At 63.6% G+C, this 57,671-nt stretch carries 50 protein-coding genes and 1 other annotated feature (1 of these 51 running past the window's edge); of the genes, 30 read left to right on the top strand and 20 right to left on the bottom strand.

The genetic code is table 11. From position 1 onward, the window contains the following. Positions 1-70 carry the start of a hypothetical protein gene (locus IPF85_RS14865; protein WP_343408863.1) on the bottom strand. Its footprint begins 1,043 nt before the window's first position, so 70 of the gene's 1,113 nt are visible here — the first part of the coding sequence; it begins with the start codon at positions 68-70; its stop codon lies off the left edge, out of view. 265 nt (positions 71-335) lie between these two features. Between IPF85_RS14865 and mutS the strand changes: the two genes are divergently transcribed. Further along, complete coding sequence (gene mutS / locus IPF85_RS14860) at positions 336-2,936, top strand: DNA mismatch repair protein MutS (protein WP_343408942.1); 2,601 nt, start codon at positions 336-338, stop codon at positions 2,934-2,936. Between the two features lie 124 nt (positions 2,937-3,060). On the opposite strand, the gene IPF85_RS14855 is transcribed toward mutS, so the two are convergent. Together IPF85_RS14855 and tyrS are read right to left on the bottom strand one after the other, a co-directional pair. Then, a complete protein-coding gene (locus IPF85_RS14855) occupies positions 3,061-6,075 on the bottom strand; it encodes a M4 family metallopeptidase (RefSeq protein WP_343408862.1) in 3,015 nt (1,004 codons plus the stop codon). A 380-nt stretch (positions 6,076-6,455) separates the two neighbouring features. Next, positions 6,456-7,691 (bottom strand): tyrosine--tRNA ligase, encoded by a 1,236-nt coding sequence (gene tyrS / locus IPF85_RS14850; RefSeq protein WP_343408861.1) that lies wholly within the window; start codon positions 7,689-7,691, stop codon positions 6,456-6,458. 700 nt (positions 7,692-8,391) lie between these two features. Here tyrS and IPF85_RS14845 point away from each other — a divergent pair. Together IPF85_RS14845 and larA are read left to right on the top strand one after the other, a co-directional pair. Continuing rightward, entirely contained in the window at positions 8,392-9,174 is a 783-nt protein-coding gene (locus IPF85_RS14845) for an alpha/beta fold hydrolase (protein WP_343408860.1), read from the top strand. Beyond that, positions 9,171-10,454 (top strand): nickel-dependent lactate racemase, encoded by a 1,284-nt coding sequence (gene larA / locus IPF85_RS14840; protein WP_343408859.1) that lies wholly within the window; start codon positions 9,171-9,173, stop codon positions 10,452-10,454. The genes IPF85_RS14845 and larA overlap by 4 nt, the downstream gene beginning before the upstream one ends. 157 nt (positions 10,455-10,611) lie before the next feature. Here larA and IPF85_RS14835 read toward each other — a convergent pair whose 3' ends face one another. The 3 genes from IPF85_RS14835 to IPF85_RS14825 are packed head-to-tail and all read right to left on the bottom strand — an operon-like array spanning position 10,612 to position 12,495. Continuing rightward, on the bottom strand, positions 10,612-11,238 hold the full coding sequence (locus tag IPF85_RS14835; protein ID WP_343408858.1) for a DedA family protein: 627 nt from the start codon (positions 11,236-11,238) through the stop codon (positions 10,612-10,614). After that, positions 11,235-11,636 (bottom strand): hypothetical protein, encoded by a 402-nt coding sequence (locus IPF85_RS14830; RefSeq protein WP_343408857.1) that lies wholly within the window; start codon positions 11,634-11,636, stop codon positions 11,235-11,237. The genes IPF85_RS14835 and IPF85_RS14830 overlap by 4 nt, the downstream gene beginning before the upstream one ends. 22 nt (positions 11,637-11,658) lie before the next feature. Beyond that, positions 11,659-12,495, bottom strand: a complete 837-nt coding sequence (locus IPF85_RS14825; protein ID WP_343408856.1) for an SDR family oxidoreductase — start codon at positions 12,493-12,495, stop codon at positions 11,659-11,661. Positions 12,496-12,730: 235 nt separating this feature from the next. Here IPF85_RS14825 and IPF85_RS14820 point away from each other — a divergent pair, with 235 nt between their 5' ends. Genes IPF85_RS14820 through IPF85_RS14810 form a run of 3 tightly spaced genes read left to right on the top strand, consistent with a single transcriptional unit; the run spans position 12,731 to position 15,089 of the window. Beyond that, a complete protein-coding gene (locus IPF85_RS14820; RefSeq protein ID WP_343408855.1) occupies positions 12,731-13,222 on the top strand; it encodes a maleylpyruvate isomerase N-terminal domain-containing protein in 492 nt (163 codons plus the stop codon). Positions 13,223-13,262: 40 nt separating this feature from the next. Then, complete coding sequence (locus IPF85_RS14815) at positions 13,263-14,228, top strand: hypothetical protein (RefSeq protein ID WP_343408854.1); 966 nt, start codon at positions 13,263-13,265, stop codon at positions 14,226-14,228. 45 nt (positions 14,229-14,273) lie between these two features. Then, positions 14,274-15,089: a hypothetical protein gene (locus tag IPF85_RS14810; RefSeq protein WP_343408853.1), complete on the top strand. Its 816-nt coding sequence runs from the start codon at positions 14,274-14,276 to the stop codon at positions 15,087-15,089. 74 nt (positions 15,090-15,163) lie between these two features. Here IPF85_RS14810 and IPF85_RS14805 read toward each other — a convergent pair whose 3' ends face one another. Beyond that, entirely contained in the window at positions 15,164-16,264 is a 1,101-nt protein-coding gene (locus IPF85_RS14805) for a peptidoglycan bridge formation glycyltransferase FemA/FemB family protein (protein ID WP_343408852.1), read from the bottom strand. A 158-nt stretch (positions 16,265-16,422) separates the two neighbouring features. Here IPF85_RS14805 and IPF85_RS14800 point away from each other — a divergent pair, with 158 nt between their 5' ends. Continuing rightward, positions 16,423-17,559 carry a trypsin-like peptidase domain-containing protein gene (locus IPF85_RS14800; RefSeq protein WP_343408851.1) on the top strand — a complete coding sequence of 379 codons (1,137 nt, stop codon included), beginning with the start codon at positions 16,423-16,425 and terminating at the stop codon, positions 17,557-17,559. 160 nt (positions 17,560-17,719) lie between these two features. After that, positions 17,720-17,960 (top strand) — a binding site (T-box leader). A 119-nt stretch (positions 17,961-18,079) separates the two neighbouring features. Continuing rightward, positions 18,080-19,888 carry a threonine--tRNA ligase gene (gene thrS / locus IPF85_RS14795; protein WP_343408850.1) on the top strand — a complete coding sequence of 603 codons (1,809 nt, stop codon included), beginning with the start codon at positions 18,080-18,082 and terminating at the stop codon, positions 19,886-19,888. Positions 19,889-19,942: 54 nt separating this feature from the next. On the opposite strand, the gene IPF85_RS14790 is transcribed toward thrS, so the two are convergent. Then, positions 19,943-20,875, bottom strand: a complete 933-nt coding sequence (locus tag IPF85_RS14790; RefSeq protein WP_343408849.1) for a methyltransferase domain-containing protein — start codon at positions 20,873-20,875, stop codon at positions 19,943-19,945. A gap of 472 nt (positions 20,876-21,347) precedes the next feature. Here IPF85_RS14790 and IPF85_RS14785 point away from each other — a divergent pair, with 472 nt between their 5' ends. The 7 genes from IPF85_RS14785 (at position 21,348) to IPF85_RS14755 (ending at position 29,080) form a co-directional block, all read left to right on the top strand. Further along, positions 21,348-22,571: a S1 RNA-binding domain-containing protein gene (locus IPF85_RS14785; RefSeq protein WP_343408848.1), complete on the top strand. Its 1,224-nt coding sequence runs from the start codon at positions 21,348-21,350 to the stop codon at positions 22,569-22,571. Between the two features lie 122 nt (positions 22,572-22,693). Further along, on the top strand, positions 22,694-22,900 hold the full coding sequence (rpsU, locus tag IPF85_RS14780) for a 30S ribosomal protein S21 (protein ID WP_343408847.1): 207 nt from the start codon (positions 22,694-22,696) through the stop codon (positions 22,898-22,900). Between the two features lie 196 nt (positions 22,901-23,096). Then, on the top strand, positions 23,097-23,324 hold the full coding sequence (infA, locus tag IPF85_RS14775) for a translation initiation factor IF-1 (protein WP_343408846.1): 228 nt from the start codon (positions 23,097-23,099) through the stop codon (positions 23,322-23,324). Positions 23,325-23,690: 366 nt separating this feature from the next. After that, positions 23,691-26,102 carry an extracellular solute-binding protein gene (locus IPF85_RS14770; protein ID WP_343408845.1) on the top strand — a complete coding sequence of 804 codons (2,412 nt, stop codon included), beginning with the start codon at positions 23,691-23,693 and terminating at the stop codon, positions 26,100-26,102. Between the two features lie 110 nt (positions 26,103-26,212). Then, entirely contained in the window at positions 26,213-27,280 is a 1,068-nt protein-coding gene (locus IPF85_RS14765) for a sugar ABC transporter permease (protein ID WP_343408844.1), read from the top strand. Positions 27,281-27,372: 92 nt separating this feature from the next. Beyond that, on the top strand, positions 27,373-28,209 hold the full coding sequence (locus IPF85_RS14760) for an ABC transporter permease subunit (protein ID WP_343408843.1): 837 nt from the start codon (positions 27,373-27,375) through the stop codon (positions 28,207-28,209). 157 nt (positions 28,210-28,366) lie between these two features. Beyond that, positions 28,367-29,080 carry a Uma2 family endonuclease gene (locus tag IPF85_RS14755; protein WP_343408842.1) on the top strand — a complete coding sequence of 238 codons (714 nt, stop codon included), beginning with the start codon at positions 28,367-28,369 and terminating at the stop codon, positions 29,078-29,080. A 141-nt stretch (positions 29,081-29,221) separates the two neighbouring features. On the opposite strand, the gene IPF85_RS14750 is transcribed toward IPF85_RS14755, so the two are convergent. The 7 genes from IPF85_RS14750 to IPF85_RS14720 all read right to left on the bottom strand — a co-directional run bounded on the left by IPF85_RS14750 (position 29,222) and on the right by IPF85_RS14720 (position 37,886). Continuing rightward, a complete protein-coding gene (locus IPF85_RS14750) occupies positions 29,222-30,526 on the bottom strand; it encodes an ammonia-forming cytochrome c nitrite reductase subunit c552 (protein ID WP_343408841.1) in 1,305 nt (434 codons plus the stop codon). 53 nt (positions 30,527-30,579) lie between these two features. Further along, the gene (gene nrfH, locus IPF85_RS14745; protein WP_343408840.1) at positions 30,580-31,032 is read right to left on the bottom strand and encodes a cytochrome c nitrite reductase small subunit; all 453 of its coding nucleotides are present in this window, start codon (positions 31,030-31,032) and stop codon (positions 30,580-30,582) included. Positions 31,033-31,129: 97 nt separating this feature from the next. After that, positions 31,130-31,879: a nickel pincer cofactor biosynthesis protein LarB gene (larB, locus tag IPF85_RS14740; RefSeq protein WP_343408839.1), complete on the bottom strand. Its 750-nt coding sequence runs from the start codon at positions 31,877-31,879 to the stop codon at positions 31,130-31,132. Continuing rightward, positions 31,869-32,741: an ATP-dependent sacrificial sulfur transferase LarE gene (larE, locus tag IPF85_RS14735; RefSeq protein ID WP_343408941.1), complete on the bottom strand. Its 873-nt coding sequence runs from the start codon at positions 32,739-32,741 to the stop codon at positions 31,869-31,871. The genes larB and larE overlap by 11 nt, the downstream gene beginning before the upstream one ends. 60 nt (positions 32,742-32,801) lie before the next feature. Then, positions 32,802-33,959, bottom strand: coding sequence for a phosphatase domain-containing protein (locus tag IPF85_RS14730; RefSeq protein WP_343408838.1), 1,158 nt, complete (start codon positions 33,957-33,959; stop codon positions 32,802-32,804). 110 nt (positions 33,960-34,069) lie between these two features. Next, positions 34,070-37,135 (bottom strand): hypothetical protein, encoded by a 3,066-nt coding sequence (locus IPF85_RS14725; RefSeq protein ID WP_343408837.1) that lies wholly within the window; start codon positions 37,133-37,135, stop codon positions 34,070-34,072. Next, complete coding sequence (locus IPF85_RS14720) at positions 37,044-37,886, bottom strand: LamG domain-containing protein (protein WP_343408836.1); 843 nt, start codon at positions 37,884-37,886, stop codon at positions 37,044-37,046. Before IPF85_RS14720 ends, IPF85_RS14725 begins: the two co-directional genes overlap by 92 nt. 1,539 nt (positions 37,887-39,425) lie before the next feature. On the opposite strand from IPF85_RS14720, the gene IPF85_RS14715 reads away from it, so the two are divergent. Together IPF85_RS14715 and IPF85_RS14710 are read left to right on the top strand one after the other, a co-directional pair. Further along, complete coding sequence (locus IPF85_RS14715) at positions 39,426-41,069, top strand: hypothetical protein (RefSeq protein WP_343408835.1); 1,644 nt, start codon at positions 39,426-39,428, stop codon at positions 41,067-41,069. After that, complete coding sequence (locus tag IPF85_RS14710) at positions 41,053-42,039, top strand: threonine/serine dehydratase (RefSeq protein ID WP_343408834.1); 987 nt, start codon at positions 41,053-41,055, stop codon at positions 42,037-42,039. Before IPF85_RS14715 ends, IPF85_RS14710 begins: the two co-directional genes overlap by 17 nt. A 76-nt stretch (positions 42,040-42,115) precedes the next feature. Here IPF85_RS14710 and rsfS read toward each other — a convergent pair whose 3' ends face one another. Beyond that, entirely contained in the window at positions 42,116-42,463 is a 348-nt protein-coding gene (rsfS, locus tag IPF85_RS14705) for a ribosome silencing factor (protein WP_343408833.1), read from the bottom strand. 563 nt (positions 42,464-43,026) lie between these two features. On the opposite strand from rsfS, the gene lexA reads away from it, so the two are divergent. From lexA to IPF85_RS14690, 3 genes are all read left to right on the top strand, one after another. Then, the gene (gene lexA, locus IPF85_RS14700; protein WP_343408832.1) at positions 43,027-43,680 is read left to right on the top strand and encodes a transcriptional repressor LexA; all 654 of its coding nucleotides are present in this window, start codon (positions 43,027-43,029) and stop codon (positions 43,678-43,680) included. A gap of 4 nt (positions 43,681-43,684) precedes the next feature. Further along, entirely contained in the window at positions 43,685-45,082 is a 1,398-nt protein-coding gene (gene folP, locus IPF85_RS14695) for a dihydropteroate synthase (protein WP_343408831.1), read from the top strand. Between the two features lie 198 nt (positions 45,083-45,280). Continuing rightward, a complete protein-coding gene (locus IPF85_RS14690; protein WP_343408830.1) occupies positions 45,281-45,880 on the top strand; it encodes a hypothetical protein in 600 nt (199 codons plus the stop codon). 104 nt (positions 45,881-45,984) lie between these two features. Here IPF85_RS14690 and IPF85_RS14685 read toward each other — a convergent pair whose 3' ends face one another. Then, positions 45,985-46,866 (bottom strand): sugar phosphate isomerase/epimerase family protein, encoded by an 882-nt coding sequence (locus IPF85_RS14685; RefSeq protein ID WP_343408829.1) that lies wholly within the window; start codon positions 46,864-46,866, stop codon positions 45,985-45,987. Between the two features lie 3 nt (positions 46,867-46,869). Next, positions 46,870-47,931, bottom strand: a complete 1,062-nt coding sequence (gene selD / locus IPF85_RS14680) for a selenide, water dikinase SelD (protein ID WP_343408940.1) — start codon at positions 47,929-47,931, stop codon at positions 46,870-46,872. 250 nt (positions 47,932-48,181) lie between these two features. Here selD and rpmH point away from each other — a divergent pair, with 250 nt between their 5' ends. The 9 genes from rpmH (at position 48,182) to IPF85_RS14635 (ending at position 55,413) form a co-directional block, all read left to right on the top strand. Beyond that, positions 48,182-48,349 carry a 50S ribosomal protein L34 gene (gene rpmH / locus IPF85_RS14675; RefSeq protein ID WP_343408828.1) on the top strand — a complete coding sequence of 56 codons (168 nt, stop codon included), beginning with the start codon at positions 48,182-48,184 and terminating at the stop codon, positions 48,347-48,349. 21 nt (positions 48,350-48,370) lie between these two features. Beyond that, a complete protein-coding gene (rnpA, locus tag IPF85_RS14670; protein ID WP_343408827.1) occupies positions 48,371-48,706 on the top strand; it encodes a ribonuclease P protein component in 336 nt (111 codons plus the stop codon). A gap of 17 nt (positions 48,707-48,723) precedes the next feature. Further along, on the top strand, positions 48,724-48,936 hold the full coding sequence (gene yidD, locus IPF85_RS14665; RefSeq protein WP_343408826.1) for a membrane protein insertion efficiency factor YidD: 213 nt from the start codon (positions 48,724-48,726) through the stop codon (positions 48,934-48,936). Positions 48,937-48,972: 36 nt separating this feature from the next. Further along, positions 48,973-49,965: a YidC/Oxa1 family membrane protein insertase gene (locus IPF85_RS14660; protein WP_343408825.1), complete on the top strand. Its 993-nt coding sequence runs from the start codon at positions 48,973-48,975 to the stop codon at positions 49,963-49,965. Between the two features lie 7 nt (positions 49,966-49,972). Then, positions 49,973-51,025, top strand: coding sequence for an RNA-binding cell elongation regulator Jag/EloR (jag, locus tag IPF85_RS14655; RefSeq protein WP_343408824.1), 1,053 nt, complete (start codon positions 49,973-49,975; stop codon positions 51,023-51,025). Positions 51,026-51,141: 116 nt separating this feature from the next. Then, positions 51,142-51,993, top strand: a complete 852-nt coding sequence (locus IPF85_RS14650) for a PfkB family carbohydrate kinase (RefSeq protein ID WP_343408823.1) — start codon at positions 51,142-51,144, stop codon at positions 51,991-51,993. After that, positions 51,990-52,778, top strand: coding sequence for an AAA family ATPase (locus IPF85_RS14645; protein WP_343408822.1), 789 nt, complete (start codon positions 51,990-51,992; stop codon positions 52,776-52,778). The genes IPF85_RS14650 and IPF85_RS14645 overlap by 4 nt, the downstream gene beginning before the upstream one ends. Continuing rightward, positions 52,775-53,668, top strand: coding sequence for a ParB/RepB/Spo0J family partition protein (locus IPF85_RS14640; protein WP_343408821.1), 894 nt, complete (start codon positions 52,775-52,777; stop codon positions 53,666-53,668). The genes IPF85_RS14645 and IPF85_RS14640 overlap by 4 nt, the downstream gene beginning before the upstream one ends. 110 nt (positions 53,669-53,778) lie before the next feature. Then, positions 53,779-55,413, top strand: coding sequence for an amidohydrolase (locus IPF85_RS14635; protein WP_343408820.1), 1,635 nt, complete (start codon positions 53,779-53,781; stop codon positions 55,411-55,413). Between the two features lie 9 nt (positions 55,414-55,422). Here IPF85_RS14635 and IPF85_RS14630 read toward each other — a convergent pair whose 3' ends face one another. Then, positions 55,423-55,767 carry a type II toxin-antitoxin system PemK/MazF family toxin gene (locus IPF85_RS14630; protein ID WP_343408819.1) on the bottom strand — a complete coding sequence of 115 codons (345 nt, stop codon included), beginning with the start codon at positions 55,765-55,767 and terminating at the stop codon, positions 55,423-55,425. Next, complete coding sequence (locus tag IPF85_RS14625; RefSeq protein ID WP_343408818.1) at positions 55,754-56,008, bottom strand: hypothetical protein; 255 nt, start codon at positions 56,006-56,008, stop codon at positions 55,754-55,756. Before IPF85_RS14625 ends, IPF85_RS14630 begins: the two co-directional genes overlap by 14 nt. A gap of 400 nt (positions 56,009-56,408) precedes the next feature. On the opposite strand from IPF85_RS14625, the gene IPF85_RS14620 reads away from it, so the two are divergent. After that, on the top strand, positions 56,409-57,632 hold the full coding sequence (locus IPF85_RS14620) for an ATP-binding protein (RefSeq protein WP_343408817.1): 1,224 nt from the start codon (positions 56,409-56,411) through the stop codon (positions 57,630-57,632). Positions 57,633-57,671: the final 39 nt, after the last annotated feature.

Genomic DNA, 57,671 nt, shown 5'->3' with positions numbered 1-57,671 from the left:
CCAGCACCCTGGTCGCTGCTTCGTTCGTCAGTGAGATAAGTGAGATAGAAGGCTCGTTCGAAGGAGTCATTGTTGGTTCCACAGGCAGGCATAACGATAGAAGAATGGCCGGTTTCGCGCGGCAGATCGGGTTACACCCGCGGCGGCTGGCTGTGGTATACTAAGCCTGTTTTCGACACCCCAATGGGTAGTAGGTCATCAGGCACTTGCCACAAGCCGTCGCGTAGAACGTTTGAGCGAAAACAGGACTGTCCCACAGTTGGCATTTGCCAGACCACCAGCTTGGAACTCTTCTTGTCGAACAGGCTAAGGGCCATCAATCACCAACCACGGAGCTGACTATGACCACACCCATGCGCCGCCAATACCTGGATCTGAAGCGCCAGTATAAGGATACCATCCTCTTCTTTCGCCTGGGTGACTTCTATGAAACCTTCGACGATGACGCCAAGATCGTGGCCTCGGTCTGCGATGTGGTCCTGACCTCGCGGCCGGTGGGCGCGGACATGCGCGTGCCCCTGGCCGGCGTGCCCTGGCACAGTGTGGATGGCTACGTGGCGCGCCTGATTCAGGCCGGTTACAAGGTGGCCATTGCCGAACAGCAGGGCGAGGCGCCGGTGGACGGCCTGGTGCCGCGCCTGGTGAATCGCATCGTCAGCGCGGGCACCGTGGTGGAGCCGGGACTGCTGCCGGAGAGGCGCAACAACTACCTGGTGGCCGGCGTGCGTCAGGATGACCGGGTCGGCGTGGCTTACGCCGATATTACCACCGGCGAATTTGCCACCACAGAGTTCAGCGGTGCAGACGCGGCGCTGCGACTGCGCGAGGAACTGGCACGCTTGCAGCCGGCCGAGCTACTGACAGTCGAGGATGGTTTTGCCCCCTCGGCTGAACTGGGCCTGGCCCCCGGCGCGTCGACGCGCCTGCCGCCCTGGCGCTTCGAACTGGAGACAGCGCGGCGCGCCCTGCTCGACCATTTTCATGTGCAGACCCTGGCCGGCTTTGGCTGCGACTCCAAGCCATTGGCGATCAGCGCGGCCGGCGCGCTGCTGCAATACCTGCGTGAGATGCAGCCCTCGGCGCTGGCGCAGTTGACCTCCCTGTACACCTACAGTCTGACTGAGTTCATGGTGCTGGATGAGGCCACACGGCGCAACCTGGAATTGACCGAGTCAATCCGGGGCAGCGATAATCGCCACACCTTGCTGGCCGTACTCGATGACACCCGCACGCCGATGGGCGCGCGCCTGCTGCGACGGCGCCTGGGGCAGCCCTTGCTCGATCTGACGCAGCTCGACGCCCGCCTGGGCGCGGTTGCCGCCTTGCAGCAGCATGGCCTGGCCCGCGCCGAGCTGTTGGCGCTGCTCAAGGGCTTTGGCGACCTGGAACGCTGGGTCAACCGGGTGGTGCAGCGCATCGCCCTGCCGCGTGACCTGCTGGGCATCCGCCAGGCGCTGACAAAAGTCAACGAGGCGCGTCGCATCACCGGCCAATTGCGCCCCGGCGCCGATGCCGCCGCGCTGCTGGCGACACTCGACGCCCGGCTTGATCCCTGCGCGGATGTGGCCGCGCTGCTCGGCCAGGCGCTCGTGGAGGAGCCGCCGGCCACCTTGCAACACGTGGGCATCATCCGCCCTGGCTTCAGTACGGAGATTGATGCTGTGGTCTCAGCCTCCAAAGATGCCAAGACCTGGGTTGCCAACCTGGAGGGGACAGAACGCGCACGCACCGGCATCAAATCGCTCAAGGTTGGTTACAACAAGGTGTTCGGCTACTACCTGGAAGTGTCCACCGCCAACGCACACCTGGTGCCGGCCGATTACATACGCAAGCAGACCCTGGTGAACGCGGAGCGTTACATCACGCCCAAGCTGAAAGAGATGGAATCCATCATCCTGCACGCGGACGAGCGCCAGTTGGAACTGGAGCAGCAGGTCTATCGCGCCGTTCTCGACCAGGTGGCCGCCCAGGCCGGGCGTTTGCTGACCCTGGCGCAGGCGCTGGCGGAGCTTGATGTCTATGCGGCGCTGGCCGAGGTCGCGGCGCGCAACCGCTATGTGCGCCCGGAGCTGGCGGATGACGGGATCATCGAGATCAAAGCCGGGCGCCATCCGGTCGTGGAGTTGACGCAGCGCGACGAGCCGTTCGTGCCCAACGATGTCAGCCTGCACCCGGAGCAAGCCATCATCATCCTCACCGGCCCCAACATGGCCGGCAAGAGCGTCTTCCTGCGCCAGATTGCGCTCATCACCCTGATGGCGCATATCGGCTCTTTTGTGCCGGCCGACGCCGCGCACATCGGGCTGGTGGATCGTGTGTTCACGCGCGTGGGCGCCGCGGATGACATCGCGCGCGGGCAATCCACCTTCATGGTGGAAATGGTCGAAGCCGCCAACATCCTGAACCACGCCAGCAGCCGCTCGCTGCTCATTCTGGATGAGATCGGTCGCGGCACCAGCACCTACGATGGTATGGCGATTGCCTGGGCCATCGTGGAGCACATTCACAATCACCCGCGGCTACGCGCCAAGACGCTGTTTGCCACCCACTACCACGAACTCACCGACCTGGCCGTGCGCCTGCCGCACGTGGTCAATTTCAGCCTGGCGGTGGCCGAAGAGGGCGGTCGCGTCGTCTTTTTGCACAAGATTGTGCCGGGCAAAGCCGATCGCTCCTACGGCGTGCATGTGGCCGAACTGGCCGGGCTGCCGCGCACGGTCATTGCCCGCGCCGATGAGATCCTGGCCGATCTGGAAGCTAAGGGCGCGGCTGGCCCGCGCAAGCTGGGCATGGCAACCGGGCCGCGGCAGTTGGGGCTTTTTGTCACCGGTCACCCGGTGGTGGAGGACCTCAAGAAGCTGGATGTCAACGGCCTGTCGCCGCTGGCCGCGCTCAACGTGCTGTTCGAGTTACAACAGCGCGCGCGTCAAGAATGATACTATCGAATGTCATGAAAATCAAACCGATTGCATCCGAGAAACAAAAATGCCGGGCCTCATCCGAGGCCCGGCATCCCCATTCATGATGCCAGATGGCGACGCTGCCATCCGGCGGGTGATGTTACATTTGAGAACGCGACGCGCGGCGGCGCAGGGCGAAGGCGCCGGCCGCGGCGGCCATGACGCCAACGACCAGCACCCACGGCCAGGTCGCCGGTCGCGTGGGCGTGTTCAGTTCACTCAGGGAGACCGCGGTGGGGTTGGTGCAGGTGAAGACGCGCAAGTCGTCCACGTACCAGCCGTCCACACCCGCGCAGCCGTCGTTGCCGAAGTCGAAGCGCAGGCGCACCGAATCGCCGGGCGCCAGGTTCAGGTAGCCCAGGTCAATCTGCGACTGACCCCAACTGCCGCTCACCGCGCCGCCGTCCGTGCCGGAGAAGGCTTCCTGTCCGGCCAACGGGTTGGTGTTGCCACCCGAAGCAGCGGTCAGCGTCATGTTGTACGCATTGAAGGTGAAGGCCGACGCGGGGATCAGCGCATAGGCGCCGCCGTTGACGCTGGCCTCCGCGTTGCCGCCATCCCAACTGAGCTCAGACGCGATGTAGTGATCGAACGCGATCTCGGGCAGGGCGCCAGGCGGAATGATGAACGCCGGGCTTTCCATGCGGATCACGCCGGAAACGTCGCCGTTGCCGCCGTCGCAGTTGCCGTTCAGCGGATCAACACCGAAGGCGCCGGCGCCGGCTCGCCCGCCGGGCAGCGTGTTGTCGGCCTCCCAGTCGTGCGGCTGCCAACCGCTGAAGACGCCCTGGTTGGTCAGGGTCCAACTGCCCAGGCCCGCCTCGAAGTCCTCCATGAAGATGTCGCTCACCACCTGACCGGCGCTGCACAGGGCCGGCGCGTTGGGGTTGAGCAGAGGCTGGAAGTTGCACTGCGTTGGCGGGGTGCTCAGCTCGGTCGCCAGGCTGGCGAAGTCTACCTGGTGGCAGTTGCCTGCGGTGAGAATCTGACCCGAAGGCAGACCAGTGGTCAGATCGGGCAGGTCAATGCCGCGCAGGTCGTTGCAGGCCGCCAGGATCGAGTCGGCATGGTCGGCGAAGTCACTGGCGGGGCCTTGATAGAAGGCCTGGGCGCGCCAGTAGATGTGCGCAGCCTTGGTCAGGCCGATGCCCATCACGGTCTGGCCGTTGTAAGTGCCGCCGTCCACGATCAACGCGAAGGTGTGGTTGGGCACGCCAGAGTTGGTATGCACGCCGCCGCCGTCGGTGCTGCCGCACTGGTAGTAGGCGTCGGTTACGCGGCCGGGGTCCGAGTAGCAGTTCGGGCTCCACATGTCGCGGATGGATTCGCCGAAGGCAGGATCATCCTCGCCGGAGAGCCAACGATAGGAGTCATCCGGCGCGGCGCCGCTGCCCAGGTGCAGGGTGACATTGACGCCTGTGCCCAACTGCGCCTTGATCAGGTTACCGTTGCTGTAGCCGATGGAAAGCGAGGGGATGACGATGGTGGGATCGGAGCCGGCCATGCCAAAGGGCGCATCGCCGCCCGTGATGTGGTTGGCAATGATCGCGCCGATGGCGCCGGCGTCCTGTGCGTTCTTGACCTTGATGGTGAAGGCGCAGAAGCCGCGATCAATCAACGCGATGTTGCCGGCCACGGCCGCGCCGTTGATGAGCGGTTCGCAGCCGTCGGTGGAGGCGGACGCCGGCGGAATGCCGCCGCCCACGCCGTCATCCACCAGAACCACGTTGCCGGTGAGGCCGGCGATGGTCAGCGGTGGGCCAAACGCGGCCGAACCGGCCGGATAGTCGCCAGCAATGCCCGCCGGAGAGTTGACCGTCAACATGGGCGGCGGTGTGGAGTAGAGGGAACAGGCGTCGGCCGAGCGCGGGCCGCCAGGCGTATCGGTGCCGCGGCCGTTGATCAGGTCAACCACTTCGCCCCAAATATCGGAGTAGGACTCGTTCAGCGCGCCGGGCTGCCACATGTAGATCAGGTTGTGCGTGTATTCGGTGTAGGCATGGCCCCACTCGTGCGCCACCGTGTCGTCGCCGGTCACGCCAGTGCAGTAGTTGGTGGTGGTGCCGTTCCAGTTGGCGTTGGGACAGCTGATGCCAGGGTCGTCGTTGACCGTTTCCATGACATGGCCCAGCGCGTCGTAGGAATCGCGGCCAAAGGCGTTCCAGAAAAGGTTGTAGGACTCGCCGGTGCCGTCAATCAGGTTGTTGATGTCCGCCGCGTTGGGGCCGACATAGGGATACGGGTCGCCTTCCTGCCAGACAAGCTGACCGGGCGTGTAGCCGCCGTCATAGACGTTGCGACTGAGCGACTCATGGATGGCTGAGATGCGATCCACGATCTTGCCGGTGTGGGCATCCACATAGACGAACTCGCGCACGTCGCGGCCGTTGCTGACTTCCACCTCGTAGACCAGGTGGCTGACGCCAATCACGCCCTCGGCCATGCCGGTGCGGAAGATGCGCAGGCTTTGGTTGGCCGCGGTGACATCGGCCGCGCCCACCGTGGTCACAGCGATGTTGCCGGCCCGGTCAGCGGTCAACGTTGGCGTCGCGCTGACGTTGATGGCTGGAATGAAGTAACCGTTGACGGTGCTCAGGCGTCCGCTGCCGTCGAAGTGGACGTGCAAACGGCCGGCGAAGACCGGCACGCCCTGGTACACCTGGTCGAACGTCAGGTGCGCAAAGCCGTAAACATCGGTTTGTTGTTGGGTCAGGCTGAGTTCGGCGCCGGCGTTGGTGATGCCAAAGACGCTGCCGTAAAGCGCAAAGTAAGCCTCAGCCTTGGCCGTCGCGCTGCCCGCGCCTTCGACGCCGGGGAGAGTTTGGCCGTCGGCCAGGCGCATGAAGCGGACGGCGCCGGTGGGTCGGGCATAGCTGATTTCAACATTGCCGCTGGCATCGGCGGTGAGCCGCGCCACGCCGGCGGGGTCGAGCACGGGCGCTGCGGTTGAGGCTGGCGTCGCGAGGGTTGTGGCATTCAGCAGGGCATTCAAGCTGTTGCTGGACACGGGACGAGCTTCTGGCAACGGAATAGCCAGGGCGCTGCTGACCAGGCCTAAGAGCAAAGAGATGGCCGCGATCAGCGTGATGGCGCGATACATGGACTTGTGAGCCATTGCAATCCTCCTGAATCGAATCAGATGTGAACGCGAAAATGGATTAGCAGAGGGTGCCGCTTTGAGATGACGGGTTGCAGCGGGGATGACCAACCTCCTTTCGGGTACAGCGCTCTGGTCGGCAATTTTACAGGGCTTGTCAGAGAATAGGTTGCCGCTTCAGTTCTGGCAGAACATGGTCACACGAACAGGATATTGTGTTTGTTGACAAGCCCGTGGAGTCAACAAAGAAGGCGTCAGGCGGGTGCTACCGGATAAGCGGACATGAAACGAACTGGGACACGAGAGCAACAACAGGCGTACCGACCATAACCGGTGCGTCTATTTTAGCGACAAAACAGGGGGGTGTCAAGAACGGCGGCGAGAAAACCGGAATCGGCTTAGCCGACCAGCCTGACAAAATGACGGCGGCCGACCTGTAGGATGCGGCTGCCAGCGGCGCCCAGGTCAATCACGGTTTCGATCTGCTCCAGGCGCTGTCCGTCCAGTTTGATGCCGCCCTGCGCCAGGAGGCGGCGCCCTTCGCCGCGGCTGGCCGTCAGCCCGGCGGCCTGCAGGAGGTCGAGCAGGGCCAGCGGCCCGCTCATGACAAACTCCGGCATGTCGGCCGGCAGCTCGCGTTCCTGGAAGACGGTGCGGAAATGGGCTTCGGCTTCCTGAGCGGCGTCCGCGCCGTGAAAAATTTCGACAATCTCGAAGGCCAGCTTCATCTTGACGTCGCGCGGATGGGCCGCGCCGGTCGCCAGGTCATCTTCGAGCCGCTTGATCTGCGCCGGCGTCCAGCGCGTGACCAGGTTCATGAAGTTGCTCATGGCGTGGTCAGGAATGGACATCACCTTGCCGTACATCTGCGCCGGCGGCTCGCTGATGCCAATGGCGTTGCCGGTGGACTTGCTCATGCGCAGATGCCCATCGGTGCCCACCAGGATCGGCAGGGTGATGGCAACCTGGGGGCGCTGGTTGGCCCCTTCGGCCAGTTTGCGGCCGGCCATCAGGTTGAAGAGCTGGTCCGTACCGCCGACCTGCACATCGGTCTGCAGCGCCAGCGCGTCATAGCCCTGCATCAGCGCGTAGAAGAACTCGTGCAGCCAGATGGCGTCGCCGTTGGCAAAGCGTTTGGCGAAATTGTCACGCGCCAGGAACTGCTGCACGGTGAAGTTTGCGGCCAGGCGAATGACATCGGCAAAACTCAGCGGCGCCAGCCATTCGGCGTTGAAGCGGATGCTGGTTTTCTCCGAATCCAGAACCTTGAAGGCCTGGGCGGTGTAGGTGGCGGCGTTGGCGGCTACCTGTTCAGGCGTGAGTTGTTTGCGCGCTCCTTCTTTGTCGGACGGATCCCCGATCAGGCTGGTGAAGTTACCGATGAGAAAGGTACACTCATGGCCCAGCTCCTGGAACTGGCGCAGTTTGCGCATGGGGACCGTATGCCCCAGGTGAATATCGGGCGCGGACGGGTCCACACCCAGGTAGACCTTGAGCGGCCGTCCGCTCTGCTGCGATTCCAGCAGGCGCACGCGCAGTTCCTTTTCCATGTTGGTAAACGTTTGCGCGTCGCCAAAATCGGCCCCACGCATCAGAATCGCGACTTGTTCATCAATACTAAGATTCGTTTCCATACTATCTATACCATCCATACTATCTTTACCATCCATACCCGCCATGCCATCCGCCGAGACTGCAAATTTTGATCACCGGTGTTCACGTCACACCGACGAATGCCATTATAATGCATATCTGGCACATTTGCGAACGAAGGTGCGTCGCACCTGCAGTTCCAAATGTAGCCATCCATGTGACTGGCCAGCGCCAGGCCGTCCTGGTGGGCGCGACGCGTCCCGTAGGGACACCTGACCTTAGCCATCCATCGCACGAGCCGTATCCGTCCCGTAGGGACGGTTGAATCCATCCCCCGCGGTCGTGGTATAGATTGCGCTCGGGGCGGCCTCATTCAATCGTCCCTACGGGACGACGGGTGTGGGGGGCATCGCTCGCTCAAGTCAAGGCGCCCCCTACGGGGCGCCGCATTTCCAAATGTAGCTTTCCAACGCCCACAATCCCTCTTGCTGCCCACCTATCTCGGGGATTTTGGGCCAAAACCGCCCGAACGAGGAACGCAGGCCCATTTACGGGCAGCCATTCCGTTCACATTCGGAATTCCTGGCGTCGCACCTGGGACATGAGTTGACGGAGTGTGTACGATGTGTGAAAAAAACGTGTGATGCGGCCCTGGAAATACGGTTATCTTTAGGGACAGGCGTTGGCGCATCGCGCGGGCTTGGGGTAAAATAGCCTCACCCGATAGAAAGGCCAAGGTAGATGTCAGAACAACTCATTTCTTTCCAAAATCAGGGACAGACGCTGTTTGGGATGATTCACATTCCGCCCGGCGCCGGTCCCTTTCCGGCCGTGCTGATCTTTCATGGCTTCACGGCCGATCGCAACGAGCATCATTTTCTCCTGGTCAAGGCGGCGCGGGCGTTGATGGCGGCGGGCTTTGTGGTTTTGCGCTTCGATTTCCGCGGCTCCGGCGAGAGCGAGGGCGATTTCAGCCAGGTGACCATCGAAGGGGAGATCAGCGACGGCCTGGCCGCCCGCGCCTGGCTGCGCGGCCATCCCGCGGTTGATCCAGATCTCGTCGGTGTCTGCGGCATCAGCGTGGGCGGCGCGGTGGCCGCGTGCCTGGCCGGCCGCACGCAAGACGTGCCGTCGTTGGTGTTATGGGCGCCGGTGGGCGATCCCGCGCGGGTTTTCAGCCAGGCCGGCAGCGGCAGCGGCAGCGGCTTTGCGCCGGTACCCGTGGAGGGAGGCATGGACATCGGCGGGCTGATTGTGGGGCAGGGCATGATTGCCGATGTGCTACGCCTGCGACCGACCGCAGAGGTGGTCGGTCATCCCGGCGCCGTTTTGGTCATCCAGGGCACGGCCGATCAGACCGTGCCGCCGTACAATGGCGAGATGTACCGGGAGGCGCTGGGCGAGCGCTGCACCCTGGTGTGGATCGAAGGCGCCGATCACACCTTTTCCCGGACCTGGTGGGAGCAGGAGGTGATTCGCCTCACCGTGGCGCATTTCCGCGGCCAATTGGCGCCGGCTGCATGAACTACCAGGTCCCGTTTGGCCGCGGCAGCTTGAGCTTTGCGCCGCCTGCGGGCATGACCCTCGATGTCATCGCTGCGCCCACGCCCGCGCCCTTGCCTGACTTTCCCGCTGCACTGGCATCTGCCTTGCGCCATCCCCTGGGCGCGCCGCCGCTGCGTGACCTGGCGTGGCCTGGCGCGCAGGTTTGCCTGGTCTTCACCGATGCCACGCGCACCTGCCCGGATGATGTGCTGGCGCCGGCGCTGCTGGCCGAGCTGCACGCCGCGGGGGCGCCGGATGCCCACATCACCCTGCTCTGCGCCACGGGCCTGCATCGCGCCAGCACGCTGGCTGAAAAAACGGCCAAACTGGGCGCGGACATCGTGGCCCGCTATCGCATCGTGGATCATGATGCGCAACAGGACGTGGTGAGCCTGGGTCAAAGCGAGCACGGCATCCCTTTGACGGTCAACCGCCTGGCCGCGGCGGCCGATCTGCTGCTTGCCACCGGCGTCGTTGAACCGCATCAATACGCGGGGTTCAGCGGCGGCAGCAAGACGGTGGCGGTGGGGGTGGCCGGCGAACCAACGATTGCCTACACGCACGGCCCGGCCATGCTCGATCAGGCCGGTGTGCGCTTGGGCAATCTGCACGACAACCCGTTTCAGGCGGCGGTGCGTGAGGCCGGTCGTCGAGCCGGATTGCGCTTTGTGCTCAACGTGGCCCTCACGGACGACGGCCAGCCCTGGGCGGTGGCCGCCGGCGCCCCCGATGCCGTTCACGATCACCTGGGCGCGCAGGCGCAGCGCGCCAGCGGAGTCACGGTGACGACGCCCTACGACGTGATCATTGCCGGCGTGGGCTTTCCCAAGGATCAGAATTTTTACCAGGCCAGCCGGGCCGCGACCTACGTGGCCCTCACCGCACGTCCTGCGCTGGCTCCGGGCGGGGTCATCATCCTGCCGGCGCCGTGCCCGGAGGGCATCGGTCAAGGCACGGGCGAGCAACGCTTTGCCGAGATCATGCGGGCTGGCGCAGATCGGCCGGCGCATCTGCTGAATGAGCTACGCGCACGGGGCTTTCCGCCGGGCGCACAGCGCGCCTACATACTGGCGCAGGTGCTTGAGCGGCATCCGGTGGTGGTTGTCGGCGCTCTCTGCCCTGAGGAGATTGCGGCGTGTCACCTCACGGCTTTTGCCACCATCGAAACAGCGCTGGTGTGGGCGCAGGCGCATCTGGGCCGGCCTCTACGCGTGGCTCTCGTCCCGCACACGCTGACGACGGTGTTGACCGTGGGGTAATTTTCTGATTTCGCCAGGTTCGGCCTCCTGGCGGGAGGATGTTGTCACGCCGGAGTCGTGACCTACGGAGGAGGGCGTTGTCACGCCGGAGTCGTGACCTACGGAGGAGGGCGTTGTCACGCCGGAGTCGTGACCTACGGGGAGGGCGTTGTCAGGCTTAGCCAGTGGGTGTGGTGGTTGAAGGAACGGCGGGCTGATGGGCCGATTGCCAGAGCCGCCAGCCAAAGAAGATCGCGCCCGCGACGCCAATGACGACCCAGGTGATGTCGCCCATGGTGGCGCTGATAGCCTCTACCCGGTCGCTGAAGAACTTACCGAGCATGATGTAAAGGGTGACCCACAACGTCTCGCCGGCGATATCCCAGGCGAGGAAGGTGAGGTAGGAAAAGCGGGTGACGCCGCAGGTCAGGTTGAGCGCCGGGCCGAGCGGCGTCAACAGCCAGCGGGTCAGAAACACGCTGAGGCCGCCCCAGCGGGCGACGGTGGCGGCGGCTTGCGCCATCCGTTTGTCGCCGCCCAATCGGTTCGTGACGAGGGCCACCACGCGTGGTCCACTCCAGCGCCCGATGGCGTAGCCCAGTTGATCTCCGAGCACCGCGGCCAGGCTGATCACCGGCACCACGGTCAGCAGGTCCAGGTCGCCCTGATCCACGAACGAACCAACCACAATCAGCAGCAGCGTCACCGGCAGGGGCAGGCCGACGGCCGCCAGGGCTGCGAAGATGAACAGCGCGGGCAGGCCGTAGGTGGAGAAAGCCAGCAGGAGCGTTTCCGACAGGCTCATGGTGCGCGCCTCGGCTCAAGCCCGAACAGGCGCTGCAGAAGCGACGGAGGGTGCTGCGGCTCTGCGGTCTGCAGCGCTGATGTGGGGTTGGCCGCGCGATAGGCGGTGATGGCCTGGTTGAGGATTGCGATCAGTTCGTTCACCGGCCGCTTCTGCTCCGCGGCCACGGCGCTGAGCGGGCGATGGTCGGGGCGCGCCGGCAGGCCGAGCGTCTCCAGGAGGACCGTGGGTGGCACGCGGTAGGAGCGGGCGATGTAGCCAACGCTCATCCAGGGTTGGATGGTCTCATCCACCAACGGTCGCGGGGCGTGACGGAAAGCGCGGGCGGCGAAGATGAAGATGATCAGGAGGGAAAGCAGCAGTCCCAACAACAGCCTGGCGCGGCGTGATAGATTCACAGGCGAAACTCCTCTCGCCTGATTATATCATGTCAAGACTCAAATCCCATAGGCGGCCGGCGATGTCGGTGTCGTAGGATGCTTGGGTCGAGGGGGTGATCTTGCTATGCGAGAAATACTTGCCGGTCACGCCCTCGACGGCCGGCGCCGAAGCCAGGAAAACGCTGGTCTGTGCGCCTTTTTCTGGGCTGATCGCGGCCAACCTCTGGATGCTCTTCATCACAAGGTTCATCAGGGTGCCGTTGTTGAGGCCGAACCTGGTTGCGACAAAGCCAGGATGAAGCGCATTGGCGGTGACGCCGGTATCCTTGAGCCGCCGCGCCAGTTCGTAAGTGAACATAACGTTTGCCAGCTTCGAATGGGCATACGGCCTCCAACCCTGACCATAGCCCTGTTCGAACTCGACATCCTGCAGGTTGAGGCTGCTGCCCTGGTGCGCATCGGAGGAGACGTTGACGATGCGGCTGGGCGCGCTGGCCTTGAGCATGTCGAGCAGCTCGTTGGTGAGTACGAAGTAATTGAGATGGTTGAGCGCCCACGTCATCTCACGACCTTCGGCGGTTTGCTGACGTCTGGCAAAATAGCCGCCCGCGTTGTTGATCAGCACATCCAGCCGAGGATAGCGGCGCTTGAACTCGGCCGCCACCTGCCGCACCTGCCGCACCTGAGATAGGTCGGCGACGAGGAAATCAACGTTTTGATTCCCGGTGGCCTGCTTTATTTCTTGAGTCACGGCCGCGGTCTTTTGCGCATTGCGCCCCACGCCGACCACCGTCGCTCCCATACGCGCCAGCGTGATCGCCGTGACCTTGCCGATCCCATCGGTAGCGCCTGTCACCAGGCAGATTTTATCTTTCATGTCAACCTCGTTCGTTGTCCAATCTCGTTTTGATGCGCCGGCAAGGCGCATCACTCATTTTATCAGACGTCCCCGTGGCCATTCTCGTCACCGGGGTGGGGGCAGGCCTTGCGCCTGCCCTGGGCGACTGGGCGACCGCAAGGAATCGCCCCTACTGTCAGGCCGCGGCGGTCTGGTAGATAATCGCCTCGCGTAGCGGCCAGGTTGGCTGCCGCAGGAGGAGAGGGAGGAAACCATGCATATAAGCGATATTCTGATGTACGGACACCTGACGGTGCAGCGCACCGTGGAGACATTCCCGGCCGCGGAAGTTGGCACGGCCGGCGCGTGTGGCTATTGGTCGGTCAAGGACCTGGTGGCCCATCTTGGCTCGTATGAGCTGGTGTTGGTGGATATTCTCGACGGGTTCATCAACCCCGGCAGCCCGACGCCGCATCTGGAAGCGTTCATCCGGCCCGACTACAACTTCAACGACGAGCAGGTGAACCAGCGCCAGGGCATGACCTTTGCGGAGGTCTACGCCGAGTATCAGGCCGCCCACGCACAGGTGCGCGACCTGGCAGCGCAGATTCCGGCTGATCTGTGGCAGCAGAGCGGCGCGCTGCCCTGGTATGGCGCGGCATACGACCTGGAGGATTTCATCGTCTACACCTACTACGGTCACAAGCGCGAGCACTGCGGCCAGATTGCCACCTTCAGCGACCAGTTCAAAGGACGGCCTCAGTAGTTCGTTCTGAACGCCGCACTGCGCGCAGGAGTTTTTGCTCTTGACGCTTCTGGCTTTGCTTTTTTCATGCTTGATTGCCGCCTTCGCCCCTGGCGCCGGGGAATTGCCGCCGACAACCTGGCTGTTTCCGCGCGAGCCGGCTGTCGAGGCGATGCGCGTGACGGCAGAGGCGGTCTTCTCCGCCACGCAGGTGACGTGGGCCGACGCGACCGGCGCCCCGGTGACCGGTTTTCGCCCGGCGGCGATCTATCCACCGTTATTCGGCCGTGATCTGAGCTGGATTGTGCCCGCCGCGCGTCTCTTCTACCCGCCCAGCGCCTGGCAACCTGGCGTGGAGGCCTTCTTGCGCCGCCAATACGGCGCAACCACGGCCAGCGATGAGGATGGCTGGCAGGCGGGCGCGGGCGCACTGCCCGGTGTGCTGCACAGCGATGGTCGCCTGGACAAAGCCAGCGCGGTTTCAGACGAGGAAACCTCGCTGATCGGTGCTGCCTACAGCCTGTTCGAGGTGCAGGGCGCGGCCTGGCTCACCACGATCATCACCGGCACGGCGGACTTGACAGAAAGTCGCTGCGACCATTGCGCGGCTCGCCCGCGTGACCTGGCCGCGCCGCGTGTCATTGATCGCCTGGACGCGGCGCTGAGCTGGCTGTGGGACAACCGCCGCGACGCGGCCAACGGCCTGATCTGGCGCGGGCACACCACCGACTGGGGCGATGTGACTCTCGACCCGACGGCGCCCAACCCGACCGATCTCGATCCGGCCCGCGCCCTACGCACCGCTTCGTTGTTCGACCAGGTCCTGGCCTGGCGCGCGGCGCAGCAACTGGCAGCGATGTGGGAAGCGTTGGGCGACGCGAGCCGGGCCGCGACCTGGCGCCAACGTGCGGCCGATCTGCAGGCGGCCGCCAATCGTGACCTGTGGCAGCCGCAGCGCGGCTTTTACCGCCTGCATCTCCACCTGGCCGGGCCGGCGTGTGCAGAAGGGCCGCCATGCGCGACGTAGCAACATCCTTTCGACGAGGGGCGCCTGCTGGCGATCAGCAATGCGGTGGCGGCGCAGGTCGGCTTCAGCAGTCCGGCGCAAACGCAGGCGATCCTGGCGGCGCTGGCGCAGGCGCAGTTGGCCGCCGGCGCGACGCAGCCGGGCCTCAGCCTGTGGCCGCCCTATGCCAGTTGGACTTTTCCGCAGGTTGACATGCAGGCCGGGCGCTATCAAAACGGCGGCGTCTGGGATTGGTGGGCGGGGGTGCAGATCGAGGCCGAATTCAAGGCTGGCTACAGCCGCCGCGCCCTGCTGCACCTGCGCCAGGTAGCGCGGGCGTGGGCCAATCATCCCGGTCAGGTTTACGAATGGCAGGCGCGAGGGCTGCGCCCAGAGACGCGCCAGCCGGATCTGGCCCACGCCAGCATGGCGCGTGATTACGCGGCTGGCGCAGCCACCCTGGTGCAGGCGATCAACGCGGGGTTGTATGGCGTGGAGTGGCAGGCGGGCGGCGCGCTACGCGTGACGGTGCGCCTGGGTGAGGCCAGCGGCGCCATTACCAGCACCTTGACCGGCGCCGGCCGCGCGCTCAGCTACACCTACACGCCCGCGGCCGACGCCCTGGCGCTGTCCTACCGCACCTGGGGCGTTGGCGCCTTTCCGCTCTGGCTGCGCCTGCCGCCGGATCGTGACGCCGCGGCGGTCACGCTCGATGCGGCCGACGCGGTCTTCACCGTGGAGCGCGTGGGCGCCGATCGCTACGTTGCGCTGACCGGCGTGCCGGGGGTGCATACGGTCACAGTGCGCATCCTGCCCAGCCCGCCGTGGTGGGAGCAGTGGCGGCTGCGCTGGCGCTATTTGCGGGAGCCGGGGTCCGGTTGAGAACCGCGGTTGCGCAACAGCAAGATACCGCCCACTTCTATCGCATCATCATAGGCGTTCAACTCGCCTCATTTTCACGCGCCGCCGGGCAAAGGCACTGCGCGGCGCTTGATCTCCGCGGCCAGCCGGTACAACCAGAGGCCGGGACGCGAGAGCACCTTGTCCCATGCACCGACATAGCGCACCACCTGGCCGCCAAACCCCTGCTTGAAGCGCCAGACGCCCCACAGACCGCCTTGCGCCCCTGCATCGGTGGCGCCGTCCGCCTCGTCCTCTGCGCTGATCTGACCGGCGCCCACTTCGTCGGGAATTCCCCACAGGTCGTACACTGTGCAGCCGCGCGCCTTAGCCCATTCGATGGCCGCCCATTGCAGGGCATGATTGGGCATCAGGTTGCGCTGACTATCGCCAGACGCGCCCCACAGATACCAGGCCGTGCGCCCCAGGGTAAAAACGACGATGCCGGCCAGCAATTCGCCATGATTTTCAGCCAAAAGCCAGCTCGCCAGGCCCGGCGGTGTGAAAAGATCGAAGGCCGCGGCGTAATAAGCCTGGCTATGGACGCCGAAATGGTCCCGCGCCCCGGTGGTTTGCATGAGGCGCTGAAAGGCCGGCAGATCGGCCCGCGTGCCGGCGCGCACCGTCACCCCTTTGCGGCCGGCCAGGCGGATGTTGTAGCGCCACTTCTGCTTCATGCGCGCCAGGATTTCGTCCAAGCCGGCGGTCAGATCAAGATGCACGGTGCTGCGCGGCTGCACTGTCTGCGCGGACGCGGCAAAACCGTAGTCGGCCAGGCGTCGCGCCATCACCTGGCTATCGGGCAGGTCCGGCTCCACCTTGAGCAGGTAGCTGTGACGCCGGCGAGCGCACTGCTCGATGGCCTTGAACAAGGCGGCGCCCAGGGCCGGCTGCTCCCAATCCATCACCGGGCCTTTGGGCACATAGGCAAAGGGCTGTCCCCACGGCGTGCGGCGATAAAGAATCTGCGCACCGGCCACCATGGCGCCACCCAACGTCAGCGCCACGCGTTCGGCCTGCCAGCCGACGCGCGCCTTGAGATCGCCCCAGCGCTGGGTCTGCAGCACATGGCCGTGCGCATGGCTTGCCACGAAGGCGTCCCAGGCAGCGGGGTCAAGCTGCGTATGCGTGAGAACGGACAATGAGGTTGAGTCCATGGCGCCGATTCTACCTATGTCGCGACGATTAGCCAAAAAGAGGCCACAGCGTTTGCGTGCAAAGAGGCTTTCATAACGAAATTTTAACAGAAAACTCATGAGGTGCTAACAGTGCCATGCTAGACTGTCGCCATCTTGAAAATGGAGAGTCAAAGCACATGAATGAGACAACCCCAGGTCCGCGTTTGCAGCGGCGCGCGCTGGTCGTGATCGGCCTTTTTCTCGTGATTATGGTCATTTTTGCCTCCGGCGCGGCCGTTGGCGCCTTGACCTATGCTTGGCTGACGCCCGCGCCAACGACGCCCGTGCAGGCTTCGTTCATCAACGCGCCGGCGGCTGACGCGTTGCCGGCGCAGCCCAGCGCGGGTTTGCCAACGCTGGCGCCGGCGACGCCCGCCACTGGCGCCGATCCGCTTGTGTTGGCTGTAAGCCGAGTCACGCCGGCCACCGTAACGGTCATCGTCAATGATGGTTCCTCCGGTTCGGGTGTCTTCATCCGTGCGGACGGCTATCTGGTCACCAACAATCACGTGGTGGAGGGCGGTAGCCGCTTCGAGATCATTTACGCCGACGGCAGCCGGGTGACCGCCGAACTGGTGGGCGCCGCGGCCGAATTCGATCTGGCGGTCCTCAAGGTTGCCGACAAGGCGCCGGCGGTTGCGGTGCTCGGTGATTCGGGCGCGGTGGCGCCGGGCAGCCGGGTTGCGGCCATCGGCAGCGCGTTGGGCGGGTTTCGCAACACGGTGACCGCGGGCGTCCTCAGCGCGCACAACCGGCGCCTGGGCGATCTGGACGGTCTGCTGCAGACCGACGCGGCCATCAATCATGGCAATTCGGGCGGGCCGCTCATCAACCTGGCCGGTGAAATCATCGGTATCAACGTGGCCGTGGTCCGTGGCAGCGGCACTGACGCGGCCGAGGGTCTGGGCTTTTCGATTCCCAGCAACACGGTGCGCGTGGTGGCCGAGCAGTTGATCAGCAACGGCCGCGTGGTGCGGCCCTACCTGGGCATCACCTTCGAGCCGCTCAATCCACAACTGGCGAGCGAATCGGGCTTGTCGGTGGTGCAGGGGGCGTACGTTCAGCAGGTGGTGGCCAATGGCCCCAGTGCGCAGGCTGGGCTGAAGGTGGGCGATGCCATCGTGGCGCTGGGCGGGCAGGCGATTGATGACCAGCATCCCTTGCCACAGGTGCTCCTGCAATACCGCGCCGGGCAGTCGTTGGAGTTGACCGTGGCGCGCGGGGACAGCCAATTCAAGCTGACCGTCATGCTCAGTCAACGACCGGCAGCCTAACAAGGTTGCCGCTATCAATCTGGGCGTCAGACCGGCGCTGCATCTGGCTGGACACCAGATGCAGCGCCGGTCATGGCGCTCGCTATTTTGTGGGCGGTTTGTCCGCGGCAGCGAATTGACGCGGCGCACGGGGTGTGCTAGAATCGCCGCACGTGAATAACAAAAAGTGATGATCAGGACGAGTAGACGCGTGATGTCACGCCAGAGAGCAGGGGTCACGGGCTGCAAGCCCCTGTCGTGAGCGCCGCGTTGAAAACCACCTGGGAGTGAATACCTGAACCTGGCACTGCCGGCAGTAAGGGATTCCGGTTGGCTCCGTTAGCGGCCAAAGAGTGGAAATGTCCACGCCGCTTGGCGTTGCATTTCAACCTGGGTGGAACCGCGAGCCTCTCGTCCCAACGACGAGAGGCTTTTTGTTGCGCCATAACGACTGCGGCCCCCTGGGCAGCGAACATTCGGTAGCAAGAAATGGCATCGAAGAGGTAGAGGAAGAAGGAGAAGAGAAGAAGGAGAAGAAATCATGGCCAAGTCAAGTCAACTTGAAAAGAACGATCTGTACAAGATTCGCCATTCGGCCGCGCACGTGATGGCGCAGGCGGTGATGGAGATGTTCCCCGGGCAGGCCCGCATTGCCATCGGCCCGCCCATCGAGGATGGCTTTTACTATGACTTCGAGCTGCCGCGTGGCCTGACGCCCGAAGACCTGGAGGTGATCGAAAAGCGCATGCGCCAGATCATCGGCGGGCGCCACACCTTCATGCGGCGCGAGGTCAGCGCAGACGAGGCGGCCGCGCTGTTCAACCAGCAGCCCTACAAGTTGGAGCTGATCGCGGGCCTGGCGCAGGGCGGCGTGGATGAGTACGGCAACGAGACGGACGAAGCGCAGGTCATCAGCACCTACAGGCACGATGTGTTCGAGGACCTGTGCCGCGGGCCGCATGTCGAGCATACGGGGCAGATTCCGGCCGATGCGTTCAAGCTGATGAGCGTGGCCGGCGCGTATTGGCGCGGGGACGAACACAACGCGATGCTGCAGCGCATCTACGGCACGGCCTGGCGCAACAAGAACGAACTGAACCAGCATCTGCAGATGCTGGAAGAGGCCAAGAAGCGCGATCATCGCAAGTTGGGCAAGGAACTGGAAATCTTCACCTTCGACGACGAGGTGGGGCCAGGGCTGCCCCTGTGGCTGCCGCGCGGCGGGGTGCTGATCGAAGAACTGGAGCGGCTGGCCAAAGAGATGGAGATGAAGGCCGGTTATGAGCGGGTGCGCACGCCCCATCTGGCCAAGGAATCGCTCTATGTGCGCAGCGGACACCTGCCCTACTACGCGGAGAGCATGTATCCGCCGATGGAGTTGGAAGGCGTCCGCTATTACGTCAAGCCGATGAACTGCCCGATGCACCACAAGATCTTTGCGGCCAAGCCGCGCAGCTACCGCGACCTGCCCCTGCGCCTGGCTGAATATGGCACCTGCTATCGCTATGAAAAGAGCGGCGAGCTTTTCGGGTTGATGCGGGTGCGCTCGATGCAGATGAACGACGCGCACATCTACGTACCAGAGGCGCAGTTCGAGCAGGAATTCATGGGCGTGATTGCGATGTACCGGCAATACTTCGACATCTTTGGGATCGATAAGTATGTCATGCGCCTGAGCACGCACCACGCGAAGGGGCTGGGCAAGAAGTACATTGACAACGAACGCCTGTGGCTGAAGACGGAGGAGATGGTGCGCAACGCCATGCGCAACGGCGGCGTGCCCTTCGACGAGGTGCCGGACGAAGCCGCGTTCTACGGCCCGAAAATTGACGTGCAGGTCTGGAGCGCGATTGGCCGTGAATTCACGCTGCCGACGAACCAGGTGGACTTTGCGCAGCCCGAACGCTTCGATCTGAAGTTCATCAACCAGAACGGCGAAGATGAGGTGCCGTTGGTCATTCACCGGGCGCCGCTCAGTACGCACGAGCGCATGATCGGCTTCCTGATCGAGCACTACGCGGGCAACTTCCCGGTCTGGCTGGCGCCTGAACAGGTGCGCGTGATCCCGATCACGGATAATCACAACGACTATACGCTCAGCCTGGTGCGGCGCCTGCGCGGCGAAGGGGTGCGTGCCGAGGCCGATCTCGGCTCCGAGCGCATGAACGCCAAGATTCGCAAGGCGCAGGGCATGAAGGTGCCCTACATGCTGGTGGTGGGCGATCAAGAGATGGCGAACGACGCGGTCTCTCTGCGCCGGCGCGATGGTTCGCGCCAGGACGGGATGCCGACGAGCGAATTCATGGCCCTGGTCAAAGCACGTATCGCCAGTCGTGCGCCAGCCCTGTAGGAAAGGCGATGCAGCCGCCGCTGGCGCAGCAAGCGTCAGCGGCGGCTCTTTGCTTCATTGAATAAAGTCGTAGATGCCGTCGCGCTGTGGCCAGGCCTGACCACACGCGGGGCAGGTCAACGAGTCAACGGCGGCCACCAGGTCAATGCCATGACAGGCCGGGCAGCGAAACAGGCCAGAGGCAGCGACAGGCGTCGTGGTTGGCGGAACCTGCGCCTGCACAAAGATGCTGGGAGCCAACTTCAGTGCGCTGGCGTAGCGTTGCAGCAGGCCATCGAGCGCGGCCAGGCGTGCGGCCGACCAATGGCGCTTGAAGAAGCCGGCGCGGAAGTGCGAAACGGCCACTGCGCGCTGCACCGCAAAGCCTGCCCGCTGCATTTGTTGCGAGACCCACGTCGGATGAAAATCGAAGTTGAGCGGCACAAACTCATACGGCTCACGCGCAAAGGGGCTCCAGGTCTGGCGGCGCAGGGCAAAGCGCAGCATAGACTTGAGGTTGCGCTTGTTGGCGAACTCCAGCACAAAGGCGCCGCCAGGCCTGACGATACGTCGCAGTTCGGTCAAGGCGCGGGGCACATCCACCAGGTGATGCAGCACGCGTACCATCACCACCGTATCGAGGGTTTGATCCTGCAGCGGCAGGTCATAGACACTGCTGCGCACGAAGATGAAGCGCGCATCGTGCCCCAGGCGCTCCTGGGCCTGGTGCAGCATCGAAAGCGCCGGTTCCACCAGGATCACTTGGGTGTAACCGGCGTAGAGATCGGCCAGGCGCCCAAAGCCGGCCCCAATTTCCACGAGGCGGGCGCCAGACGGCGGAAGCAGCGTGCGCAGGGCCAAGCGCTCGGCCTGATCTTCGAACGCGCGCTCGCCGGTCCAGAATTCAACCCGATAAGCAGAGCCTTCATAGTCGCACAGGGCCGGCGCTGGGTCAGGTGACACCGGCGGTGTGGGCTGAGGAGATGATTCATGTGCGCGAATGGACAAAGTGGCAACTCCGCATTAGTTTTTTGTAAGAGAGTCCAAATGTTTCACGTGAAACATTAACATAACACGAAGCGATTATAGCATAGAGCGATAACAAGCACGAAATTGTGCTTGATTGTCTGTTTGACAGTCATGACGCGCATTGGTATAATGAGCGATGGGTTGACTGGTCGCGATGATATGCTTCGGCCAATCAATGGTCAGGGTGCTGGTAAGCCAGCATGACGGTGATAATGATGTATATCACACGCCGTCGTGATTGTCTCGCACCCTGAGTGGCCATAGAGTAACCTGGCCCCCTGGTCGGTTCGCTGCTCAGACAGCGGAGGAATTCCGTCAACGACATCTTTGTCTAATGCTCAACCGTGAGGTCGCATGACACTTAGAATACATTCATCAGAAATGCTGATGACGTTGAATCTCGACCAGGGTACACAGGATTGGTCGAGATTTTTTTTGGAGAAGCCAGCTAATGCAAAAGCGAGATAGCGACAAACCAATCCACGAGGAAGAAGATTTCGCTACCCTGTTCGCGGCCTATCTCAGTGAAAAGCAGAACCATCTACGGCCGCAGCACGGCGACTTGGTGCAGGGTATCGTGGTGGCCATCTCTGACAAGGAACTGGTCCTGGATGTCGGCGCCAAACAAGATGGCATCGTCCCGGCCAGTGACCTGGTCAAATTGGACACCGCGGCGCGCGCCAAGCTGACGATGGGTGCGACGATGCCCGCGATTGTGGTCAATCCCCACAACCTGGCGGGGGAGTTGATACTCTCCGTTTACCTGTCCCAGCAGGAACAGGATTGGTTGCAAGCGCAGGAACTCCTGGAATCTGGCGCCATTACTGAGCAGGAAGTCGTTGGCCATAACCGGGGTGGTCTGACCGTGACCTTCAAGAGCATTCGCGGTTTTGTGCCGGCATCGCATCTGGCCGACTACGGACGCGCGTCGGAAGCCGAACGCGCGGAACGCCTAAGCAGTCACGTTGGGCACACGCTGCCTGTCAAGATCATCGAGGTTGACCGCAAGCAGCACCGCCTGGTGTTGTCGCATCGCCTGGCCGAACAAGAGCTGCGCGAACAGCGCCGGGCCTCACGGTTGGATCTGTTGCAGCCAGGACAGACTGTCGAAGGCCGCGTAACGGCCATTCGCCCCTTTGGCGTTTTTGTAGACATTGGCGGTGTGGATGGCCTGATCCATTTGAGTGAGCTTGATTGGCAGCTGGTCAAGAACCCGCACGATGTGGTCACTGTGGGTGATAAGGTGCAGGTCATGGTGCTGCGCCTGGACGAGAATCGCCAACGCATTGCCCTCAGCCGACGCCGGGCGTTGCCCAACCCCTGGGAACTGATCATACAGCGTTATCACGCTGGGCAGGTGGTCAGCGTGCGCATCACCAAGCTGATGGAGTTTGGCGCCTTTGCCGAAATCGAGAACGGCGTCGAGGGTATGATTCACCTGTCGGAACTATCACATCGCCCCATCCGGCACCCGCGTGAAGCCGTCCAGGTGGGACAGGAACTGCCGGCGCAAATTCTGCGCATCGAGCCGGACCGCCAACGCATTGCGTTGAGTGTGCGGCGCGCCGTGACCGACTGGATAGCAGCGGATGACAACCACGCGCAGCAGGCGGGCGAAAACATTTTTATCGAGAATGATACTGCAAGCGAGCACGAATTGCGCCTGACCCCTTAGGCGGAAAAGTGAAGTCTATCCCCGCTTGCAGTAGAGTACAACGATTCGCTTGTTGATTAGACATAAATGACAGCGTCCATCTCAGGGAATGACCGGTTCTCTTCGAGAAGGGAGGTGAGACCATGACAGTACAACTTCGTCCCGGTGAGTCGCAGGATAACCTGCTGAAACGCTTCCGCAAGGCAGTAGCTGAAGCACGTATCCTGCCCACAGTGCGCCAGAAACGCTGGTTCACGCCAAAGAGTGAGCTTAGGCGCATCAAGAAGCAAAAAGCCATTCGCAAGGCACGACGTACCGTACGCAAACGCGAGCTGAGAGTTCAGGTCTGAAGATCACGCACCGCCCGCGGAGTGATAGAATGTGCTGGGCGCCCGACCCACCCGCCAATCTATCACTCCGGGAGCGGGCACGGCCTTGCGCCTGCCCGCGTGGGCGACCGCAAGGGTGCGCTGTGTCAATTAACACCAATAGTGCTGATTGCGACCCGGTTTTTTGCTGTATGTTATCGAAGGAGTTATTAGTCGAATGTCAAAAGACGAAGAAGATAAGATTACCGTCGAAGGTACGATCACCGAAACCTTGCCCAATACCATGTTTCGCGTGGTCATGGATAACGGACACGGGGTGCTCGCCTATCTGTCGGGCAAGATGCGCAAATACTATATCCGGGTTCTGCTAGGCGACCGAGTGCGTATTGAGCTTTCACCCTATGATCTGACGCGTGGCCGTATCGTTTATCGCCACAAGAAATAACTGCCGGCCCTGGCAAGGTCTTTGACAAGTCAAACATTTTCGCTTGACAAGTTGCTGGATTGAAGGTATACTAAAATTGCTTTAGGCGCAGCCCAAGAATGCTCCCCGCATAACCACATTCTTGTCGCGCTGCCACACATGATGCCGTTTATGTCATCGGTCTCCGTCATTTTTTTGAGGAGGTGATGGTTCGAACGAAAGAATGCCGCCAGCAAGAAACGAGAATCAGATCGGTGTCCGAACAGGGCCTCCCCGTAGGCCGTTGAACCAGGCAGTTGAAAAGTCCTCGTTTCAATCACGCTTTCTGCGCAATCTGTGCTTGTTCTGTTTTTCTGCCTGTAACCCATTTTGAATCGGAGGAGAAGTATGTTACGTAAGTTCAGTGCATTGTTCACCCTGCTCCTGGTAGTAGGCATGATCCTGAGCGCCTGCGGCGGTGCTGCAACGCCCACCGCGGCGCCCGCAGCCACCAAGGCCCCGGAAGCCACTAAGGCCCCGGAAGCCACTAAGGCTCCGGAAGCCACCAAGGTTCCGGAAGCCACCAAGGTCCCGGCAGGCCCCACGGGTACTGTGACCCTCTGGCACGCCTACGGGACCGGTAGCGCCGAAGAGAAGGCGCTGACCCAGGCCCTGGCAGCCATGAAGGCCGATATGCCCGGCGTCACAGTCAACGTCCTGCAGATTCCGTTCGACCAGGTCTTCAACAAGTGGGAGACGGAAGTGGCAGCCGGCGGCGGCCCCGACATGTTCACCGTGCCCAATGACAACACCGGCAACCAGGCGCGCGGCGGCCTCATTGCCCCGCTGGACGACCTGCTGAAGGGCAAGACCGACGCGTTCCCGGCCGCCAGCTTCGAGGGCGCGGCCGTTGATGGCAAGGTGTACGGCGTGCCCGGCATCATCAAGGCCGTGGCGCTCTACTACAACAAGAGCACCATCCCCACCCCGCCCGCCACGACCGCCGAGCTGTTGGCGATGGTCAAGGCCGGCAAGAAGATCGAAATCAATCAGAACAACTACCACAACTTCGGCTGGCTGACCGGCGCGTTCGGCGGCAAGCTGATGGACGCCGATGGCGTCTGCACGGCCGACAAGGGCGGCTTCGCCGATGCCTTGCAGTTCATGGCTGACCTGAAGGCCGCTGGCGCTGACTTCCAGACCGACGGCGGCAAGGCCGACACGTTGTTCCGCCAGGGCCAGGCCGACATGATCATCAACGGCCCGTGGACGCTGGGCGACTACAAGAAGGACCTCGGCGATAAGCTGGGCGTTGCCCCGATGCCCGCTGGCCCCGGTGGCCCGGCATCCCCGCTGGCTGGCGTGGACTACTGGCACATCAACCCGAATTCCGCTCCTGCGCAGCAGGCGCTGGCCGTGGATGTCGCACTCTATCTGTTTGGCCCCAAGGGCGCCCAGATTTACGCGGACGTGGCCGGCAGCCCGATGGTCGCCAAGGGCGTGGCCGCGGCTGATCCGCTGGTCAAGGCCTTTGCCGATGCAGCAGCCGCCGGTTTCCCGCGGCCGCAGAGCAAGGAATTCGGCAACTGGTGGGGTCCGTTCGGTGATGCCGTCACCAAGGTCATGGAAGGCCAGCTCAAGCCCGCGGAAGCGGTGGCAGAAGCCTGCGCGACCATGAACAAGGCCAACGGTAAGGAAACCGGCGCGGCGCCCGCTGAGAAGCTGGCCGGCACGATCACCTTGTGGCATGCCTACGGCACCGGCAGCACCGAAGAGAAGGCGCTGGCGCAGGTGCTCGAGTCGCTGAAGAAGGATCAACCTGACCTGAAGGTCAATGTGCTGCAGATTCCGTTCGACCAGGTCTTCAATAAGTGGGAGACGGAAGTGGCAGCCGGCGGCGGCCCCGACATGTTCACCGTGCCCAACGACAACACCGGCAACCAGGCCCGCGGCGGCCTCATTGCCCCGCTGGACGACCTGCTGAAGGGCAAGACCGACGCCTTCCCGCTCTCGAGCTTCGACGGCGCCAAGGTGGATGGCAAGGTCTACGGCGTGCCCGGCATCATCAAGGCCGTGGCGCTCTACTACAACAAGAGCACCATCCCCACCCCGCCCGCCACGACCGCCGAGCTGTTGGCGATGGTCAAGGCTGGCAAGAAGATCGAAATCAACCAGAACAACTACCACAACTTCGGCTGGCTGACCGGCGCGTTCGGCGGCAAGCTGATGGATGACACCGGCAAATGCACGGCCGACGCGGGCGGCTTCGCGGACGCACTGCAGTTCATGGCCGACCTGAAGGCCGCAGGCGCTGACTTCCAGACCGACGGCGGCAAGGCCGACACGTTGTTCCGCCAGGGTCAGGCCGACATGATCATCAACGGCCCGTGGACCCTGGGCGACTACAAGAAGGACCTCGGCGATAAGCTGGGCGTTGCCCCGATGCCCGCTGGCCCCGGTGGCCCGGCATCCCCGCTGGCTGGTGTGGACTACTGGCACGTCAACCCGAACTCCGCCCCTGAGCAGCAGGCGTTGGCCGTCGGCGCGGCGCTGTACATCTTTGGCCCCAAGGGCGCCCAGATTTACGCGGACGTGGCCGGCAGCCCGATGGTCGCCAAGGGCGTGGCCGCGGCTGATCCGCTGGTCAAGGCCTTTGCCGATGCAGCAGCCGCCGGTTTCCCGCGGCCGCAGAGCAAGGAATTCGGCAACTGGTGGGGTCCGTTCGGTGATGCCGTCACCAAGGTCATGGAAGGCCAGCTCAAGCCCGCGGAAGCGGTGGCAGAAGCCTGCGCGACCATGAACAAGGCTAACGGTAAGTAACCATATGGTATGAACCCCGGGGAGCGTCGCCTCGATGACGCTCCCCGGGGATTTCAGGGAATTACATCGTGCCCTAGTAGCGCCTTCTCTCATCTGAAAGGGAACACCTCATGGCTACTATGACAGAGCAGCCCACGCCCCGCAGCGGTTTCGCCAACTGGTGGATACGCACATCCACGACCCGCATCGCCTGGTTGTATCTGCTCCCCGCGTTCCTGGTGATGGGTATGATCACCTTCTACCCCCTGTTCTACCAAGTCTGGATGTCCACCACAGACTATAATATCAAGAATCTACGCATAGATGCCGTGGCGCCCAATCCAGCCAACCTGAGCGAAGCCTGCACCACCAACATGAAGGGCGAGTGTACGTGGGGAAGATTTGATAACTACCGCCAAATCTTCACGGGCGAATTGCCGGTTGCAATCGCCAACTTCAGCTTCTGGAATGTGCTCGCTTTTGATCTGGTTTGGACATTCACCAACGTCCCCTTCCACGTCATCATAGGTGTGTTGATTGCCGTGTTGTTGAACACCAAAGGCCTCTGGTTCAAGCGCTTTTATCGCGCAATCTTCGTCTTGCCCATCGTCATCCCTTCGCTCGTGGTCGCCGTGGTCTGGCGCAACATGTTCGACCCCGACTACGGCTCGATCAATCAGTTGCTTACCAGCGTCAGCCATCTATTCGGCGGCAGCACGGTAGCCGCGCGCTGGCTCGATCAGGTCAACTATCCAATCACCGGTATTCCCCTGACCCTCTCCTATTTTGCCCTCCTGATCGCCAATATCTGGCTGGGCTGGCCATTCATGACGATCGTGGCCACCGGCGCGCTGCAGAGCATCCCCGGTGACCTGTACGAGGCGGCTTCGATTGATGGCGCGACCGGGCGCCAGCAGTTCTTCAAGATCACCATGCCGCTCTTGCGCCCCGCGATCATCCCGGCCGCGGTGTTGGGCATGATCACGACTTTCAACCTGTTCAACCTGATCTACCTGCTATCCGGCGGTGGTCCCCTGCGCAGAACCGAAATCCTCGTCACCACGGCCTATCGCCTGGTCAACGAGAATCGCCTGTATGGTGTCGCTGCAGCCTTTAGTGTGATCATCTTCTTCGTGTTGCTGATCCTGACGCTGGCCACGAACTACGTGACCAAAGCAACAGAAAGGTATGACATCTAATGTCCACTTCAGCAAACCCGCTTCCGAGTCAGCCCGTTCGCAGGAGATTCCCCAGGCCGGACTTGCCGTATCGGAGTCAATTGATCCGTCAGTTGATTCTGTTATTCATCACCTTCATCACGCTCTTTCCGATCCTCTGGATCGTGAGCCTCTCGATTGACCCCAGCGGCATCGCTCGCCCCACAGAGCTGCGCCTGATCCCGCCCGGTGCGTCGTTGGACGCCTACCGCAGAGTGATGGCCCAGCCGACCAACAACCCAATCACCTTCGCGCAACTTGCCTTCAATTCCTTCAAGTTGGCGATGGGCGTCTCGCTCTTTTCTGTGGGGATCGGTGTGGGCGCGGCCTATGTCTTCTCGCGCTTCAAGATTCGCGGCCAGAAGTTTCTGATGTTGGCCGTACTCACGGTGCTGATGATGCCTTCGATCGGCTCGATCGCGCCCCTTTTCGTGTTGCTCAATAAGATCAGGATCGGGGTCAGCGCAGCCGATACCCTGCGCAATTCCTTGTACGGCGTCGGTCTGGCCATCATCTCAGGCGGGCTGCCATTTGCGATCTGGAACCTGAAGGGTTACCTGGACACCATTCCACGCGACCTGGAGGAAGCAGCACGCATTGACGGCGCCACCATCAACCAGACCTTCATCAAGATCATCCTGCCGCTGGCAACTCCGGCCCTGGCCGTCACTGCGTTCCTGGGCTTTCTCAGCGGCTGGACCGAGTTTGCACTGTCGTGGCAGTTCCTGAACAAGGTCGAGAACTTCACCCTGTCAATGGCCCTGTGGAACATGACAGGCCAGTACGCAGGCCAGGTGCCGTGGTCCAACTTCGCCGCGATGGCGTTGCTGGTGGCGACACCGGTTTCCGTCGTCTACCTGATGCTGCAGAAGTACATCGTCAGCGGTCTGACGATCGGCAGCGTGAAGTAGGCTGGCGTTGGCTTCTGACAGAGGCCGGGATTCTCAAGGAAAGCCGGGTTTCCAGGTGGAATCCGGCTTTTTGTTGCGCCCGCCGCAACTTGTGCTACAATGGATGCATGGATCACCCCCTGGCATGCGTGACGAGATGAGATGAGATGAGATGACCATGGCGATCTTGCAACGGTGGCCGCTGACCGCGACCAGGGACACGATAGTTTACCCGGAAAGTGATGGCAAACCGATGGCCGAATCTGATCTGCACCGCGAAATTATGGTCTGGATTATTCAACTGCTGCAGCGTTTTTTCGCAGGGCAGCAGGTTTACGTCAGCGGCAACTTGCTCATCTACTACGAAAAGGGCAACCCGCGCAAATCGGTGGCGCCTGACTGTTTCGTGGTGTGGGATGTGGAGCCGCGGCTGCGGCTCACCTACAAACTGTGGGAAGAAGGTCAGGCGCCGCTGGTGGTTTTCGAGGTGACGTCCAGGTCCACGCGGCGCGAGGACATGAAGGACAAGATGCGCCTGTACGCGCAGTTGGGAGTGGAGGAGTATTATCTCTACGATCCAACGGGCGATTACCTGAAACCATCGCTGGCTGCATTCCAACGCGCAGGCGACGGCTTCGTGCCAATGCAGCCAGACAACGGCGAGATGCGCCTGGGCGATCTGACCTTTCTGCCCGCCGAAGGCGAGTCGCCGGAGTACGTCAGCCCGCGACTCGGACTGCGCCTGGCGCTGGATGAGCAGAACCGTTTGCAGTTCTACTCGGTAGCCAGCGGCCAGCGGCTGTTGAGCGATTTCGAGATCAGCCAACAGTTCGAGGCTGAGAACGCCAGGCTGCGTGCGGAACTGGCGCGGCTGCTCGGCGAACTGGCATGATCGCGTGCATTTGCTGACTGCGCCCCAAAAGCCAGAGTAATCACACAGAACGCCAGCGCATCAGGCTGGCGTTCTGTGTTTGTGCTCTTCACGACAAATTGCATCGTGTCCGGCCCGAAAAAGGTCGGGCAACAGGCGGCGTCACTTGAGCGCGGCGGCTCTGTTGCCCTGTTCGGCCAGGCGGGCTTTGAGTTCGGCCTGGCGTGCGTAGTCAATGGCATCGGCCAGGATGCGCAGCGCCTCTTCAGGATTATGGAAACCCATGCTGTTCTCCGCGGCAATGAAATCCCAGCGCAACTGGGCCTTGCGGTGCAGCAGGCGCGCTTCATCCAGCGCGCCAGCATCGAACGCGGGCAGCTTGGCGGTATCGGTGATCGCCTGGATGGCGGCGACCAGCGCGTCTTCAGAGCGGCTCATCGTGTCGTTGACCTGCTTCTGAATTTTCGCCACGCGCTCCACCACATAGCTGACATCGGTATGGCACGCGCCGCAGGCCTGCTCCGCGTATTTCAACGGGCTGGCGACGAAGTGTGAGCTATACTTGACTGCGCCCTCGCGCTGGTAAGGCATGTGACAGTCCGCGCAGGCCACGCCGGCCTTGTAATGCGTGCTTTCCGCGCTGAACAGCTCATACTCAGGATGCTGCATCTTGAGCATGGGCGCGCCCGAGATCGCGTGCGTCCAGTCCTTGAACGGCTGGCCGTTGACCTTGAAATCCTCATAATACTGCTCGATCTCCTCGATGCGCGTGCCGTTGGTCCACGGAAAGGTCAGATACTTGCCGTCGCCCTCGAAGTAGTATTCGACATGGCAGTTGGCACACACCACGCTGCGCATCTCCTGGCGGCTGAGCTTATCCGGGTCCTTGCCCTGGGCCGCCAGCGCCTCGCGCAGCGCCGGGTTGGTCACGATCAGCTTCATGGTGCTCGGCTCATGACAGTTGGCGCAGGCAACGGGCTGCTCGACCAACGCCTTGAGCTCGCTAAAGGGCGCGGCATAGAACCTGGCCGGCGTCAATTCCGCCCACAGACGCGGGTTGTCGGCGCTCTTGCACGACATGCAGGCGCCGGCTGTCGGATTGCGCCCCGTCTGCATGACATCGGTCAAGGCCCAGTAGTGACCGCGATCCTCCTTGTAATCGGTGGCGAAGGCGTTGCCGGCGAACAGCGTCCTGAGGCGCGGGTCAGCATCGAGCTTCTGGACAGGCTCAGATCCGCCATACGGAGTTCTTGCCATCTCTTGCGTCCGCAGCCAGCTATCGAACTGATGCGGGAAGTTCACTTCCCACTTCTGCGGGTCCGGCTCCATCGGGGCAATGGCAACGAGCGCCTGGGGGCCACGCGTCTGCAGGGGCTGATTGTTCAGAAACACGAAAACGCCGATCAGGGTCGAGGCCAGCGCCACCACCAAGGCGGTCAGCAGCCATACGGTTCGTTTTCCTTGCATGAAGTGATCCTCCTTCTGGAGTCAAGTTCGTTGATCCTGGCCGCGCACGGGCTCTACTGATAAAGCGAATTGCCCCGCACGCCATGCGGCACGGTGCGGTGACAATCGAAGCAGTAGCGGCCCGCGTCCGGCTGACCATCGGCGACCTGCGAAACGGTTTCGCTGTGGCAGCGAATACAGTTCTCCTGCACCACCGCGCGCGTCGCCTCCGTGGCCCGGATGGCGTCTGGAATATGCCCGGTGGCAAAGGCTGACACATGGTTGAAGCCAGAACGCGCTTTCACAACGTATTTGGGAATCAACGCATGGGGCGTGTGGCAGTCGTTGCAGGTGGCGGCCGACTGGTGGCGCGAATGATACCAGCCCTCGTACACCGTCCCCATGACGTGACAATTGTTGCACGCCGTCGGGTCATTGCCGAGGTAGGCCGTGAAGTTGGTTGCGCGCAGGCCCACGCCAACCACGGCCGAGATCGCAACCAGGCAAATCAAGATGGGTATTTTCATGGCGCTCCTTTGTCGGTTACCTCTGGGAAACAAGAGACAACGCATTATCGCACACGAGCGCGCCGGAGAGTATGACCTATCGCATCAGGGGGGCATTTCAGCGCAGGAAGCGCATGGCCAGCGCGGCCGCGCCAAAACCATTATCAATGTTGACCACGGCTACCCCTGGCGCACAACTGTTGAGCATGGCCAGCAGCGCGGCCAGGCCGCCGAAACTGGCGCCGTAACCCACACTGGTCGGCACGGCAATCACCGGGGCCGCCACCAGCCCGCCCACCACGCTGGCCAGCGCGCCTTCCATGCCGGCCACCACGATCACCACGGCGGCCTGCGTCAACAGCTCCCGCTGGGCCAGCAGCCGGTGCATGCCGGCCACGCCGATGTCATTGATCGCGATCACCCGTCGGCCCCACAGTTCGAGTAGGAGCGCCGCTTCCGTGGCAACCGGCAAATCTGAGGTGCCCGCGGTGGCAACGGCGACGAACGGCCCGTCCGCCGGCAGCGCGGGCGCCATGCCCAGGGTGAGGATGCGCGGCATGGCGTGATAAAGCGCCGCCGGCAAGAGCGCCTGCACAGCCTGCGCCTGCTCCGCGCTGACGCGCGTCGCCACCGCCAACCCGTTCGCGGCCGTCAGGCGTTCCAGCAGGCGCGCAATCTGCTCCGGGGTCTTACCCGCGCCGTAGATGACCTCCGGCAGGCCGATGCGCAGGCTGCGGTGATGATCGAGTCGCGCGTAATCGGCCACCGTTTCATACGGCAGATCGCGCAGCACGTCCAGCGCAGCGTCTACCGAGGTTTGTCCGGCCTGCACGGCCCGCAACAGTTCCGTCAAGCGTTCAACCTGCATGTGCTATGCCCTCGTTGAGGCTGCCGCTGCGATAGCCGCGCAGATCGAGGGCCACGTAGAGGTAGCCGGCCGCGCGCACGCCCGCGTCCACCTGCTGGCGCAGGGCAAAAGCGGCGTCCAGTTCTTCCGGCGCGACTTCGATGCGCGCCAGCGTACCATGATGGCGCACGCGCACCTGGCGCAAGCCCAGGTCGCGCACGTGGCGTTCGGCGACGTCAATCTGACGCAGGGTGTCCAGGGTGACCGGCGTGCCGTAGGGGATGCGCGAGGAGAGGCAGGCCAGGGCCGGTTTGTCCCACACGGCCAGGCCCAGCGTTTGCGCCCAGGCCCGGATGTCGGCTTTGGTCAAACCGGCATCTTTCAACGGGCTGATGATCCCATGCTCAACGCCGGCGCGCGCGCCCGGACGGTGGTCGCCCAAATCGTCCCAGTTGAGGCCGTTGAGCACCGCGGCCAGGCCGTGCGCCTGCGCCACAGGCAGGAGCAGGTCGTACAGCTCGGTCTTGCAGAAATAGCAGCGGTCTGCGCTGTTGCGCACGTAGTTCGGGTCTTCCATCTCGTGCGTGGCGATGATCTCATGGCGCGCGCCGAGGGTCGCGGCAAAGCGCTCGCACGCTTCCAATTCCCAGGATGGGTACGAGGGAGAGACGGCGGTGACGGCCAGGACACGTTCGCGTCCGAGCGTCTGCACGGCCACGGCCAGCACGAGTGCGCTGTCAACGCCGCCGGAATAGGCCACCAACGCTGAGCCAAGTTCGCGCAACTGCGCCAGCAGGCGCGCCTGCTTCTCCACGAGGGGCAGCGCCGCGAGGTCGGGCTGCGCCAGTTGAACGGGGGCCTGATCGAGCAAATCAATCTGCATCACGTTGAACCTCATTCAAGCCAATCTTCCAAGCCAATCTTTTTAAGCCAATCCTTCAAGTCAATCCTCTCCCAGGTCGAGCAGGCGCTCCGTGTCGCCGGGCGGGGCTTCGTCCTGCGCCTTGTCCGCGGCCACCGGCGCCAGGGCCTCGGCCGCAATCAAGCCTTGCGCCGCCAGGTGCTGCGCGATGGACAGGGTGTCCGCGGCCAGGTGCAGCGTGCTGCCGGCCGCGGCCACCGTGCGCGCCAACAGGGCAATCGCGGCGGTGCGTTCGGCGCGATGGCTGACATCGCGGATATAAACCGCGCGCAGTCGCCCAGGGTAATGGAGCACCGCCTCGGTGTAGATTTCGGGGTCGGACTGGCCGCTGTCGCCCAATAAAACAAAAGGCAGGGTGGGGTAGCGCGCCAGCAGGCGCGCGATCACGCTCAGTTTGTGCCGCCGATGCTCCGTGGGCAATCCTGCCTGCGCGGCCCCGCTCCACTCGCGCAAGAACAAGGGGCCGGCCGGGATGTCCTGCAAGGCAAAGAAATCGCTGAGCAGGTCGTACAGGTTCCAGGGGCTGCTGGAAACGTAGAAGATCGGGTTGCCGGTCTGGCTGCCTACGCCGCGGTGCAGCGCCCGGTAAAGCGCGGCCACCCCCGGAAACGGCAGGCGCGAGCGCGCATTGCTCAGAAAGACCAGCCGCGCCATGCGCAGCAGGTGGGAGGTGTCGCTGATGACGACGGTATCATCAATATCGCTGATGACGCCGAAGGCCGCAGATGCAGGCGGGATCAGAATCTGGCCGGTGGCCTGCAGCGGCCGGGCGCTGGCTGGCTCCAGCAGTGACAGGGCCACCGGATGCCAAGCCTGGTCAGGCAGAGGCGCCTGCGGCATGATGTTGACCTCGAAGTAGCCGTTGCTGTCGGCGCGCACCTGTTGCGTCACGCCGCCGATGATGGCCTGCACGATGGCGCCTGGCACCTCCACGCTGGCAAAACGGCGGTACATGTTGTCCAGGTTGCGCCAGAGGGTGTCATGATCGTTCCCCGGCTGCACTCCCTTGTCCTGAATGACAAGGCCCTTGAGGGTGACCAGATCGCGCGAGCCATAGCCGTTGAACGCGACAATCTGGCTGCGCGCCCGGCCCAGGCGTTCATCCAGCCGGAATTTGAGGCGATCAAGGACATTGTCTACATCACCCAACGCGCCGAAGACAGCTTCTTGCCAGCTCATGGGAGATGACTCTCGCCAAATTTCATCACATATACTCAACCCACTTGAATAGCTGGCATGATAGCACAAACCCCGGTAACAGAGCTAAAAACCAGGCGGGCCGTTGCGACTCAGGGCAGCAGGCCGTGAGTGATGGCATAGCGCATGAACTCGTGACCCTGGATGCCGTACAGGGCCTGGCTCTTGGAGGTCATGAAGGTGGCCGCGGCATAACCGCCCCAGGGCGAAGAAGCGCCGCCCTGCCACGCGGCCAGGGCCACAGCCTGCCAGCGGGCACGTTCAGCCGGCGTCGGGTTGGTCTGCCAGAGCGCGCCGGCCAGCGCATCGGCCACCGGCAGCGCCGCCAGCTCGGCAGCATCCATGTCGCAGCCGCCGTTGGCGCCCAACCGCGCGCAGAAGGGCGCGGCCGCGCCCAGGTTCCAGGCGGAGGCGAACAGGTCGGCGTAATCACGCAGCCAGGCCTCCGCGGCCGCATCCTGCAGGCCAAAGTCTTCGAGCACGGCCAGGTAATGTCCACCACTCTTGACCAGCATAGTGCCAAACGCCAGGTTGAACGTATCGCCGCTGGGCGCCTGGCCGAAATTGATGGTAAAACCCGGCTGCCCAAAGAAATAGCGCGCGGGGGTCGTGTCGCTGATGACCTTGCGCGCCATGTCCAGGTAGGCCGGGTTGGCGGTGGCGGCGTAGGCATCGCTCATGATCTCCAGCGCATAGGCGGGGCCGCGCACGTTCTCCAACACATCGTTGTTGGCATAGCCGGGGCCGCAGTCGGGGTTGCAGGGGCTGTTCTGCAGGCGCCAGCGCGCGTTCTCGGCCAGCTCCAACCAGGCATCGCGCGCTTCGCCTTCACCGGTCAGGTAGTAATACCAGAGCACGCCGCGCACGCCGCCCGACCAGTAGTCCAACAAGGCGTAGCGATGCAGATAGGGTGAGGGGTCGGCGTGCCACTGGTTGGTGAAGCGGGCGCCCCACGCCCAGCCCACGCCGTAGGGCGGGCCTTGCGTGCTGTCCAGGCACAGCGGGTGTGACATCCATACGGCGTCCAGGCCGGTGCAGTAGCCATGCACCATGTCAATATCGGCCTGATGACGCGCGCCGGCCGTGGCCAATGCCCACCAGTGTTGCCAACGCAGCCCGGCGTCGGGCGCGTCGAGCGTGCGCAAGGCCTGGGCGAGGAAGAAGTAGGGATGGTCGTACTGTTGATTGTGAAAGATCGGCGGCCAGTCGCTGCTCGTTTCATCTTCGGCCACGGTGTCGCCCACGTTGCGCCAACCCCACTGCTCGGCCCGCGGCAGATAGGTCCAGCCGGTTGGGCTGACCCCCTCGTGCAGCACGTCGAAGTTGGCGGCCGGGTAGAGAATGGCGGCGTCGTTGTAGCCTTCATACGCGCCAAAACGCGCCGGGTCGAACGGCTCCAGGTGCAGCAACGCACCGGAATCGGCATACCAACGGGCCGGCGCCCAGGCCAGCAGCGCGGACGTGTCGCCCACAGCGAACGGTGGATGGGCGGCCGGCGCGTCACCCCAAAACTGAAAGAGCATCTCGTGTGTCTTGCGCTCGCCCACGCGCAGCTCGAAGGGCATGGCGGCCTGGCTGGGGAAAAGCGCCACCTGCACCTGTCCGTCCTGCGCAACCTGCAGCGCTTTGGGGTAGTTCTGCCAGAACTGATGCACGCCCACCGCCAGACCGCCGTCGGCGGCGGCCAGGCCGGCCCAACCCTGGCTGCGGCAATCGGCGGAGGCTGCGCCTTCACTGCAGGGGCCGTGCAAGCTGCTGCCGTTGGCGGTGGCCGAGTAGCCGCGGAACGTCGTTTCGCCGGCCAGCGTGGGGTGGCGCCACTGCGGCCCGCCGGACGAATCCTGGTAGAGGGTGGCCGTCGTGGTCAGCGCGCCTTGCCACTGATCCAGGGTGTAGGTCAGCGGCGCGCTGGCTGCCAGGGTCAGTTCGAGCGCAAGGTCGTCGAAGACGATGCTGTTGGGCGACCCGAACGCGATGATGTCCGGCTGCCCAAGACCGCTATTGGCCAGGGGGCGGTCGTTCCAGACGCCGTAGAAAACGCGCACGGCGCCCGCGCCGGCGTAGAAGTGCAGGCGCGCGGTGTAGGCCAGCAGGTGTTCGCCGCTGAGGTTGGCGTGACGGCCGCGAATCCGCACCACGCTGTGCAACGGCCCTGCCAGTTCGACGACCGCCTCATCCACCGGCCCCAGGGCTGCACGAAATGTCTCGCTGCCCTGGGTGATGACCGGCCCCTCGCTGCTGCTGAGCAGGGCATCGTCCACCGCGCCGTCGCCGTCGCGATCCACCCAGACTTGATCGAAGAGATTGAACGCCTGGGTATTCAGTTGGAAACGGGCTACCTGGGTGTCAACCAGGATGGCGGACGTGGTTTGGGTGATGATGATCGCCGGCGCGGAAAGCGGCGCGGTCGGGTCGGGGTGGCGTGCGCGGGCCGGGGCGCTGACCGGCGCGCGCCGCGCGGGCGCGGCCTGGCCGGGCAGGACGATGCCAGGCGGTACGAGCGGCGCCGGGCTGAGCGCGCCAATCAGTCCGCCGCCGCCGGTGGTCAGGGTGTAGGTCATGGTGCTCTGCGGCGCCATGTCAGCCTGGAAATCCACCAACACCCAGCGGATACCCTGGCCGCTGTCCTCCGGCGCGCCGCCCCAACGCGCCAGCACCGTGAACTGGGCCGGTATCGGCTGGCCGGAAGGGGCCAGCACGCGCAGACTGGCCGCGTCGGTTATCCACAGCGCGACTGGCAGCGGTACACCGGAAGTAACCGGCGCCGCCTGAAGGGCAACCGTGGATGGGTTCGACACGCGCAGCGGCGCCGCGAAGGTGGCCGGTGGCGGCGTTGGCGTTCGGGTCGGGGTCACGGTTGGCGTGGGGGTTTGGGTCGGGGTGACGGTCGCGGTGGGCGTGGGGGTGGGCCAGGGCGCGTTGCATAGCTGGCGCCAGAAGTCAGCCGCCAGGCTGACATCCATGAGATCCACAACGCCATCGCCATTGATGTCCACCGTGGCCGGGAAGCCGCTGCGCAGCCACCAGGCCGCGACCAGTTGAATGTCGAGCACATTGACGATGCCATCATGACTGACATCGGCCCGGCACGCGGGCGCCAGCGTCGGCGTGGGGGTTGGCGTGGCCGCGGGCGACGGGCGACTGCATGTCCGCCGCAATCTCGGCTGCGCTCAGCGCCCGGTTGTAGATGCGCACGTCGTCCAGGCGACCCGCGAACCACTCCGACCAGATGGCATTGCCGCCGATGGTCAGTTGGCCGTCGGAGGTGACCAGGTTGCCTGTGACCGGCGCGCTGCTTGTCTCCGCGCCGTTGACGAACAGGCGCAGGGTGGCGCCATCATAGGTCATGGCCAGGAAAGCCCAGACGTTGGGCGTCAGTGAAGCGGTGGGGGGCGTGCTGCGCTCGCCGGTGGTATAGATGTAGCCGCGCGGCCCTTCGGCGACCGTGCCATACTGTTCAGAATGGGCGTAGAGAGCGTAGACCAGATCGCCTGGCTGGGCCTTGAAGATGACCGTGCGCCAGGCGCTGTTGTCAATCTGCGTGGGAAAGGTCCACGCCTCCAGGGTCAAGGCCGTCGTCAGATCGAGCAGCGGGCTGTCCGCGACGGTCACCCAGTCGTTGTTGCCGTCGAAGCTGAGCGCGGCGCCGGCGTGTCCGTTGGGCGTCCAGGTGGCGCCAAGCAGCGCGCCGATGTGGCCCTGGCCGCTGGCGTCGGCCGTGGTTGCGCCGGCGCCTTCATCGAAGGCATAGGCAGCCACCAGGCCGAGGTGTGGTTGGCGCGCCGGCGCAGCCGCCAGGGGGATTGCGCGGATAGAGAGGAGCAAGGGAATGACGACAAGGGCCAACATCACGGCGGACGCGGGCTGCAGATGACGAAAGACAATACGATATACAAGATGAACGGGCATGGCTAAGATCTCCATTGATCGCAAGCAGGCGAAGCGGTTGCGCCTCACTTGGGCGCAAACCATTGCGGGGCAGGGCACTCAGGGCACTCAATATAACGAAGCAAGATAGGCCGCGGTCAACCCGTTCGCGCCCGGCGCAAACGTCTTTTTGCCTTTTGGGCGATTTCAGGGTAATCTATGGCCCCTCGATTACTGTTCGTCTCCGCGGAATCTGTGTGCCGAATGTCGGCTTCCCCTACCTCCCCTGTCGTCAGCAGTAGATCAGATGCACCTGCCGTCCGCAAATCTCGTCGAATCTGGGAGAGAAAGCTATGCCAAAGTCATCCGTGGTTCGTGTTCTGTTGGGTGGAGCCTTGTTGCTCCTGGTCATGCTCGCTATTTTTGCGCCAGCCGCCGCGCCGGTCCCGACCCTGCGCCGGTCTGGCGATGCGGAACCTGATCGCAATCTGGAACTGTATCTGGCCGAGCGCGGCAGCGCGCAAAACGGCGAATCTGAGTCGCTCATGGCAATCGGCGATTACTGGTACCACCGGGTGTCATACCCCACGGGCCAGTTCAACCCGGCCTGGGTGCGCGAGGCGGCAGCGCAGGACAGCCAGGTCGAGCGCGCGGTGCCGGCCGGCGAGGTGATCTACGGTAAAGCGCAAACCGAGTCGCCGCTGACCCTGAACGCCAATCGTTTCACGTCGTTGGGACCACAACCGCTGCAGAGCAATGGCTGTTTGAGCTGCTACAGCTATGGCCTGGTGGCCGGCCGCACCAACGTCATGGCGATTGACCCGGTGAGCACGAACGTGGCGTATCTGGGCGCGGATGGCGGCGGCGTTTGGAAAACCACCAACTGCTGTTCAGCGGCCACCACCTGGGCGCCCGTCACCGACGACCCGCTGCTGGCGACGATTGCCATTGGCGACATCGTGATTGACCCCAACAACCACAACACCGTCTACGCGGGCACCGGCGACCTGCGCTTTGGCTCCTTCTCCTTCGGCAGCGCAGTGCTGCTCAAGAGCACCGACCAGGGCGCAACCTGGATCAATCAGGGCGCCGACGTCTTTGCACCCTACTACCCCCAGGCGGCCGGCGTGTTTCCGCAGTATCAGGCCATCGGCAAAGTACGGGTGGATCCCAACAACAGCAACAACGTGGTGGTGGGCACCAAGACCGGCCTCTACCTGTCGTACGATGCCGGCGCCAACTGGACCGGGCCATGCACCACGAACGGCTTCAGCACGCAGCGCCAGGACACCACGGGCCTCATTCTGCGCGACATCGGAACCGACACCCAGATCTATGCCTTCATCGGCGCGCGTGGCTTTGCGACCACCGTCCAGACCAACCTGCATCTGAACGGCGCTAACGGCGTTTATCGCGCCCTGCTGCCGGCCAGCGGCTGCCCCAGCGAGTTGGGAAACGCTCAGCCGGGCCGACAACGGCTGGCCGGCCGACACGGCCACAGGCATTCCCGTCAACACGGGCACGCTGACCGGCAATCGGTTGGGCCGCCTCGACGTCGCCATTGCTCCCAGCAACTCCAATGTGATCTACGTGCAGGTGCAGGCCATTCTCGTCACCGGCGGCGCTCAGCGCGGCGGTCAATTGGGCGTCTGGCGCACCACCGACGGCGGCACCACCTGGTCACAGCGCTCGAGCCAAACCGGCTTGACCGGCTGCTATGGTGACTACGGCCAGAACTGGTACGATCAGGGCGTGGCAGTTGACCCGAACAATTCGGACATCGTGCTGATGAGCACCGTGGACATCTTCAAGTCCACTAACGGCGGCACCACCTTCACCGATAAGACCTGCGGCTACGCGGGCGGCACGGTTGTGCATGTGGACCACCATGCGCTGGCCTACGTGCCCGGCTCTTCGACCACCTTGCTGGCCGGCAGCGATGGCGGCGCGTATGTCAGCACGAACGGCGGCGAATCGTACACCCAGATCAACAACAGCCTGAGCACGCTGGAGTTCTATTCCGGCGACATTACCAAGGACTTTGCCACGGCCGCGACGCCGGGTATCAACGGCGGTATGCAGGACAACGGCTCCGCGGTCTATGTTTGGGCCGCGGGCAACCCGGGGCCGGCGGTCTGGCAACTGCGCAAGGGCGGCGACGGCATGTTTGCCCGCATCGAACCGATGCTGGGGCAGCGCTGGTACCAGGAAAGCCAGAACGGCGCCCTGGCCGTCAGCACCACGGGCGCGTATGGCAGCCAGTCATCGGCCACCGGCGGCTGGTCGGCCGACAGCCGGCGCAGCTTCATCTTCCCCTACGAGATCCAAAAAAATGGCTGCCCGGGCACCGGCTGCACGCACATGATCGCCGGCTCATACCGCGTCTGGGAGACAATCCTGGGCGGCATTCCGACCAGCTCTTGGGTCATCAACAGCGGCGACCTGACCAAGAACACGTTGGCCGATCGTTCGTTCATCAATCAGTTGAACTACGCCTGGAGCGACGCCACGAAGGCCATCGTCGGCACCAATGACGGCAACGTGCAATGGGGCCGCAACCTGGGCGCCGGCGTGGCGAATTCGGCCATCTGGGTGAACCTGACGGCCGGTAACGCCGTGCTGCCCAACCGTCCAATCCTGGACGTGGCGCTGGACCCGGCCAACCCGCTGATCGGTTATGCGGCCGTCGGCGGTTTCGATCAGAACACGCCCACGACGCCGGGGCACGTCTTCCAGGTCGTCTGCACGGCCGACTGCGCCAGCTTCACCTGGGCCAATAAATCGGCCAATCTGCCCAACATCCCGGCCGATTCGATCATCGCCAACCCGCGCTTCCCGCAGCAGGTGTTCGTGGGCACGGACTGGGGCCTGTACTACACCAATGACATCAACCAGGTCACGCCGGTCTGGTATCGCTTCCAGGCCGGGCTGCCCAACGCCATGATCTGGGACATGACGATTGACAGCGGGGCGAGCACCCTGGCCCTGTGGACGCGCAGCCGCGGCGCGTATGTCTGGCCGCTGCCCGCTGCGCCGTACCGCACCTGCCCGGACTTCAACGCCAACGGCACCGTGGGCGTGGAGGACATCAGCGCGATTGCGGCACACTGGGGTGAAACCTCGGCCTCGCCAGGCTGGAACAACCGCTATGACCGCAACGGCGACGATCACATTGATATCGTGGACATCATGCTGGTGGTCGTAGCCTTTGGCAGCACTTGTTAAGGCCTTTGCCATGCAAATTCCCACCTTGCTGGACATCCTGGCAGCGCAGCGGCGCCTGCGGCCTTACCTGGCGCGCACACCGCTGCACAACTATCCGGCGCTCGATGCGCTGATCGGCACGGCGGTTTACGTCAAGCACGAGAACTACCAGCCGATCGGCGCGTTCAAGGTGCGCGGGGGCATCAACCTGCTGGCGCAGATGAGCGCGGCCGAACGCGCGGCCGGGGTCATCGCTGCGTCCACGGGCAACCACGGCCAATCGGTGGCGTATGCGGCGCGACTGTTTGGCGTGACCGCGCGCATCGTGGTGCCAGAGGGCGCCAATCCGGGCAAGGTGGCTGCGATGCAGGGGATGGACGCGGAGGTGATCCTCCACGGTGCGCGCTTCGATGATGCGCGGCGTCACTGCGAGGAACTGGCGCAGGCGCACGGTTACCGTTACATCCACTCAGGCAACGAGCCGGCGCTCATCGCCGGCGTCGCCACTGAGGCGCTGGAGATGCTGGAGGATGAGCCGGGCCTGGAGGTGATCATCGTGCCGATTGGCGGCGGCAGCGGCGCGGCCGGGGTCTGCCTGGCCGCCAAAGCGATCAACCCGTCCCTGCGGGTCATCGGCGCGCAATCGGAAGCGTCGCCTGCCGCGTATCTGTCATGGCAGCAGCACGCCATGATCGAGGCGCCCAATCGCACCGTAGCCGAAGGGCTGGCCACGGGCGCGGCGTTCGAGCTGCCGCAGCGCATCCTGTGGCAATACCTGGATGAATTTCTCTTGCTGGGCGATGATGAGATCTTGCGCGCCATGCGTTGGCTGGTCGAACGGGCGCACACCCTGGCCGAAGCGGCCGGCGCGGCGCCCCTGGCCGCCGCCTACCGCCTGCGTGACAGTCTGGCCGGGCGCAAGGTCGGGCTGATCTGTTCCGGCGGCAACACCAGCGTCGCCCAACTGCTGCGCGCCTTGCAGAGCGATTAACCAGAAAACGCAAAACAACCACGAGCGCCCATGCGGCGCTCGTGGTTGTTTGTTTTTTTTTGGTGGCGACGCGTGCCTACTGAATCTTCAGCAGCATCGGCGCCTGTCGCCACAGATCTTCCAGCCGGTAGTAGGCGCGCTGCGTGGGCGACATCACGTGCAAGACCACATCCCCATAATCGAGCAGAACCCAGCCCGAATTGGTGTCGCCCTCCACGTGCAGGGCTTTGCGGTCGTCCTTGGCGCTCTCCGCCTGGGCATAGTCAGTAATCGCTTTGATCTGTCGTTCGGAGTTTGCCGTTGCCATAATAAAGTAATCGGCCAGCACTGACACCTTCGCCAGCTCCAGCAGCACAATATCCTCAGCCTGCTTGTCCGCAACCAGCTCCACCAAATGGCGAGCAAATGTCGTCGAGTTTTGCAAAAATCCTCCTTGTCGGTCACATCACATACTGTCTGATGCGGCGAACGTGTCAAATTGTAGCACAAGAGCGCGGCTTTGGGCAAGAGAGGAATCCCCTTGCGCAGGCTGGCTGCTGCACGAATCGTCGGGCAAGCCGATGGCGTTCTCGACGGCGAAGGCTCCTTACCCGGCGGGCCTGCGCAAGGTTGGGCGATTCTTCGGCCGCCAACCCTCGCAGGGGCCAATGGACATCGCAGCCCCGTGAATGAATTCACGGTCTGATACACCGAAACCTGCTCAAGCAGGTTGGTGTTGGGTGCGACGACTCAATTCGTGTAATTCGTGGCAGCAGCCTGACGCGGATGCCGTGCGCCTCTGAGATCGTCGTCTCGTCGCAGCCCTGCGAGGGGTCGCGCCCTTACCGCTTTGGGATATCGGCTCCGCTATTTGGGATACTTTGGGTAATTTGACAGATAGAACAATCGTGCTACAATACATACGAACACATTTTCTATTGCTAACCATTGTTGAAGCACCCATCCATTGATACCATGCGGGTGACATGTGGGTCACAAGGAGGCACGATGAGTCTGTCCATCAATCTGTCACAACGTCAGCAGCGTATCGTTGATTTCATCCACCGTTACATCAGCGAATACAGCTACCCACCCACCATTCGGGAGATTGGCGAGGCCGCCGACATCAGCTCCACCTCCGTGGTGAAGTATAACCTGTCCAAACTGGCTGATTTCGGTATTCTCGAACGCGACGCCAGGAGTTCACGGGGCATTCGCCTGCGCCACGAGTCGGTGGGCGTGCTGCTCAGCGCCACGGGCGTGCGCGTCCCGCTCTACGGCACCATCACCGCGGGTGCGCCCATCATGCGGCCTGACCTGGCGGAGGCGCCCATCGTCACCGACACCATCGAGCTGACCCGCGACATCGTGCGCGAGCCAGAAAATGTCTACGCCCTGCGCGTGCGCGGCGACTCGATGATTGACGCGCTCGTGCGCGACGGCGACCTGATCGTGCTGCGCAGCCAACGCGTCGCGGAAAGCGGCGAAATGGTCGCGGCCTGGCTGCCGGAGCGCAGCGAGACGACGCTGAAGTATTTCTACCGCGAAGGCCGTAACGTGCGTCTGCAGCCGGCCAATCCAGCCTACGCGCCGCTGATCTTCCCCGCGGAAGAGGTGGAGATTCAGGGCAAGGTGATTGCCATCATCCGCCAACTGGACTAGGCCGATGGCGTCAACCATCTTCCTGGCCCTGGGCAGCAACCTGGGCGAGCGCCGCGCCAACCTGGTGCAGGCGATTCAACGCCTGGGCCAGGCCGTGCAGATCGGGGCGCTCTCGAACGTCTACGAAACGCCGCCCTGGGGCGTCACCGATCAGCCAGCCTTCTACAACCTGGCGCTGGCCGGCGTGACCAGTCTGACCCCCAGCGCCCTGTTGACCTTCGCCAAGCAGATCGAACAGGACATGGGGCGCCAACCGGCTGTGCGCAACGGGCCGCGCCTGATTGACATTGACCTCTTGCTGTACGACAACCTGGTGTATGCCAGCGAGGCCCTCGTGTTACCGCACCCGCGGCTGCACGAACGGGCCTTCGTTTTAGGTCCGCTGGCCGAGATCGCCCCGCACGTCGTACACCCCGTCATCGGGACCACGATGCAGCGCCTGCTCGGCCAGGTGAACCGTGACCACATCGTGCCGATCGGCCCCATTGACCTCGCCACACAGGCCGCACCCCTCAATCCCTTTGCCTGGCGCCCTGCACAGACTGCGCCTTTCGCCTGGGGTACACGCACCTATGTCATGGGCATCATCAATGTCACGCCCGACAGCTTTTCGGGCGACGGGCTGGCGCATGCGGATGCCGACGACGCGGCCTGGATCGCAGCCGCGCTGGCCCAGGGCGAGCGCTTCTGGGCCGAGGGCGCCGATTGCCTCGACGTGGGCGGTGAAAGCACACGTCCCGGCTCCAGCCCGGTGGACGCGGAGACCGAGCTGCGCCGCATCCTCCCGGTCATCGAGGGCCTGGTGGCACGCGTACCGCTGCCGGTATCCGTGGATACCAGCAAAGCCGTCGTGGCCGTGGCCGCCCTGCAGGCCGGCGCCCGTGTGGTCAACGATGTCTGGGGTTTGCGCCTCGATCCTGGCCTGGCTGAGGTCATTGCGCAGGCGCAGGTCCCCGTGGTGTTGATGCACAATCGCAGCCGGCCGAAAGAGGCCCAACAAGAGGCCCGGCTGGGCGGGCGCTACGTCGGGGTGCAGTACAACGACCTGTTGGGCGACATTCAGCAGGAATTGCAGTTTTCTGTGGCCCTGGCCCGTCAGGCAGGAATTAGCGCCCACCAAATCATCCTGGACCCTGGCATTGGCTTTGGCAAGACCCGCGAACAAAATCTCACCCTGCTCAACCGCACCGACGCCATCAAGGCCCTGGGCTTTCCGGTGCTGGTGGGGCCGTCCCGCAAATCGTTCATCGGCTACACCCTCAACCTACCGCCCGACCAACGCGTCGAAGGCACCGCGGCCGCTGTCGCCGTCAGCATTGTGCGCGGCGCGGACATTGTGCGCGTGCATGATGTCCTGGCGATGGTGCGCGTGGCCCGCATGACCGACGCCATCGTCCGTTAGCGAGTCTGCCTGTGCTCGTAGTGCCAACGGGCTATTCTGCTACTCACCGTCTGGCGCTATCCTGGAAGGCAGTGGCAGAGACGCCACTGCGCCGGCCCCACTCATGGTGTGGCAACAATCGTCAAAAGGCGCTGCATCACGGCCCAGCGCCCCCCTGTCGAATTTGTATCGTCCGGTTGACCGCAGGAGGCAGTTGTCATGGTAGCACCGAGCATTTACTCAATTTCGATGTGGCAGACAGAACGCGACCGCGTGAACAAAGGCAACCGGCGCGACCTACCCCGCTCGTTGTTCAATGTTTCCTTCCATCCACTCTATCTCCGCCGTGAGATTCGTGACTTGTTCGTCCTGTTTCTCATCATCCTCGCGGCCGGACTTGGCCCGCTCAACAACGTGCCTGCGCTGGCCTTTGCCGGTTTGGCCGGGCTGAGCTATGTGGTTGTGCGCTGGTACTACTTCGCTCACCGGGTGGGCCTGCGTAGCGCCTCGCGCTATCTGCTGAGCATCTATGTGATCGAGGCATCGGTGCTGACGCTGCTGTGGACACTGGCGCAAACCCTGCGTCACATCGTCACCCTGTCGTTCTGGGCCGACATCAACCTCATGGGCGGATTGTTACTGCTCGGTATGGTGTTGCTGTTAGCCGGTGAGGCAGTCCTGGGGCGCTGTTTCGGCCTCTTGACCGCCAGCGAGGCCGCCGGTGTCCCCCACATGGAGACGGCCCTCAATCACATGTCACACACCGATCGTTGGCTGCTGCGCACACCGCCAGCCGCCGATCAGGAGCTGGCAGGTTAGGGCTGAAGATTCGAGAACCAACGGCGCCTGGTGCGACCGCCATGATCCCCCAAGAAAAAACGGGGCCGCGTGACTTTGTCAGTCACGCGGCCCCGTCCGCGTGCCTACGCCGGCGACCAGTGCCGCTCGATCAGCTCACGCGTGCGCTGGATGCCGACAGCCGGATCGCCAGCGCCCTCATATTCGATCACCAGGGGGCCACGATAGCCGGCCCGCTGCAGGATGGCGAACTCCGCGGCATAATCAATGTGTACCTCCTCGCCGCTCTCCGTGAACTGCCCGGCCTTGGCGTGTGCATGGATGGCGTAGGGCGCCAGCAGTTCGATGCCTGCCAGACGCTGCTCCGGCGGGAAATTCCCCAGATCAAGGCAGACGCCCAGCCAGGGCGAATGGACCTCCTGCACCATGCGTAGCATCGCGGCCGGCTCCGTGGTCAGGCCCCAATGATTCTCCAGCGCCAGGCGCACGTCCGCCGCCTGCGCCAGCTTGATCGCCCCGCGTAGCCCGGCAATCACCCGCTCGCTCACGCCCGGTGTCGTCATATCATCAGATTTCTCGCGATAGTCGCTGGTCACGCGCATGATCGGTGCGCCCAGGCTGCGCGTGACGGCCAGACCCGCGGCCACATAGGCCAGCGCGGCCTCCTGCTGCCGCGGGTTGCCGGTAAAGTCGCTATTCAGGGTGAACGCCGCACAGCGCACCCCGGCCTGATCACAGGCCGCGCGCAGATGCTGGCGCGTCGACGCGCTGCCCACCCAGGAGCGTTGAAAGGCCGGCCAGGCGTCGCGGCCACGCAGCTTGCCCCACACGCGCCAGGGCAGGTAGCGCACGCGGCTGAGGCGCGGCGGCGGGTAGAAGAGATCGTTGAGTTCAACCAGGTCGAAGCCAAGTGCAGCCGTGCGCGCCGGTATGTCGTGCAGGGTCAAACGACCGGCGTAGAGCGCATCATGAAAGCACCAGGCAGAGACTCCAAGCGATGGTAGCATGGCTTATTTCCTCACCTGCACGCCGTGACCCTCGACCACGCGGCCGATTTCCCAGGCCAACTGACCGAGTTCAGCGCAGGTTGTGTAGAATGTGGATAACTGTGCGGCCGGTACGGCCAGGAGCAGGCCGCCGGAAGTTTGCGGGTCGTACAAGATCAACTCGTCTGCCGTGCTGATGCCGGGCTGCAACTGCACGCGCGGGCTGAAGAAGCTCCGGTTACTGTGCGTGCCGCCCGGCGCCATGTCAGCCTCTGCATAACGGCGGGTACCTGGCAGCAGGGGCAGCGCGTCCAATGACAACTGCAGAGCGCCGGCGCCGCGCTCAGCCATCTCACAGGCATGGCCCAGCAGGCCAAACCCGGTAATATCGGTGGCGCAGCGCACGCTGGCGGCCTGGCCGGCGAGCATCGCGCTGCGCCCCAGGGTCAACATACTGACGATGGCCGTCTCCAGGTCATCCGCGTCCGCCTGATCGCGCTTCGCCGCGGTGCTGATCAAGCCAGTGCCCAGCGCTTTGGTCAAGATCAGGGTATCGCCCACCTGCACGCCGGTCTTGCGAAAGAGGCGCGCCGGGTGAACCTCGCCCACCACCGCCAGGCCATAGAGCGGTTCGGGATTCTTGATCGTATGCCCACCCAGGATGATCGAACCGGCGCGGCGCACCTGCTCCGCGCCGCCCAGCAAGATCTGCGCGATCACCTCGGCCGGCAGGCTCTCGGGAAAAGCGGCGATATTCAAGGCAAACAGAACCTCGCCCCCCATCGCGTAGACATCGCTCATGGCATTGGTGGCCGCGATAGCGCCAAAGGTGTACGGGTCATCCACAATCGGGGTGAAAAAGTCGGTCGTCGCAATCAATGCCCGCTCCGCGTTGAGCTGATAGACGCCGGCATCATCGGGCGCGTTGAGTCCAACCAGGACAGCGGGATGCTGCATGGTGGGAAAGAGCGGTTCGAGCTGACGCAGAACCTGCGCCAGGGCTTCAGGAGCCAATTTCGACGCTCAGCCCGCGCAACTGGACAGGCTGGTCAGGCGGACGCGGCCGCGCAGATCGTCGGTTGCCATCATCAGTGTTTCCAATCTCAAGGATGAGGCGCATTATAGCGGAAGGGTGCGTCGTTGGCAAGCGTTTCTTGACGATTCACCCTTAATCATTTGACAGTCACGCCAGAAGACGGGTATAATGCACGACACGATACGGGAGAGGAGTGCCTTTCTACCTCGCCCGTTTCTGCTGTCATAAACCAGAAACAAGTTCAGGCTGACGCTCACGTAACGGCTGTTGAACGGAAATCTATTTTCATAGGAGTCTCTGATGCCAAAGCGAACATGGCAACCCAAAGTAAGACGGCGCCTGCGTGTGCATGGTTTTCGCAAGCGCATGCAGACCACGGATGGTCGCAACGTGATCAAGGCCCGCCGCCTGAAGGGTCGCAAGCTGTTGTCTGTCGCCCTGACGTGGCGCAAGATGCCGCCTAAGTAAGCGGCCCGTGACCGACTGTTGGTGAACCGTCGCTACCGACTGCGCGAACCTGAGCGTTTTCGTGAGGCGCGTCGTGCAGGTAAATCGTGGACCAATCCCCTACTCGTTCTGTGTGTGTTACCAAACGGATTGAATCAATGCCGGTTCGGTTTCTCTGTCAGCCGGCGACTTGGTAACGCTGTGCGCCGTAACCGCGTGCGCCGGCGTTTGCGTGAAATCATCCGCCTACACATGGCGGCCATGGGGCCAGGGTGGGATGTGGTCATGATTGCCCGCCCGCCTGCGTCCCAGGCCGATTTCATCACCCTGGAAACGGCCTGCCTCGCGCTGTTGAGACGCGCATCGTTGTTATCGTAGGTTGTGATCGTTTACGCATGGCCAAGGCTTTCATGCTGCAACTCATTCGGCTGTATCAACGCTTCATTTCACCGGCGTTGCCACCTAGTTGTCGCTTCACCCCGACCTGCTCCCATTACACCTACGAGGCCATTGAGCGATACGGCGTGTTCAAGGGCGGCTGGTTAGGCGTCAAGCGCATCGCGCGCTGCCATCCCCTGAATCCCGGCGGTCATGACCCTGTGCCCTGAGGATAATGCTGTGTTGTGTTGCTAAAAGGAATCAAGATGCGCAAATTACGCTCGGTTGGTCTCATCGTTGCCTTGCTGGTGCTGATGCTTGTGCTCACCAGTTGCGGCGCGCCAATCGCGACCGACCCCAACGCCCCCCCCAACGGCTGGTGGGAGACGCTGATCGTCTTCCCGCTGGCAGCCGCCCTCTCCTGGATGAACAAAATGCTGCAAGCCGTCGGCATGCCGTACAGCTATGGCTTTGCGATCATCCTGTTCACCATCCTGATCAAGGTCGTCACGCTGCCGTTGACCATGGCGCAACTGCGCTCCATGCGCACCATGCAGCACCTGCAGCCCCGCATGCAAGAACTGCAGAAAAAGCACGGCAAGGATCGTGAGGCCCTCTCCAAGGCCCAGATGGAGATGTACAAAGAGGCCGGCTACAACCCTGCCGGCGGCTGTCTGCCCTTGCTCGTTCAAATGCCCATTCTGTTCGGTCTCTACCAGGCGCTCTATCACCTGACCAACATCGGCGAATTGGTGAACCAGGCCTTTTTCTGGATTCCAGACCTGGCCTACCCTGTTCAGTCAGAGGGGATGGGGTGGATCACGGCCAAGTTCGCGGCCGGTCAGTACGGCACCCTGGTTGGCTACCTGATCCTACCCGTCTTGCTGGTGCTGACGCAGATCATGCTGCAAAAAATGTCGCAGCCGGCCACCGCCTCCAAGCAGGACCAGGACCCGCAGCAGGCGACCATGCAGCAAACCATGACCTTTATGCCGCTGGTCTTTGGTTTCGTCTTCATCTCCCTGCCCGCCGGTCTCTCCCTCTATTACGTGGTAAGCAACATCCTCAGCATGATTCAACAGTATTTTGTGACCGGCTGGGGCTCTCTCAAGATTCCCGGCATCACTCTGAGCAGCATCGCGCCGGCCATGGGTACGCCAGGACAATCGTCCATTCCCAGTGAGGCCAAAATCACCGAGTCGCGCGAACCTGAAACCGGTGCTGTCAAAGCACGACGTCGCACAAAGAAGAGGAAGTAAGTTGGCTATGGCTACCCCAGAAGAAAGCATTGAAATTCGCGCCAAGACGGTTGACGCGGCCACTCGTGAGGGCCTGCGCCGTCTCAACCTGTTGCGCGAACAGGTGGACATTGAGGTGTTGTCCGAGGGCAGCCGTGGCATCCTCGGTTTTGGGGCCGAAGATGCGCGTGTACGCCTGACCCCGCGGCCATCGGTCGCGCCCGCGGCCGCACCCCCGCGACCAACCCGGTTGGAACCGTCCCCGGAACCGAAACCAGTCAACCCACCCCCGCGGCCAACCCGGCTGGAGCTGCCCCCGGAACCGAAACCAGTCAGCCCACCCCCGCGGCCAACCCGGCTGGAACTGCCCCCGGAACCGAAACCGGTCAGCCTGCCGCCGCGGCCAACCCGGCTGGAGCTGCCCCCCGAACCGAAACCAGTCAGCCTGCCGCCGCGGCCGGCGAAACCAGAGTTGCCCGTGGCCGCGTCCCTGGAACTGGTGCAAACCGCGCCGGTCGCCGCGCCTGAGCAAGCGACCGCCAGCGCAGAGCCGGCGCCCGCGGCCAAACCCAAAGCCGACAAGATTCCCGTCAGCGATGCCGTCCTGGTGGACACAGCCGCGGAAATTCTGGGCAATCTGCTCAACATGATGGGCATCAATGCCACGGTGCGCGGCCATGCGGCTGCGCCCGACATGCCTGGCCGCGACGACGAGTCAACCTTGATCCTGGACATCGTCGGCAACGACCTCGGCATCCTCATTGGCCGCCGCGGCGAAACCCTCAGCGCCCTGCAATACCTGACCCGGCTGATGCTCAATCATCGCCTGCATCATTGGAGCAACGTCGTCGTGGATGTGGAAGAGTACAAGAACCGCCGCGAGCGCGCCCTGCAGCAACTGGCTACGCGCACCGCGGAACGCGTCGCCGCCACCGGCCGCACCCTGGCCCTGGAGCCAATGCCCGCCCGCGAGCGCCGCATCATCCACATCGCCCTGCGCAATCACCCGGAAGTGCATACCGAAAGCGTCGGCGAAGGCGAAAACCGCAAGGTGACCATCATCCCCAACGCCGCTCAATAGCATGAGACCAGAAACCCGGCTTCTCACAGAAGCCGGGTTTCTTTGTGTGCAGGCGTCTTTTGGTTTTCGCGACGCCTATGCTACAATCAGCAGCATCCTGGTTGTAGTAGAGTGTCATGCTAAATTTTCTGGTCATTGGTCATATCACACGCGATGTCTTGCCGGCCGGCGGATTTGCCCAGGGCGGTACCGCCACTTACGCGGCCATTGCCGCCCGGCGCCTGGGAGCGCAGACCGCCATCCTCACCCGCGCCGCACCCGATTTCCCCCTGACTCCTGACCTGGACGACATCACGCTGGAACGTCTGCCCTCGGCCGACACCACCACCTTCGAGAACCGCTATTTCGACGGCCACCGCCGCCAGGTCGTGCATACCGTGGCCCCGCTGCTGACCGTGGCCGATGTGCCGGCCGCCTGGCGCACAATTCCCATCGTGCTGCTCGGCCCCATCGCCCAAGAGGTGGACCCGGCCCTGGCGTCGGCTTTTCCCGGCAGCCTCCTCGGCGTCGTGCCGCAAGGCTGGATGCGCCGCTGGGACGCGCAGGGCCATGTCAGCCGTCAGGACTGGGAAAGCGCGGCCGAAGTCCTGGCCGGCGCGCAGGCGTTGATCCTGAGCGATGAAGACCTGGGACACTCCACCGCAACGCTGGCGTATTACCGTCGCCTCTGCCCCCTGGTGGTGCTCACCCTGGGCGCACGCGGCTGCCAGGTCTGGCAGGGCGACCGCATGACCGCGATGCCGCCCCGCCCCGCGCACGAGGTAGACCCCACCGGCGCGGGCGATGTCTTTGCCGCCGCCTTCCTGATTCGCCTGGCTGCCACCGGCGACCCGCTGCAAGCCGCACGTTTTGCCAACGTTGCCGCCTCGTTTTCGGTCGAAGGGCAGGCCACTCATGCCATTCCGAGCCTGGCCCAGGTCGAAACGTGGCTAACCCAACACCCAATTGAGGCGCAAAGTTCGCTGTGACTCGTATCCTTGCCTTTGCCAATCAAAAAGGAGGCGTGGGCAAAACCACCACCTCCGTCAACCTGGCAGCCTACCTGGCACAGGCGTCCAAGCGCGTGCTCCTGGTGGACTGCGACCCGCAGGCCAACGCCACCAGCCACGTCGGCATCAACCCTCAGCACGTCATCTACGACCTGTACGATAGCCTGATCGGCCAAATGCCGCTGGGCAAAGTGGTCTCTCTGACCTACCGCGTCGGACTGGAGATGGTGCCCTCCGCGCCGCGCCTGGCCGGCGCTGAAGTCGAGATGGTTGGGCTGTGGGCGCGTGAGTATGTGCTGCGCCGGGTGCTGGAGCCGGTAGCATCAGGCTATGATTATGTCCTTCTGGACTGCCCCCCCAGCCTGGGCCTGCTGACCATCAACGCGCTGACCGCGGCCAACGGGGTCATCATCCCCATTCAGTGCGAATACTTCGCCCTGGAAGGGCTGGCGCACCTGCTGGCCACCATTGACCTGGTGCGCAAGAGCCTCAACCCGGCGCTGACCGTGCAGGGGCTGGTGTTGACGATGTACGACGGCCGCACCAACCTGGCGCAGCAGGTGGTGAGCGAAATTCGCCAGAACGCGCCGGCGCCGGTCTTTGCCACCCTCGTCCCGCGCAACGTGCGCCTGAGCGAAGCGCCGAGCTTCGGTGAAACGATCCTGACCTACGCGCCGCGTTCGCCGGGCGCCCAGGCCTACGAGGCGCTGGCGCAGGAATTGATGCGGCAAGAAAAACCAGTCAACCCAGGACAAACGCCATGAGCCATATCAAACGCGGTCTGGGCCGCGGCCTGAGCGCCCTCATCCCCACCACGCCCACGACCTCCCCGGAGGTTAGCCAGGCGCTGGTCGAAATCGAGATTACCGCCATTGCTCCCAATCCGCGTCAACCACGCCAGGCGTTCGACAGCGAAGCCCTGCAAGAACTGGCGGCTTCGATCCGTGAGCATGGCCTGATTCAACCGCTGATCGTGACCCGCGCCGCGGGTGGGCAGGCAGACGCGGGCGGCCCGGCCTACTACCTGATCGCGGGTGAGCGCCGTTGGCGTGCGGCGCGCCTGGCCGGTCTCAACCAGGTGCCGGCCATCGTCAAGGAGGCCAGCGCGCAAGCTGTGCTGGAAATGGCGCTGGTCGAGAATGTGCAACGCGCCGACCTCAACCCGCTGGAAGAGGCCACCGCGTACAGCGTCCTGATCGAGGAATTCGGCCTGACGCAGGCGCAGGTGGCGACGCGGGTGGGCAAAGCGCGGGTCACCGTGACCAACCTGCTGCGCCTGCTGCGCCTGAGCGATCCGGTCAAAGAGGCGCTGATGGCCGGCGTCCTATCAGAAGCGCAAGCGCGGCCCCTGGTCGGCCTGGATGACGACTTGCAGGCCGAGGCGCTGGCGATCATCCGTCACCGTCACCTGACCGCGCGCCAGGTGGAAGAGCTGGTACACCGCCTGACCCTGGCCGCGGCGCCGGAAGCCGCGGCCGGCGAGCTTGATTCGCAGGCGCTGCACGTGCAAGCCCTGGAAAACAACCTGCGTGAGCGCCTGGGCACCAAGGTGGAGATCAGCCGCAGCGCGCGCGGGCGCGGGCGCCTGGTCATTCATTTCTACTCTGACGAAGAACTGCAGGCGGTCATCGAAGCCATCGCCGGCGCGGAGTGAAGCCGGGCGGTTGAAACCGCTGCAACCGCTGCAAAGTCGGCCTTCGCCGACTGGGGCAAGCCGCCCGGCGGCGGCTGCATTGCCCCCTATCCGCGGAGAGGTGATCCACCATGCATGCAACCATGCTCCTGACCAATGCCCGCATCTACACGCAGGATGCGGAGCGCCCAACCGCCCGCGCCGTCGCGCTGGCCGGCAATCGCATCCTGGCGGTGGGTGATGATCTGAGCCACCTGGCCGGCCCTGATACGCAGACGCACGATCTGGGCGGCCGCACGCTGCTGCCCGGTTTCATTGATGCCCATATCCACTTCGTCGGCTGGGCCTTGCAGCGGCGCTGGGTTGACCTGGCCGATGTGCTGAGCGCGGCGCAGGCCCTGGCCGTCATCGCGCGCAAGGCGGGTCAGATGGCGCCTGGCCGCTGGCTGCGTGGCGGCGGCTGGGACGCCAACGTCTGGCCGGAGGGCCTGCCCACGCGGCAGACGCTCGATCAGGTCGCGCCCCTGCATCCCGTGGCCCTGGACAGCAAAGATTGGCATTCGTTGTGGGTCAACAGCCTGGCGCTGGCGCGGGCCGGCATCACGGCATCCACGCCCGACCCCGCCGATGGCATGATCGAGCGCGATCCGCAGACGGGCGAGCCGACCGGCATCCTGCGCGAGAACGCCGTCAAGCTGCTGGATGGCGTCATCGAGCAGCCGGGCCTGGACGAGAGCTGTGCGGCCACGCTGGAGGGCATCCATCTGGCCTGGGCCAACGGGCTGACCGGCATCCACGAGGCCAACGACACGGCGGAGATGCTGGCCTTTCGCACCTATCAGGCTCTCCTGCGCCGCGGCGAGTTGGGGCTGCGCGTCAACCAGGCCATCCCGCGCGCGCAGCGTCAGGCGGCCATTGATCTGGGCCTGCAGAGCGGCTTCGGCAACGACTGGCTGCGCCTGGGCAGCGTCAAGTTCTTTGCCGACGGCGCGCTCGGCTCGCAGACAGCCTGGATGTTGGAGCCGTATCGCGGGCGGCCGGACTGGCGCGGCATCTGTACGCTGGACCCGGAGGAGTTTACCGAGGAGGCGCTGGCGTGCAGCGCGGCCGGCCTCAGCGTGATGATTCACGCCATCGGCGACCGCGCCAACCGCCATGTGCTGGACGCGCTGCGCCTGGTGCGCGCGGCCGAACCAGAATGGCAGACCGGCCAGGCCCAGCCGGCGCGACCCTGGCCGCCGCTGCGCCACCGCATCGAGCATGTGCAGATCATCCATCCGGACGACGCCCCGCGCCTGGCGCAGTTGGGCCTCATCGCCTCCATGCAGCCCATCCACGCGACCAGCGATATGCTCAACGCCGATCGCTCATGGGGTGAGCCGCGCGTGCAGGGCGCGTACGCCTGGCGCAGCCTGCTCGCCAGCGGCGTGACCCTGGCTTTCGGCTCCGACGCGCCGATCGAAGCGCCGGACGTGCTGGCCGGCATCCACGCCGCGGTGACGCGGCGCCGCGCGGACGGCGCGCCCGGCCCGGCCGGCTGGCAGCCGCAGGAGCGCATCAGCGTGGCGGAAGCCGTGCGCGCCTACACCCTGGGCGCGGCCTTTGCCAGCGGCGAAGAAGCGAGCAGGGGTTCCATCACCCCCGGCAAACTGGCCGATCTGGTGGTGCTCGACCGCGACATCTTCGCCTGCCCGGCTGAGGAGATTTTGCAGACTCGCGTGTCGGCGACGGTGCTGGATGGGAGGGTAGTGTACGGGGAGCTGTGAGCGTGACGGTTACGCCAAACCAAACACCTTACGAAGGCGCGCTTTGACCTGAGCCTGCATGGCAGGCGACAAGACACCCAGTTCACGTTGCAGCAGGGAGGTTGTGGCTGTCATCAAACGGTGTAGTTGAAGGGTGGATGAAACCTGGAGTCCCGTTGCTCTGAAGTCCGTACTACGTGCGTCAATAACCAAATCGGTTTCCAGGAGTTTGTCTGGAATACGGCTCGTGACAAAAGCCAGGATCACGTGTCTATGCGGCCCAATGGGATCGGTGAGACAAACGGCAGGGCGGACCTTGCTGCTGGAAAGATCATCGAATGGAAACGGGACGAGAATGACTTTATGCTTCGTCACGGAATGGCTTCCCATCGCTCAAAGAGTAGATATCTTCCTCGGCATCCTTGAGAAAGGCAAACGCCGGATTATGGGCTGCGGCGGCCAACCACTCGGTTTCTTCCCACTCGTCTGTGGGGGAATAGAGCACGATCACCCGCACCCGCTTGGGGCCGAAGATAGGCAGCAGCTCATCCAGTTTCAGTTGACGGCGCTCATTCACAGTTCCGGTCAATTCGATGGCCGTCATCGTGGCTTCCATGGTGACACCTCCTCAAGCAGCGAATCTTGTCCAGCGCCAATTATACACGAAGTCTCAATTTATGGCGAGACACCCGCAGAGCTTGAGGCTCTGACGCCTGGAAAGGGCGCCGCGCATTCTCGTGGGCTTGAAACCGTGCCACAGCCGGAACAAAGACCACGGGCTTCCAGCAGTTCCAAATGTGGCTGGGTTTTTGACCACAGAGATCACAAAGAACGCAGAGAGGCTACCAATTTGCGTCTGATCTGCCGTTTCTTTGTGTTCTCTGTATTCTCGGGTGGTTGAATGTGTGCTACATTTGGAACTCCTGAGTGAACACGCAAGCGGTTGACAACCAATCGGGTCTCGTCTATAATGCAAGCGTGTTGCATATTGGACGGTAAATCCAGGAGAGAACGGCATGTATGTCGCTCGCACACTCGAACCTTGGGTGCTCAGCGCGGCGGAGCAGTTTCCCGTCGTGTTGCTGACCGGGGCCAGGCAGGTTGGCAAGACCACCCTCCTCAGACATCTCTGCCAGGAGGAGCGCACCTACGTGACCCTGGACGATCCTCTCGTCCTCAGTCTGGCCAGGGCGGAGCCGGCGCTGTTTATGCAGCGCTTTCCGCCCCCGGTGCTGATAGACGAGATGCAGTACGCGGCCGACCTGTTGCCCTACATCAAATTGGCCTCCGATCGCGCCCAACGGCCGGGGCTGTTCTGGCTCACCGGCTCGCAGCAGTTCCACCTGATGCAAGGGGTGTCCGAGTCGCTGGCGGGGCGCGTGGCCGTGCTGCACCTGCTGGGGCTTTCCAGAAGAGAGCGGCTGGGGCAAGGGCGAGAAATTCGTCCATTCCTGCCAACGCCTGCAGAGATTCAACAGCGAATGGGCGCCGGGGGCAAACTCACGCTGAGGGAGCTTTATCGGCTGATCTGGCGCGGTGCGTTGCCCGCAATCGCCCTCAACGACGCCGTGGAGCGCGATCTGTTCTACGGTTCCTACGTGCAAACCTACCTGCAGCGCGACGTGCGCGACCTGGCGCGCGTCGGTGATGAGATGGCGTTTGTGCGCTTTCTGCGGGCGACGGCCGCGCGCACCGGCCAGCTCCTGAATCTGGCCGATCTCGCGCGCGACGCGGATGTGGCCCCGAACACGGCCAAAAACTGGCTCGCCATCCTGCAGACCGCCGAGATCGTCTATCTGCTGGAGCCGTATTCAACCAATCTCAGCAAACGACTCGTCAAGGCGCCCAAGCTCTATTTTCTTGACACCGGCCTGGCGGCCTACCTCACCGAATGGGCCAGTCCGGAGACCCTGGAAGCTGGAGCCATGTCCGGCCCGATTCTGGAGACCTGGGTGGTCGTCGAGCTGCTCAAGAGCTACTGGCACAGCGGACGGCGGGCGCCGTTTTACTACGTCCGCGACAAGGATCAGCGCGAGATTGATCTGCTGATCGTGCAGGATGGCATCGCTTATCCCCTGGAGATCAAGAAAACCGCCGCGCCGGGTCGGGATGATGTCCGGCATTTCGGAGCGCTGGCGCATCTCGGTTTGCCCGTCGGCCCGGGCGGCGTCATCTGTCTGGCGGAGCAGTCGCTGCCGCTCACGGCTACGGCCCAGTCCATCCCGGCCTGGGCGCTCTGAGCCACGAGCTAAAGGCGAGGCTTGCGGCGCCAGACCTTC

Origin of the sequence: Candidatus Amarolinea dominans (assembly GCF_016704685.1) — a bacterium.
Taxonomy (GTDB): domain Bacteria; phylum Chloroflexota; class Anaerolineae; order SSC4; family Amarolineaceae; genus Amarolinea; species Amarolinea dominans.
Note: the sequence above shows the minus strand (reverse complement) of the source record. Positions and strands in the feature narration are given on the sequence as shown.

Coding starts and splice junctions, on each gene's coding strand:
- IPF85_RS14855 (WP_343408862.1), bottom strand. CDS start 6,075: ATGGCTCACAAGTCCATGTATCGCGCCATCACGCTGATCGCGGCCATC.
- tyrS (WP_343408861.1), bottom strand. CDS start 7,691: ATGGAAACGAATCTTAGTATTGATGAACAAGTCGCGATTCTGATGCGT.
- IPF85_RS14845 (WP_343408860.1), top strand. CDS start 8,392: ATGTCAGAACAACTCATTTCTTTCCAAAATCAGGGACAGACGCTGTTT.
- larA (WP_343408859.1), top strand. CDS start 9,171: ATGAACTACCAGGTCCCGTTTGGCCGCGGCAGCTTGAGCTTTGCGCCG.
- IPF85_RS14835 (WP_343408858.1), bottom strand. CDS start 11,238: ATGAGCCTGTCGGAAACGCTCCTGCTGGCTTTCTCCACCTACGGCCTG.
- IPF85_RS14825 (WP_343408856.1), bottom strand. CDS start 12,495: ATGAAAGATAAAATCTGCCTGGTGACAGGCGCTACCGATGGGATCGGC.
- IPF85_RS14820 (WP_343408855.1), top strand. CDS start 12,731: ATGCATATAAGCGATATTCTGATGTACGGACACCTGACGGTGCAGCGC.
- IPF85_RS14805 (WP_343408852.1), bottom strand. CDS start 16,264: ATGGACTCAACCTCATTGTCCGTTCTCACGCATACGCAGCTTGACCCC.
- IPF85_RS14800 (WP_343408851.1), top strand. CDS start 16,423: ATGAATGAGACAACCCCAGGTCCGCGTTTGCAGCGGCGCGCGCTGGTC.
- thrS (WP_343408850.1), top strand. CDS start 18,080: ATGGCCAAGTCAAGTCAACTTGAAAAGAACGATCTGTACAAGATTCGC.
- IPF85_RS14785 (WP_343408848.1), top strand. CDS start 21,348: ATGCAAAAGCGAGATAGCGACAAACCAATCCACGAGGAAGAAGATTTC.
- rpsU (WP_343408847.1), top strand. CDS start 22,694: ATGACAGTACAACTTCGTCCCGGTGAGTCGCAGGATAACCTGCTGAAA.
- infA (WP_343408846.1), top strand. CDS start 23,097: ATGTCAAAAGACGAAGAAGATAAGATTACCGTCGAAGGTACGATCACC.
- IPF85_RS14770 (WP_343408845.1), top strand. CDS start 23,691: ATGTTACGTAAGTTCAGTGCATTGTTCACCCTGCTCCTGGTAGTAGGC.
- IPF85_RS14765 (WP_343408844.1), top strand. CDS start 26,213: ATGGCTACTATGACAGAGCAGCCCACGCCCCGCAGCGGTTTCGCCAAC.
- IPF85_RS14755 (WP_343408842.1), top strand. CDS start 28,367: ATGGCGATCTTGCAACGGTGGCCGCTGACCGCGACCAGGGACACGATA.
- IPF85_RS14750 (WP_343408841.1), bottom strand. CDS start 30,526: ATGCAAGGAAAACGAACCGTATGGCTGCTGACCGCCTTGGTGGTGGCG.
- nrfH (WP_343408840.1), bottom strand. CDS start 31,032: ATGAAAATACCCATCTTGATTTGCCTGGTTGCGATCTCGGCCGTGGTT.
- larB (WP_343408839.1), bottom strand. CDS start 31,879: ATGCAGGTTGAACGCTTGACGGAACTGTTGCGGGCCGTGCAGGCCGGA.
- larE (WP_343408941.1), bottom strand. CDS start 32,741: ATGCAGATTGATTTGCTCGATCAGGCCCCCGTTCAACTGGCGCAGCCC.
- IPF85_RS14730 (WP_343408838.1), bottom strand. CDS start 33,959: ATGAGCTGGCAAGAAGCTGTCTTCGGCGCGTTGGGTGATGTAGACAAT.
- IPF85_RS14720 (WP_343408836.1), bottom strand. CDS start 37,886: ATGCCCGTTCATCTTGTATATCGTATTGTCTTTCGTCATCTGCAGCCC.
- lexA (WP_343408832.1), top strand. CDS start 43,027: ATGAGTCTGTCCATCAATCTGTCACAACGTCAGCAGCGTATCGTTGAT.
- folP (WP_343408831.1), top strand. CDS start 43,685: ATGGCGTCAACCATCTTCCTGGCCCTGGGCAGCAACCTGGGCGAGCGC.
- IPF85_RS14690 (WP_343408830.1), top strand. CDS start 45,281: ATGGTAGCACCGAGCATTTACTCAATTTCGATGTGGCAGACAGAACGC.
- IPF85_RS14685 (WP_343408829.1), bottom strand. CDS start 46,866: ATGCTACCATCGCTTGGAGTCTCTGCCTGGTGCTTTCATGATGCGCTC.
- rpmH (WP_343408828.1), top strand. CDS start 48,182: ATGCCAAAGCGAACATGGCAACCCAAAGTAAGACGGCGCCTGCGTGTG.
- yidD (WP_343408826.1), top strand. CDS start 48,724: ATGGCCAAGGCTTTCATGCTGCAACTCATTCGGCTGTATCAACGCTTC.
- IPF85_RS14660 (WP_343408825.1), top strand. CDS start 48,973: ATGCGCAAATTACGCTCGGTTGGTCTCATCGTTGCCTTGCTGGTGCTG.
- jag (WP_343408824.1), top strand. CDS start 49,973: ATGGCTACCCCAGAAGAAAGCATTGAAATTCGCGCCAAGACGGTTGAC.
- IPF85_RS14650 (WP_343408823.1), top strand. CDS start 51,142: ATGCTAAATTTTCTGGTCATTGGTCATATCACACGCGATGTCTTGCCG.
- IPF85_RS14640 (WP_343408821.1), top strand. CDS start 52,775: ATGAGCCATATCAAACGCGGTCTGGGCCGCGGCCTGAGCGCCCTCATC.
- IPF85_RS14635 (WP_343408820.1), top strand. CDS start 53,779: ATGCATGCAACCATGCTCCTGACCAATGCCCGCATCTACACGCAGGAT.
- IPF85_RS14625 (WP_343408818.1), bottom strand. CDS start 56,008: ATGGAAGCCACGATGACGGCCATCGAATTGACCGGAACTGTGAATGAG.
- IPF85_RS14620 (WP_343408817.1), top strand. CDS start 56,409: ATGTATGTCGCTCGCACACTCGAACCTTGGGTGCTCAGCGCGGCGGAG.